At 32.4% G+C, this 57,671-nt stretch carries 56 protein-coding genes, 3 tRNA genes, 1 other RNA gene and 4 pseudogenes (2 of these 64 only partly in view); 31 read left to right on the forward strand and 33 right to left on the reverse strand.

All coding sequences use genetic code 11. The features are described 5' to 3' along the window. The 5 genes in view from miaB to nuoF are tightly spaced (at most 46 nt apart) and all read right to left on the reverse strand, a layout consistent with a single transcriptional unit that may run on beyond the window. A protein-coding gene (miaB, locus tag AAHM86_RS02320; protein WP_342268156.1) for a tRNA (N6-isopentenyl adenosine(37)-C2)-methylthiotransferase MiaB crosses the window boundary here: on the reverse strand, nucleotides 1-989 show its 5' portion. The gene continues 382 nt to the left of window position 1, outside the view; only the first 989 of its 1,371 coding nucleotides appear in the window; it begins with the start codon at nucleotides 987-989; the stop codon falls past the left edge of the window. A 46-nt stretch (nucleotides 990-1,035) separates the two neighbouring features. After that, on the reverse strand, nucleotides 1,036-1,341 hold the full coding sequence (locus AAHM86_RS02325) for a type II toxin-antitoxin system RelE/ParE family toxin (RefSeq protein WP_342268157.1): 306 nt from the start codon (nucleotides 1,339-1,341) through the stop codon (nucleotides 1,036-1,038). Further along, nucleotides 1,328-1,621, reverse strand: a complete 294-nt coding sequence (locus AAHM86_RS02330; protein ID WP_342268158.1) for a type II toxin-antitoxin system prevent-host-death family antitoxin — start codon at nucleotides 1,619-1,621, stop codon at nucleotides 1,328-1,330. Before AAHM86_RS02330 ends, AAHM86_RS02325 begins: the two co-directional genes overlap by 14 nt. Nucleotides 1,622-1,657: 36 nt before the next feature. Next, nucleotides 1,658-2,644 (reverse strand): hypothetical protein, encoded by a 987-nt coding sequence (locus AAHM86_RS02335; RefSeq protein ID WP_342268159.1) that lies wholly within the window; start codon nucleotides 2,642-2,644, stop codon nucleotides 1,658-1,660. 42 nt (nucleotides 2,645-2,686) lie between these two features. Then, nucleotides 2,687-3,952: an NADH-quinone oxidoreductase subunit NuoF gene (gene nuoF, locus AAHM86_RS02340; RefSeq protein WP_342268160.1), complete on the reverse strand. Its 1,266-nt coding sequence runs from the start codon at nucleotides 3,950-3,952 to the stop codon at nucleotides 2,687-2,689. A gap of 495 nt (nucleotides 3,953-4,447) precedes the next feature. On the opposite strand from nuoF, the gene AAHM86_RS02345 reads away from it, so the two are divergent. The 5 genes from AAHM86_RS02345 (at nucleotide 4,448) to AAHM86_RS02365 (ending at nucleotide 11,415) form a co-directional block, all read left to right on the forward strand. Further along, nucleotides 4,448-6,517: a hypothetical protein gene (locus tag AAHM86_RS02345; protein WP_342268161.1), complete on the forward strand. Its 2,070-nt coding sequence runs from the start codon at nucleotides 4,448-4,450 to the stop codon at nucleotides 6,515-6,517. 888 nt (nucleotides 6,518-7,405) lie between these two features. Further along, complete coding sequence (rho, locus tag AAHM86_RS02350; RefSeq protein ID WP_342268162.1) at nucleotides 7,406-8,758, forward strand: transcription termination factor Rho; 1,353 nt, start codon at nucleotides 7,406-7,408, stop codon at nucleotides 8,756-8,758. 20 nt (nucleotides 8,759-8,778) lie between these two features. Beyond that, nucleotides 8,779-9,726 carry a malate dehydrogenase gene (mdh, locus tag AAHM86_RS02355; protein WP_342268163.1) on the forward strand — a complete coding sequence of 316 codons (948 nt, stop codon included), beginning with the start codon at nucleotides 8,779-8,781 and terminating at the stop codon, nucleotides 9,724-9,726. Nucleotides 9,727-9,748: 22 nt separating this feature from the next. Further along, nucleotides 9,749-10,501, forward strand: a complete 753-nt coding sequence (locus AAHM86_RS02360) for a peroxide stress protein YaaA (protein ID WP_342268164.1) — start codon at nucleotides 9,749-9,751, stop codon at nucleotides 10,499-10,501. A gap of 125 nt (nucleotides 10,502-10,626) precedes the next feature. Next, nucleotides 10,627-11,415, forward strand: a complete 789-nt coding sequence (locus tag AAHM86_RS02365; protein ID WP_342268165.1) for a hypothetical protein — start codon at nucleotides 10,627-10,629, stop codon at nucleotides 11,413-11,415. 1,077 nt (nucleotides 11,416-12,492) lie between these two features. Here AAHM86_RS02365 and AAHM86_RS02370 read toward each other — a convergent pair. The 4 genes from AAHM86_RS02370 to AAHM86_RS02385 are packed head-to-tail and all read right to left on the reverse strand — an operon-like array spanning nucleotide 12,493 to nucleotide 15,613. Then, on the reverse strand, nucleotides 12,493-13,362 hold the full coding sequence (locus tag AAHM86_RS02370; protein ID WP_342268166.1) for an NAD(P)-dependent oxidoreductase: 870 nt from the start codon (nucleotides 13,360-13,362) through the stop codon (nucleotides 12,493-12,495). Between the two features lie 45 nt (nucleotides 13,363-13,407). Then, nucleotides 13,408-13,677, reverse strand: a complete 270-nt coding sequence (locus AAHM86_RS02375) for a hypothetical protein (protein WP_342268167.1) — start codon at nucleotides 13,675-13,677, stop codon at nucleotides 13,408-13,410. Between the two features lie 15 nt (nucleotides 13,678-13,692). Further along, nucleotides 13,693-14,952 carry a hypothetical protein gene (locus tag AAHM86_RS02380; RefSeq protein ID WP_342268168.1) on the reverse strand — a complete coding sequence of 420 codons (1,260 nt, stop codon included), beginning with the start codon at nucleotides 14,950-14,952 and terminating at the stop codon, nucleotides 13,693-13,695. Beyond that, the gene (locus tag AAHM86_RS02385; RefSeq protein WP_342268169.1) at nucleotides 14,912-15,613 is read right to left on the reverse strand and encodes a class I SAM-dependent methyltransferase; all 702 of its coding nucleotides are present in this window, start codon (nucleotides 15,611-15,613) and stop codon (nucleotides 14,912-14,914) included. Before AAHM86_RS02385 ends, AAHM86_RS02380 begins: the two co-directional genes overlap by 41 nt. 181 nt (nucleotides 15,614-15,794) lie before the next feature. Between AAHM86_RS02385 and AAHM86_RS02390 the strand changes: the two genes are divergently transcribed. From AAHM86_RS02390 to AAHM86_RS02415, 6 genes and pseudogenes are all read left to right on the forward strand, one after another. Further along, nucleotides 15,795-16,106 carry a bifunctional (p)ppGpp synthetase/guanosine-3',5'-bis(diphosphate) 3'-pyrophosphohydrolase gene (locus AAHM86_RS02390; RefSeq protein WP_342268170.1) on the forward strand — a complete coding sequence of 104 codons (312 nt, stop codon included), beginning with the start codon at nucleotides 15,795-15,797 and terminating at the stop codon, nucleotides 16,104-16,106. Nucleotides 16,107-16,126: 20 nt separating this feature from the next. Then, complete coding sequence (locus AAHM86_RS02395) at nucleotides 16,127-16,369, forward strand: hypothetical protein (RefSeq protein WP_342268359.1); 243 nt, start codon at nucleotides 16,127-16,129, stop codon at nucleotides 16,367-16,369. Between the two features lie 625 nt (nucleotides 16,370-16,994). Beyond that, nucleotides 16,995-18,062 carry an FtsH protease activity modulator HflK gene (gene hflK / locus AAHM86_RS02400; RefSeq protein ID WP_342268171.1) on the forward strand — a complete coding sequence of 356 codons (1,068 nt, stop codon included), beginning with the start codon at nucleotides 16,995-16,997 and terminating at the stop codon, nucleotides 18,060-18,062. 6 nt (nucleotides 18,063-18,068) lie between these two features. Continuing rightward, nucleotides 18,069-18,926, forward strand: coding sequence for a protease modulator HflC (hflC, locus tag AAHM86_RS02405; protein WP_341755183.1), 858 nt, complete (start codon nucleotides 18,069-18,071; stop codon nucleotides 18,924-18,926). 105 nt (nucleotides 18,927-19,031) lie between these two features. After that, the gene (locus AAHM86_RS02410; RefSeq protein ID WP_410521570.1) at nucleotides 19,032-20,528 is read left to right on the forward strand and encodes a Do family serine endopeptidase; all 1,497 of its coding nucleotides are present in this window, start codon (nucleotides 19,032-19,034) and stop codon (nucleotides 20,526-20,528) included. 16 nt (nucleotides 20,529-20,544) lie between these two features. Then, nucleotides 20,545-21,209, forward strand: a pseudogene (locus tag AAHM86_RS02415) (rhodanese-like domain-containing protein). A gap of 511 nt (nucleotides 21,210-21,720) precedes the next feature. On the opposite strand, the gene rpsD reads toward AAHM86_RS02415, so the two are convergent. The 3 genes and pseudogenes from rpsD to AAHM86_RS02430 all read right to left on the reverse strand — a co-directional run bounded on the left by rpsD (nucleotide 21,721) and on the right by AAHM86_RS02430 (nucleotide 24,681). Beyond that, nucleotides 21,721-22,338 (reverse strand): 30S ribosomal protein S4, encoded by a 618-nt coding sequence (gene rpsD, locus AAHM86_RS02420; protein ID WP_342268173.1) that lies wholly within the window; start codon nucleotides 22,336-22,338, stop codon nucleotides 21,721-21,723. 276 nt (nucleotides 22,339-22,614) lie between these two features. Next, nucleotides 22,615-23,899 (reverse strand): annotated as a pseudogene (locus AAHM86_RS02425) (DNA recombination protein RmuC). An 8-nt stretch (nucleotides 23,900-23,907) separates the two neighbouring features. After that, nucleotides 23,908-24,681, reverse strand: a complete 774-nt coding sequence (locus tag AAHM86_RS02430; RefSeq protein WP_342268174.1) for a LicD family protein — start codon at nucleotides 24,679-24,681, stop codon at nucleotides 23,908-23,910. Between the two features lie 88 nt (nucleotides 24,682-24,769). Here AAHM86_RS02430 and AAHM86_RS02435 point away from each other — a divergent pair, with 88 nt between their 5' ends. From AAHM86_RS02435 to AAHM86_RS02465, 8 genes are all read left to right on the forward strand, one after another. Further along, a complete protein-coding gene (locus tag AAHM86_RS02435; protein ID WP_342268175.1) occupies nucleotides 24,770-25,018 on the forward strand; it encodes a sugar phosphate nucleotidyltransferase in 249 nt (82 codons plus the stop codon). Beyond that, entirely contained in the window at nucleotides 25,011-25,592 is a 582-nt protein-coding gene (locus tag AAHM86_RS02440) for a sugar phosphate nucleotidyltransferase (RefSeq protein ID WP_342268176.1), read from the forward strand. The genes AAHM86_RS02435 and AAHM86_RS02440 overlap by 8 nt, the downstream gene beginning before the upstream one ends. Before the next feature lie 105 nt (nucleotides 25,593-25,697). Beyond that, a complete protein-coding gene (locus AAHM86_RS07160; RefSeq protein ID WP_410521571.1) occupies nucleotides 25,698-25,826 on the forward strand; it encodes a hypothetical protein in 129 nt (42 codons plus the stop codon). After that, nucleotides 25,823-26,359: an NUDIX hydrolase gene (locus AAHM86_RS02445; protein WP_342268177.1), complete on the forward strand. Its 537-nt coding sequence runs from the start codon at nucleotides 25,823-25,825 to the stop codon at nucleotides 26,357-26,359. Before AAHM86_RS07160 ends, AAHM86_RS02445 begins: the two co-directional genes overlap by 4 nt. Before the next feature lie 918 nt (nucleotides 26,360-27,277). Then, a complete protein-coding gene (locus tag AAHM86_RS02450; protein WP_342268178.1) occupies nucleotides 27,278-27,631 on the forward strand; it encodes a helix-turn-helix domain-containing protein in 354 nt (117 codons plus the stop codon). A gap of 140 nt (nucleotides 27,632-27,771) precedes the next feature. Next, a complete protein-coding gene (locus tag AAHM86_RS02455; protein ID WP_342268179.1) occupies nucleotides 27,772-28,224 on the forward strand; it encodes an ATP-binding protein in 453 nt (150 codons plus the stop codon). Nucleotides 28,225-28,670: 446 nt separating this feature from the next. After that, nucleotides 28,671-29,099 (forward strand): recombinase family protein, encoded by a 429-nt coding sequence (locus AAHM86_RS02460; RefSeq protein ID WP_342268360.1) that lies wholly within the window; start codon nucleotides 28,671-28,673, stop codon nucleotides 29,097-29,099. A 45-nt stretch (nucleotides 29,100-29,144) separates the two neighbouring features. Beyond that, nucleotides 29,145-30,191 carry a recombinase family protein gene (locus AAHM86_RS02465; RefSeq protein ID WP_342268180.1) on the forward strand — a complete coding sequence of 349 codons (1,047 nt, stop codon included), beginning with the start codon at nucleotides 29,145-29,147 and terminating at the stop codon, nucleotides 30,189-30,191. Here the strand turns inward: AAHM86_RS02465 and AAHM86_RS02470 are convergent. From AAHM86_RS02470 to AAHM86_RS02480, 3 genes are all read right to left on the reverse strand, one after another. Then, a tRNA-Arg gene (locus tag AAHM86_RS02470) sits at nucleotides 30,162-30,238 on the reverse strand. The two genes, AAHM86_RS02465 and AAHM86_RS02470, sit on opposite strands and share 30 nt — an antisense overlap. Nucleotides 30,239-30,733: 495 nt before the next feature. Next, nucleotides 30,734-31,903 (reverse strand): lipid-A-disaccharide synthase, encoded by a 1,170-nt coding sequence (gene lpxB / locus AAHM86_RS02475; RefSeq protein ID WP_342268181.1) that lies wholly within the window; start codon nucleotides 31,901-31,903, stop codon nucleotides 30,734-30,736. Beyond that, on the reverse strand, nucleotides 31,896-33,470 hold the full coding sequence (locus AAHM86_RS02480; RefSeq protein WP_342268182.1) for a phosphoethanolamine transferase: 1,575 nt from the start codon (nucleotides 33,468-33,470) through the stop codon (nucleotides 31,896-31,898). The genes lpxB and AAHM86_RS02480 overlap by 8 nt, the downstream gene beginning before the upstream one ends. Nucleotides 33,471-33,509: 39 nt before the next feature. Between AAHM86_RS02480 and ruvX the strand changes: the two genes are divergently transcribed. Continuing rightward, a complete protein-coding gene (ruvX, locus tag AAHM86_RS02485) occupies nucleotides 33,510-33,983 on the forward strand; it encodes a Holliday junction resolvase RuvX (protein WP_341748294.1) in 474 nt (157 codons plus the stop codon). A 244-nt stretch (nucleotides 33,984-34,227) separates the two neighbouring features. On the opposite strand, the gene AAHM86_RS02490 is transcribed toward ruvX, so the two are convergent. The 6 genes from AAHM86_RS02490 to AAHM86_RS02515 all read right to left on the reverse strand — a co-directional run bounded on the left by AAHM86_RS02490 (nucleotide 34,228) and on the right by AAHM86_RS02515 (nucleotide 37,138). Continuing rightward, a tRNA-Met gene (locus AAHM86_RS02490) sits at nucleotides 34,228-34,304 on the reverse strand. 259 nt (nucleotides 34,305-34,563) lie between these two features. After that, a complete protein-coding gene (rpmE, locus tag AAHM86_RS02495) occupies nucleotides 34,564-34,791 on the reverse strand; it encodes a 50S ribosomal protein L31 (protein WP_341748295.1) in 228 nt (75 codons plus the stop codon). After that, on the reverse strand, nucleotides 34,788-35,081 hold the full coding sequence (gene rpmB / locus AAHM86_RS02500) for a 50S ribosomal protein L28 (protein WP_341748296.1): 294 nt from the start codon (nucleotides 35,079-35,081) through the stop codon (nucleotides 34,788-34,790). The genes rpmE and rpmB overlap by 4 nt, the downstream gene beginning before the upstream one ends. 103 nt (nucleotides 35,082-35,184) lie before the next feature. Continuing rightward, nucleotides 35,185-35,937 carry a 4-hydroxy-tetrahydrodipicolinate reductase gene (gene dapB / locus AAHM86_RS02505; protein ID WP_342268183.1) on the reverse strand — a complete coding sequence of 251 codons (753 nt, stop codon included), beginning with the start codon at nucleotides 35,935-35,937 and terminating at the stop codon, nucleotides 35,185-35,187. After that, on the reverse strand, nucleotides 35,934-36,416 hold the full coding sequence (locus AAHM86_RS02510) for a flavin reductase family protein (protein WP_342268184.1): 483 nt from the start codon (nucleotides 36,414-36,416) through the stop codon (nucleotides 35,934-35,936). The genes dapB and AAHM86_RS02510 overlap by 4 nt, the downstream gene beginning before the upstream one ends. Next, nucleotides 36,401-37,138 carry an ABC transporter substrate-binding protein gene (locus tag AAHM86_RS02515; protein ID WP_342268185.1) on the reverse strand — a complete coding sequence of 246 codons (738 nt, stop codon included), beginning with the start codon at nucleotides 37,136-37,138 and terminating at the stop codon, nucleotides 36,401-36,403. Before AAHM86_RS02515 ends, AAHM86_RS02510 begins: the two co-directional genes overlap by 16 nt. Nucleotides 37,139-37,358: 220 nt before the next feature. On the opposite strand from AAHM86_RS02515, the gene ssrA reads away from it, so the two are divergent. Both ssrA and AAHM86_RS02525 read left to right on the forward strand, forming a co-directional pair. Beyond that, nucleotides 37,359-37,715: a transfer-messenger RNA gene (ssrA, locus tag AAHM86_RS02520) on the forward strand. A gap of 245 nt (nucleotides 37,716-37,960) precedes the next feature. After that, nucleotides 37,961-38,443: a ClpXP protease specificity-enhancing factor SspB gene (locus tag AAHM86_RS02525; protein ID WP_341762000.1), complete on the forward strand. Its 483-nt coding sequence runs from the start codon at nucleotides 37,961-37,963 to the stop codon at nucleotides 38,441-38,443. Between the two features lie 97 nt (nucleotides 38,444-38,540). Here AAHM86_RS02525 and htpG read toward each other — a convergent pair whose 3' ends face one another. The 3 genes and pseudogenes from htpG to metK all read right to left on the reverse strand — a co-directional run bounded on the left by htpG (nucleotide 38,541) and on the right by metK (nucleotide 41,915). Continuing rightward, nucleotides 38,541-40,400 carry a molecular chaperone HtpG gene (htpG, locus tag AAHM86_RS02530; protein ID WP_342268186.1) on the reverse strand — a complete coding sequence of 620 codons (1,860 nt, stop codon included), beginning with the start codon at nucleotides 40,398-40,400 and terminating at the stop codon, nucleotides 38,541-38,543. Between the two features lie 17 nt (nucleotides 40,401-40,417). After that, the gene (locus tag AAHM86_RS02535; RefSeq protein ID WP_341748436.1) at nucleotides 40,418-40,744 is read right to left on the reverse strand and encodes a DUF167 family protein; all 327 of its coding nucleotides are present in this window, start codon (nucleotides 40,742-40,744) and stop codon (nucleotides 40,418-40,420) included. Between the two features lie 21 nt (nucleotides 40,745-40,765). Beyond that, a pseudogene (gene metK / locus AAHM86_RS02540) lies at nucleotides 40,766-41,915 on the reverse strand (methionine adenosyltransferase). A 229-nt stretch (nucleotides 41,916-42,144) separates the two neighbouring features. On the opposite strand from metK, the gene AAHM86_RS02545 reads away from it, so the two are divergent. The 5 genes from AAHM86_RS02545 (at nucleotide 42,145) to AAHM86_RS02565 (ending at nucleotide 46,461) form a co-directional block, all read left to right on the forward strand. Then, complete coding sequence (locus AAHM86_RS02545; RefSeq protein WP_342268187.1) at nucleotides 42,145-43,314, forward strand: MFS transporter; 1,170 nt, start codon at nucleotides 42,145-42,147, stop codon at nucleotides 43,312-43,314. Beyond that, complete coding sequence (locus AAHM86_RS02550; protein WP_342268188.1) at nucleotides 43,315-44,562, forward strand: lipoprotein-releasing ABC transporter permease subunit; 1,248 nt, start codon at nucleotides 43,315-43,317, stop codon at nucleotides 44,560-44,562. After that, a complete protein-coding gene (locus tag AAHM86_RS02555) occupies nucleotides 44,555-45,220 on the forward strand; it encodes an ABC transporter ATP-binding protein (RefSeq protein ID WP_342268189.1) in 666 nt (221 codons plus the stop codon). Before AAHM86_RS02550 ends, AAHM86_RS02555 begins: the two co-directional genes overlap by 8 nt. A 15-nt stretch (nucleotides 45,221-45,235) precedes the next feature. Continuing rightward, nucleotides 45,236-45,991, forward strand: coding sequence for a tRNA pseudouridine(38-40) synthase TruA (gene truA / locus AAHM86_RS02560; RefSeq protein WP_342268190.1), 756 nt, complete (start codon nucleotides 45,236-45,238; stop codon nucleotides 45,989-45,991). Nucleotides 45,992-46,236: 245 nt separating this feature from the next. Further along, complete coding sequence (locus AAHM86_RS02565; RefSeq protein ID WP_342268191.1) at nucleotides 46,237-46,461, forward strand: hypothetical protein; 225 nt, start codon at nucleotides 46,237-46,239, stop codon at nucleotides 46,459-46,461. Here AAHM86_RS02565 and AAHM86_RS02570 read toward each other — a convergent pair. Further along, entirely contained in the window at nucleotides 46,430-47,626 is a 1,197-nt protein-coding gene (locus AAHM86_RS02570) for an IS3 family transposase (RefSeq protein ID WP_342268192.1), read from the reverse strand. The two genes, AAHM86_RS02565 and AAHM86_RS02570, sit on opposite strands and share 32 nt — an antisense overlap. Before the next feature lie 92 nt (nucleotides 47,627-47,718). Between AAHM86_RS02570 and AAHM86_RS02575 the strand changes: the two are divergent. Then, nucleotides 47,719-48,132, forward strand: a pseudogene (locus tag AAHM86_RS02575) (HlyD family efflux transporter periplasmic adaptor subunit); the annotation flags it as partial. A 38-nt stretch (nucleotides 48,133-48,170) separates the two neighbouring features. Here the strand turns inward: AAHM86_RS02575 and AAHM86_RS02580 are convergent. The 8 genes from AAHM86_RS02580 to AAHM86_RS02615 form a co-directional block, all read right to left on the reverse strand. After that, on the reverse strand, nucleotides 48,171-48,728 hold the full coding sequence (locus AAHM86_RS02580; protein ID WP_341748306.1) for a phospholipase D family protein: 558 nt from the start codon (nucleotides 48,726-48,728) through the stop codon (nucleotides 48,171-48,173). Between the two features lie 9 nt (nucleotides 48,729-48,737). After that, nucleotides 48,738-49,649, reverse strand: a complete 912-nt coding sequence (gene lipA / locus AAHM86_RS02585; protein ID WP_342268193.1) for a lipoyl synthase — start codon at nucleotides 49,647-49,649, stop codon at nucleotides 48,738-48,740. A 66-nt stretch (nucleotides 49,650-49,715) separates the two neighbouring features. Continuing rightward, nucleotides 49,716-50,711: an Mrp/NBP35 family ATP-binding protein gene (locus AAHM86_RS02590; RefSeq protein ID WP_341748308.1), complete on the reverse strand. Its 996-nt coding sequence runs from the start codon at nucleotides 50,709-50,711 to the stop codon at nucleotides 49,716-49,718. Between the two features lie 89 nt (nucleotides 50,712-50,800). After that, complete coding sequence (locus AAHM86_RS02595) at nucleotides 50,801-51,532, reverse strand: coenzyme F420-0:L-glutamate ligase (protein ID WP_342268194.1); 732 nt, start codon at nucleotides 51,530-51,532, stop codon at nucleotides 50,801-50,803. Next, nucleotides 51,513-52,175, reverse strand: a complete 663-nt coding sequence (locus tag AAHM86_RS02600) for a CADD family putative folate metabolism protein (RefSeq protein ID WP_342268195.1) — start codon at nucleotides 52,173-52,175, stop codon at nucleotides 51,513-51,515. The genes AAHM86_RS02595 and AAHM86_RS02600 overlap by 20 nt, the downstream gene beginning before the upstream one ends. Continuing rightward, the gene (locus tag AAHM86_RS02605; protein WP_342268196.1) at nucleotides 52,163-52,684 is read right to left on the reverse strand and encodes a dihydrofolate reductase; all 522 of its coding nucleotides are present in this window, start codon (nucleotides 52,682-52,684) and stop codon (nucleotides 52,163-52,165) included. The genes AAHM86_RS02600 and AAHM86_RS02605 overlap by 13 nt, the downstream gene beginning before the upstream one ends. Nucleotides 52,685-52,688: 4 nt before the next feature. After that, nucleotides 52,689-53,957, reverse strand: a complete 1,269-nt coding sequence (gene folP, locus AAHM86_RS02610; RefSeq protein ID WP_342268197.1) for a dihydropteroate synthase — start codon at nucleotides 53,955-53,957, stop codon at nucleotides 52,689-52,691. Next, nucleotides 53,957-54,508, reverse strand: coding sequence for a dihydroneopterin aldolase (locus tag AAHM86_RS02615; RefSeq protein WP_342268361.1), 552 nt, complete (start codon nucleotides 54,506-54,508; stop codon nucleotides 53,957-53,959). The genes folP and AAHM86_RS02615 overlap by 1 nt, the downstream gene beginning before the upstream one ends. A gap of 860 nt (nucleotides 54,509-55,368) precedes the next feature. Here AAHM86_RS02615 and AAHM86_RS02620 point away from each other — a divergent pair. The 3 genes from AAHM86_RS02620 to lpxD form a co-directional block, all read left to right on the forward strand. Beyond that, complete coding sequence (locus tag AAHM86_RS02620; protein WP_342268198.1) at nucleotides 55,369-56,874, forward strand: NTP/NDP exchange transporter; 1,506 nt, start codon at nucleotides 55,369-55,371, stop codon at nucleotides 56,872-56,874. Between the two features lie 97 nt (nucleotides 56,875-56,971). Then, nucleotides 56,972-57,047: transfer RNA gene (locus AAHM86_RS02625), tRNA-Phe, on the forward strand. A gap of 157 nt (nucleotides 57,048-57,204) precedes the next feature. Further along, on the forward strand, nucleotides 57,205-57,671 hold the start of the coding sequence (lpxD, locus tag AAHM86_RS02630) for a UDP-3-O-(3-hydroxymyristoyl)glucosamine N-acyltransferase (RefSeq protein WP_342268199.1). The gene runs 562 nt beyond the window's last position; only the first 467 of its 1,029 coding nucleotides appear in the window; the start codon lies at nucleotides 57,205-57,207; its stop codon lies beyond the right edge, outside the window.

The following is a 57,671-nucleotide window of genomic DNA, read 5'->3' on the forward strand; positions in this document are numbered from 1 at the left end:
GTTTCTCCGGGAAATCCTACAATAAAGTCAGATGAAAAGACTATATCTCTTCTCGCATTTCTTAAACGATTAATAATATCAAAATAATAATCTCTGTTATGTCTACGATTCATTGATTTTAAAATTTTGTTAGAACCTGACTGTACTGGCAAGTGTAAAAACGGCATTAATTTTGGCTCAGACCCATGTAACAGAATTAAATCTTCTGTCATATCAATAGGATGAGAAGTAACGTATCTAATACGCTCAAGACTTGGTATTTCTGCTATGTAGCTGATTAGATCTGCTAAACTATACTCTTTGCCTTCAATAGTTTTTCCATGATAAGCATTAACATTCTGACCTAGCAAGATTACTTCCTTTACTCCGTTTGAAACGGATTTTATAATTTCTCTGTATATTTGTTCTAGACTCCTTGAGAATTCTGCACCCCGAGTATAAGGTACAACACAGAAAGTACAAAATTTGTCACAACCTTCTTGAACTGAAATAAGGCTACTTACTCCTTGTATATTAGACTGTTCAGGTAGCTTATCAAATTTAGCTTCTTCAACAAAATCCAATTTAATTACATGTTTTTCATGTCTAGCAATTTTTGCTATCAACTCTGGTAAATCGTAGTAAGATTGTGGTCCTACTACTATATCTACATAACTAGCTCTTCTAAAAATTTCATCACCTTCAGCTTGTGCAACACATCCAGCAACAGTAACGATTACATTACCTTCTCCCTTTGACTTTCTATCATCTTTAATTTGTTTGATGCGACCAAGCTCGGAATACATTTTCTCTGCAGCTTTTTCCCTAATATTACAAGTATTTAAAATAATCATATCAGCTTGGTGCATAGAATCAGTTGGCTGATAATCAAATGGGTCTAGCAAGTCCTGCATCTTGATGGAGTCATATACATTCATTTGACATCCATAAGTTTTAATAAAAAGCTTTTTTTCACGTTTTTTACTTAACAAAAATAAATTAGGTTGCATTATATATAATACTGTAAAAAATATGACATATTTTTTTGGAATGATTTTATTTGAGGTTATTGAGGTTTGGAAAGTTATGAAGCTTATAGTACATATGTACTCTAACTATGATAATACCATACTCTTGTTTTAGATAATACAATATATGTTTTTTTGTAGGGAAGCTCAATAAGGTAGGATATATATCATTTCGTAAAGTACCTATATTAGGATTAAGACTTAAAGCAATAGCTTTGTTATGTATCTCATCTAAATATTTTATAGTTTGCTGCCTTCCCCAATGTTTTAGTGTGTAATCTGTAATATCTTCAAGATCACGTTTCGCACTATTTGTAAATTTACACTGAACCATTAAGCTTTATTTTTAAGTTATCAAAAACAACCTTATGAGAGTGTATTTTATTTTTTGCTAAGTCATCTAATCCTTCAGAAATTACAAGTTTTAATACTTGTTCTTTAAAAGATTCTAATTCATGAAACTCTTTATCAGAAACTATTACAGCTATATGCTTGCCATGTCTACTAATGCTGATAGGTTCTGTTTGCACTTTGATAAGTAATTCACCAAACTCACGTTTTGCTTCAGTTGCATTTAATTTTTCCATGATAATAATTATTTTAATTAATATCATTAATTAAAACATAAATTATTAATATAATCAAGTTAATTACAATGTCTTTTTCTTTTGGAACATTACATTATGCCAATCACTAAAAGTTTGATTCTCAGTTCTTGTTTGTACAAAATTATAGAATATTTTTAAGGTATTATAACGATCCCACTTCCATTGACAACGATAATTTTGATCACTAGGCTTACAACTTGGGACTAACTTATAACCATTACTCACAGATTCTACATATGTTAGCAAATCATCGAATGGTTGTAACTCGCCAGCTTCTTGTTGTTTTAACATCATAAGCTCAGCTGTAACTGCCGTGGTACGACCACCTCCACCTAAGCAATGTAAATAAACCCATCGACTTGGATTTAATTTTAATTTTTGATCAAAAAGTGCTACCATTCTATCTAAATTATCACGATTTGGCTCTCGATGATCTAATGTGGTAATTCTACAATAATCAATATTCAAACCTGCCATTATATCAGCTTCAGTCTTAGTAGAAATAGGTATACAGATTGTTAGGTCCTTCTTTGTTGGCGTAGTCTTCAAATTATTTACATATATACTAAGTTGCTTGTAAGTTGGTAATATTGAATCAAAAAGATATTGCTCCTGTAGTATAATTTCCTCTTGAGATTTATTAGCGTTAACGTCATTATATGGTAAACTGATAAAGGACACTGGGTTTAGATCATTGAATCCATGATACTCACTCCTTAAATCAACATCAATAATATCTGTTTTACACCCAATAGCATTTTTAAATTGGTTAACACTAAATTGTCCACTGGCAATTATATTATATTGTTCAATATATCTAATATTTTTAGGAAGTAATTCTTGTAGTTTATTATGATTATTAAATTGGAAATATGCTAAATTTCCATTATTTAAATATTCTGATGGTAACATGTAAGTAATACAAGATGAACGACTACAGCATGGTATAAGCAATAATAACCCCATCATAGCAAATGCAATAATAAATTGAGATTTTCTACTTATGTTCAGAGCTATTATTTTCTTCATTTATATGATACTAATTTGCTAACAGTAACAGAGCAATCTAAACTAAACCCCTTGCTTGGCTAGCCTTTCTTCAATCTCATGACGGAAATGACGAATTAACCCTTGAATAGGCCAAGCAGCAGCATCTCCAAGGGCACAAATAGTACGACCTTCGATCATTTTTGTAACGTCCAATAATTGATCTATTTCATCTATTTTTGCCTGACCGCGTACCAGTCGCATCATAACTCGCCACATCCAACCTGTACCTTCTCGACAGGGGCTACACTGACCGCAAGACTCATGCATGTAGAATTTACTAAGCCTAGCAATAGCGTAAATAATATCCGTAGAATTATCCATAACAATGACTCCACCAGTCCCGAGTGCTGAACCAGCTGACCTTAAACTATCAAAATCCATTGCAACATCCTGACATAATGACTTTGGTAGCAACGGTACTGATGAACCACCTGGGATAATAGCTTTCAGATTACTCCATCCACCCCGTACACCCCCGGCATATATCTCAATCAACTCCTTTAAAGGTACGCCCATGGCTTCTTCAACATTACATGGCTTATTTACATGGCCAGAAATACAGAAAATCTTTGTTCCGGTATTATTAGGCTTACCGATTCCAGCAAACCAATCAGCTCCACGCCGGAGTATAGTAGGCACAACAGCAATTGATTCAACATTATTAATAGTTGTTGGACAACCATATAAGCCGAAATTAGCCGGGAATGGTGGCTTTAATCTAGGGAAGCCCTTGTTGCCCTCTAAGCTTTCGAGCAGAGCTGTTTCCTCACCGCAAATATACGCCCCAGCCCCTCTATGCAAATGAATGTCAAGATGATACCCTGTACCACAAGCATTACTGCCTATAAAACCGGCATCATAAGCCTCATCTATAGCACGCTGCACATTGGATGATTCATTATAAAATTCACCACGAATATATATATAGCAAGTATGTGCGTTAATAGCAAAACTGGCAAGCAAACAGCCTTCAATTAATTTGTGTGGCTCATATCTCAAAATGTCACGATCCTTGCACGTACCAGGTTCTGATTCATCAGCATTAACCACTAGGTAACTAGGCTTTGGATGGTCTTTAGGCATGAACGACCATTTGGTGCCAGTCGAAAATCCAGCACCACCCCGCCCTCGCAGACCTGATTTTTTTACTTCATCAATTATCCATTCTCTACCTTTAATAATAAAATCTTTTGTATTATCCCAATCTCCACGTTGCTTACTGCTTATTATATCATATTTTTCCTGCCCACTAAGATTAGAAAAAATTTTATCGCTAATTTGTAACATAATTAACTCTTAGAATATCTACATATGATATTATAGCTGAAGGCAAACAATTGTGAAGAATAAATATTAGCAGGGTTTTGCACAAAAATACAACAACACCAACTCTGAAATGCGTTAAGTACATTTGTTCTATATTAAAATGCTTGCCAGAATCATCAATTCAATAGAGATTCTTTATGTAATAGGGATTATATGTCTTCTAATTTTATGATTAATATAATACCCCAATTCAGGATAAGAATTAGTTAATTCTTATCCCGAATTGGTTTAATATAAGGAAAAATGCATTCTTAAAGCGGTTTTGCGAATGCATTTTAAACCTTTCTAAAGCTAAAAACATGATTTTAATCTTTTAAAATCATGTTTTTAGCAAAATATTAATTTAACAATCAGATGCAGAGCCGTCTCAAATCTGATTGTTTCGATAATTTCACCGAATTCGGGATAAGAATTGACAAATTCTTATCCCGAATTCGCGTATAATGAAAGGTTTTTATGTCAGACGATAGAGCAACTATAGAATCCAGTAATTTAAATATATCTAATTTTAAGAGTGATAAGGATTCTATTCATTCTGAATATAGTACTAATCAAGATGATACTATATCGGTAAGATCTGTTGATTCCGGGTACGAAAGTGATAGCAATTTAGCAGACAAAAAAGATGATATTATTAGAGTTAACACTAAAAACGAGATTGAAAATATAAATAAATTAATAGGAAGGGCATACACATATAAACTTAAATTTCTAAAACAACCAATTCTACAATTATCAAAAGAATCCATAGATAACGGATTACTCATTGGTACTAACGAATCATTTATGAGTGCAATGACTGGATTAGCAGTAGAAAGTTTTTACTGTAATTTATCTGATAAAAAGACAGAAGAACTGCTTGATAATTTTAGTTTAAATATAGAACGTTCTAAAAGACTTATGAACGATAATGACAAGGCAAAAGCAGACAGACAGTTTGCAAATTTAGAAGCTAGTTTAAAGGGGTTTGTATTAAATGATATTAAAAGTAACAATGATCAGGATAAGATCGCTCTTGAAACTGTTAAAAAAGTAATATTAGAGCTAAAAGGTCAAGCAATTCCTAAATCAGATTATGCCAGTACAGTAATTAACAAAACTATGGAAAGTTTACAAGCAGATACAAGACATTTTAGTACCGAGCAACTTAATATTTTTAATAAAACTATTAGCCAAGGAAATAAAACTGTTAAATTTGCTAAAGAATTCACAAAACTTAATAAGACAGAACGTACAGTTCTTTCTAATGCAGTTAATGAATCTACTAATTCTTTTATAAAAGAATTAGTAGATAGTAGGAATAATGGGTTAAGTCTAGAGTTTGTTAATTATAGAGAAAATGAAACTAAAAAACTTTTATTGACTCTTAGTATAAATATACAAGATACTGGTTCTATGGAAGAAAAAAAGATCAGACAAGAGGCTTTTTGTAAACAGCTTCTACCTTATGTCCATATACCCAGTGAATTAGCAACTGAGTTATTTGAAGAGTGGAAACTAACAGAGCTACATAGCTTAATTGGCAAGGAAGCTCAGAAATTTTTTAGTGTAGATAATGCTCCAAAAAATTCTTTGTTTCTAACCTTAGATGCAACAAAAATTACAGAAGAAAATATCAAACGATTTGCTGATTCTATTAATCCAATTATTAAAGATAAAGATGCAGAATTAGTCTCAAAACCAATCCTTAAAGAATCTATTAACAGAATTCAAAATAAAACAGATATAAAGATTACAGAACAACAAAATAATAAAATCTCGGAACAATTATCTCCGACTTTAATAGAACTTGGTTCTAAGCAACTAAGAAATCACAAAGACGAGATAATATCTGACATAACAAATAAAATTGCATCAGATAAATCTTGGTATTCTTCTGTGATTAAAAAATTACCTATTTCTACAAATAATTTACAGGATATTGCTACACATCTTACAGACAAATATAGCAATCAAACTGCACCAACCATGTCAACTTCAGTGTCCACACCACCACCTCCTCTTACTCAACATTCTAGCATAGAAACAAAACAAATACCCGAACCTAGTAGTTCTGATTTTGTGGTATCAACACCAACAGAAGCTAAGTTAGAAAATATAGAAGTACACAGGTTAAATGAGTTAACTACGGACCAACTAGATAACAGAGTCTTGGTGGATAAGTTACAGAGCAATTCGATAGCACAGATGGACAAACCTAAATATCAAGAGCTAGCTGAAGATGCTACTGACCTGCCCAACCCAAAGGTAGAAGAAGTTCATGCTAGGCAAGATACCATAAATACTTCAATGATAGTAATAAAATCAGAGCAAGAAATACCTACAAAAGCCCCAATAGTTCAGGAAACTCAAACGCCGCAAAATAATCCAAGCATGTCTAGGATTATTATTAATAATGTTAAAATAGAAATTCAACAAGTAAAAAAAACGTTAAGGCATGTCGAAACAATTAAAAGAGAACTAGCAACACCTACTAAACCTACTAAACCTGCTCTTAAAGCAGTAAATAAAGGAAGGTTATGGTAAATTGACTGACTTTGTTGCGTGGGTCACTCATAGTACCCTACATTTTTTATATAACCACTATTAAAATAGTTGTTGATCGTCTATTAGCGAGGAGTCACTGAAAGCGGCGACGCGGCAATCTAAGATACGCGAAGCATTACTCTAAAAAAACAGCTTCGCTGTTTACCTAGATCGCCACGGCATCTAAAGAGTCTTGCTATGACGATTATAGAAAAATGTAGGGTACTATGGTGCTTTAGACACGACGACCTTAATTCTTGAAGTTGACCGAGTATATACACATGTGCATCAACTATTGGTTATACTTTTAAATTATCCTACCATGTGTAATTTGTTTGACAACCGCAAAATAATTTGATAAATATAAATAATTAAGTTAGTATTAATACCAATTCCCAAATTAAGTTAGTTACTCGGAAATACGAATGCTCTCTAGGTCCACATAGTCTAGCTGAGCTGTCAAAATTTTGTGATGCTAATTTCAATAAATTTCTTGCAGAGTTCACTTATGTGCAAGGATTTAAGGAAGCCACGAAATCTCGACTTGCAGCACACTCAAATTCCGTTACGGATTCGAGCCTAGGCACTATGAATAAATTACCAACAAAAGTAGAATTATGCAAGAAGTCTAATCATTCGAGTAGTAGTCTAACCTTAATCTTTAAGTAACTTGACTTTCGTAGGTTTCGTGATTCTCCCAGTTTTTAAAGCAATAGACCTATTTCAAAACTAGCTATGAAAGGAATTTTTACTAAAAAATTAATCAAAAAATCGTAAGTAGTACTGGTGTACATGAGAATTCCTTCGATTAATTCTAACAACAAAATGACTTAGAAAGAATAAAGTTTCTAGAAAAGTTTGATCTTAACTAATCTAAAAAAAATAGGTATGACCCAAAATACAGTTACTAACAATAAGGAATCACCTGATATTTATTATAATAATAATACTAAGTATGATAATCCTAATAAAGATGGTATTGTTATCATCAATCTTAAACAATTAAAACGTAAGTCACCTGAAGAATTGCAAATACAAGCAGAAAATCTTAATATTGAAAATTCTAGTGCTTTGCTAAAACAAGAGCTAGTCTTTGCTATACTCAAGAAATCTGTTGAGCAGGGTGATTTGATTTCAGGAGAAGGCGTACTTGAAATTTTACCTGATGGGTTTGGCTTCCTTAGATCTCTAGAAGTAAATTACTTAGCCGGTCCTGATGATATTTATATTTCCCCAAGTCAGATTCGTCGTTTTGGACTACGTACAGGGGACACGGTAGAAGGGCAAATTAGAGCTCCAAAACCAGGAGAACGTTATTTTGCCTTGTTAAAAGTAAACAAAGTTAATTTTGAAGACCCTTCTAAGGCATATCATAGAGTACATTTCGATAATTTAACACCACTTTATCCTGAAGAAAAATTATCCCTAGAGCTAGAAGATAATAGTAAGGATTTTAGTACAAGAATAATTGAATTGGTTGCTCCTATGGGTAAAGGACAACGTGCGTTGATTGTTGCTCCACCAAGAACGGGAAAAACTGTTCTATTGCAAAATATAGCTCATGCTATTACCACCAATAACCCCGAAGTATTTTTAATTGTTTTGTTAATTGATGAACGCCCAGAAGAAGTTACTGATATGCAACGTTCAGTGCGTGGTGAAGTAGTTAGCTCAACTTTTGATGAACCCGCTATTAGACACGTTCAGCTTGCTGAAATGGTTATTGAGAAAGCTAAAAGGTTGGTCGAGCATAAAAGAGATGTAGTAATATTGGTTGATGCAATAACAAGACTTGCAAGAGCTTATAACACTGTTGTACCCTCGTCTGGTAAGGTTCTTACTGGGGGAGTTGATGCAAATGCTCTGCAACGTCCAAAAAGATTCTTTGGAGCGGCAAGAAATATTGAGAGTGGTGGTTCATTGACTATAATAGGAACTGCTTTAATTGAAACCGGTTCTCGTATGGACGAGGTAATCTTTGAAGAATTTAAAGGTACTGGTAATTCTGAAATAGTCCTCGATCGCAAAATAGCTGATAAGCGCGTTTACCCTGCGATTGATATTACTAAATCTGGTACACGTAAAGAGGAGCTATTGGTTGATAAAGCCATTTTAACCAAAATGTGGATTCTCCGTAGAATCATTAACCCAATGGGAACTATCGATGCAGCAGAATTTTTAATTGATAAACTTAAAAACACTAAAACTAATACAGAATTTTTTGATTCAATGAATTCATAAAATGCTTTTCAGGAGGAAGTATGGCTAAAAGAACAAAAATTGCTTTAATTGGTGGGGGAAAGATTGGCGGAACACTTGCACATTTGATCAGTCTTAGAGAACTTGCTGATATAGTTATGTTTGATTTATCTGAAGGTCCTTCGCAGGGTAAGACTTTAGATATATCACAAGCTGGAGCAATTACTGGATCAGATATAATTGCTAAAGGTACTAACAATTATAAAGACATAGAAGGTTCAGATGCTATAATTGTTACAGCTGGAGTACCACGTTCACCTGGAATGAGTCGGGATGATTTAATTAATGTTAATACTACTGTTATAAAAACTGTGGCTAGCAACATTAAGCAATATGCACCGAACGCTTTTGTCATTGTTATAACCAATCCACTTGACGCTATGGTTTACGTAATGTTAAAGGAAAGTAGACTAGCTAGCAATATGGTGGTTGGTATGGCTGGGGTGCTTGACTCATCAAGATTTAACTTTTTCTTAGCCAATGAATTTAATGTTTCTGTAGAAAATGTTAGTAGTTTTGTACTTGGAGGTCATGGTGACTCAATGGTTCCTTTGGTTAGATATTCAACAATTAACGGCATACCAGTTTTAGATTTAGTAGAAATGGGGTGGTCGACGAAAGAACGTATTAATGCGATAATAGATCGCACAAAAAATGGTGGTGGAGAAATTGTTTCACTACTTAAAAATGGTTCTGCCTATTACGCTCCAGCAACTTCTGCTATTGAAATGTTAGAGAGTTATCTAAAAGATAAACGTAAAATATTAAGTTGTGCTGCTTATCTTCAAGGGGAATATGGAGTAAAAAATATGTATGTCGGAGTGCCAGTTATTATTGGTAAAAATGGTGTAGAAAAAATAGTGGAAATAAAATTAAATGATGAAGAACAAGCTCTATTTAATAAATCAGTAGATGGAGTTAGAAAATTAATTGAATCAGTTAAATTGTAAATTTCTTGTCTAGACTACAGATATGCTAAGTATAATTTCACCAGCTAAGACTCAGGATTTTATCTCGGAAATACCGGATTTACCATGTACGCAGCCGCATTTCCTTACTAAAATGCAGTATCTCTTACAGATATGTAAAAGCCTATCACAAAATCAGATCAAGCAGGTAATGAATGTAAGTAGCAAACTGGCTGAGCTTAATTATCATAGATTTCAAGATTTCGATAACCATCCCCAAAAGCAAGCAATATTTGCCTATGATGGGGATGTTTATGATAATATTGATAGACGCAGTTTCTCTAAAGAGCAATGGGATTTCTTGCAAGGACATACGTTAATTATATCAGGTTTATATGGACCACTAAGAGTTTTAGATAAAATAAAACCCTATAGGCTAGAAATGTCAACAAAATTGCCAAATTTAGAAAAATTATCCAGTTTTTGGCAAATTGATATTACCAATTATCTAAATCAAATATTAGCAACTCACCAAAATAAATATCTAATCAACCTAGCCTCTAATGAATATTCCTCCGCCATAAATCAAAATGATCTTAAATATCCAATAATTAATATATATTTTAAAGAAAAAAGAAATAACAAATTACAAATAATAGCTATAAACGCTAAGAAAGCTAGGGGCAGCATGCTTAACTTTATTGGAGAAAATCTTATAGACGTACCTGAAAAATTAAAACAGTTCTCTAAACAAAACTATTATTATAGTGAAACTGAGTCTTCCAACAAAGATTGGGTATTTGTTAAAAATGAATAAGTTGTAATATTACAACTACATTTAAATTTAAAGATAATAACTTGGAATTATATATTAGTTATATTTAAATTCTTTACTATTCTGATTATTATTTATTAGTAGTTTATAAAATATTAGGGTTGACTATGAAATTTAATCGTAACAAAGCAATTATTGGTTTCCTTAAAGCCAATGAAGGTCAGAAATTTACTTCTAGAGACATAGCTGCATGGCTAGTAAAAACTTATCCTGAGGAAGTCAAGAGAAAAGCGGAGAACAGTAAATGCAAATCAATGCTCAATGTAACTGATCCAGCAAAAATAGCTCAAATTATAAAAGGATTTTTTAGTGCAGAAATGAAAAGAGAGTGGTATGATGACTACATACAGAAACAGGAACCTAATATTAAAAGAATAGAAGAGCATCCGCGTAGGTATTATTATACTAAAGAAACTGATCAGGCAGAGATAGAAGATGCTGGGAAAGAACCAAACATAAAAGAAAAAGAGATATATCTAAAACTTTCAGAATTTCTTTGGAATAAGCTTGGTATTTATAACATGATTATTAATGAAAAATGTTCTTCAAATCGTAGTGGTACTAATGCTAATAAATGGTTATATCCCGACCTAGTGGGAATGGAGGCTATGACGAAAGGTTGGGCAGAGCCGATCAAAGATTGCGTCAAACAATATGCGAATATAAAAGCTAAACTTTGGTCTTTTGAGGTGAAAGTAACAATTAATCACTCCAATGTACGAGAATCTTTTTTTCAAGCACTATCAAATTCCTCATGGGCTCACTATGGATATTTAGTAGCTTTCTCTCTAGTAGAAAGCAAGGATAGTAACACTTTTCATGAACTGGAAATTCTTTCTGCTAGACACGGTATAGAATTTATTTTATTAAACATAAACGAATCAGAAAAAGGTTGAATACTAATTCCTGCTAAAGAAAGATTAGAGATTGATTGGGATATGGCTAATAGGCTCGTTAAAGAAAATCCGGATTTTGAACATTTTATAAAAGAAGTAACTTCTTTTTATAAAACCGGAGAAACTAAACGCTCCGACTGGAAAAATGTGAATTATTAAGGCTCTGGGCTCTGTCCAACTGATTGTGTGTGCGTCAAGATAAGGCACATTAATCTTAGGGGTGAAAGTCCTATTATGGAAGGAGTAGCTACTCCACCATATAGCGAGTCTTGTGCAGCTGAAGGTAACGACAGTAGTAAAGCGTAGACAGCGAAACATCCGAGCCGAAACCAAATCTAACAGTTAGCCTTAAGTTTTAATTGCAAGGATTAAAAAGAAATAAGATAATATTAAATTTTATTTTTTAAGATTTGAGGTAAGCAATTGGATAGTTTGGGACTAGGAGAAGGAAGTAATAAGTTATTTTTTGAATCAGAATTTGAAAGTTTAGTTTAAAAGATCAACGTCTTAAATCAAGAGCTTTAAAGATTTTTATAGCCCTAATGGCAAAATTTACAATCTGTATTAAGAATCTTTTTGATAATCCACAAGATCAAAGATAATCTTATGATTTTTTTGTTAATAGCAAAGTTAACAATGATCATTTAATAGAGTCGCATTTTAGGCAAACTACTGATAGAATTAACAACAATAATGATAATTTATTGCTAGTGATACAAGACAGTACTTATCTTAACTTTACTAAACACAAAGCCAAGATTGACATTGGTATAGTCAATTCAGGAGAATTTGGTGACGTCGTCACTCGTCGCTCGCCTATTATCTATAGGCTTCGCTCCTCATCTTCGAGATAAATATGAGCAAAAATTATGCTATAGAAGTGGATTATCATGCGGCGTGTGGAAAAACTAAACCTCATTTCCATCAACTTTTTATCTACTCTTAATCGGAAATTTAGGTTTACAGAAAATATCGTGAGATAATATCATTACTTACATATTCTCCGCTAGAATTATTTTTAATCCACTCTTCATCTAAAAAATTCATAACTACTAAATCATTAGAAAATTTGTACTTTTAATTATATACTAATTCTTTCACTATTGATTTTTGTATTTTAGGATGTAACATATATTGTTGTGGCTTGTGATTAACCTCTTGAACTAAATGAAATACTGCTTGCACGATTCCACCAAGTAATAATCCTCGAGTAAGTTGTATATCATTGTCTGGCACAGATTCTCCAGAATTATCCAAATTTACAGGGTATCCTCCTCTAAAAATATTGAACGTTGCACTATCTGTAGAATATTCGATATTATCCAATACGTTAGAGGTATTAATAGAAGAATTATCTTGAATAATATGCAGTAATAACTGAAATTCTATATCTTGTGATGAGCAACTAATTAGATTCTTTGTTCCTCGTATTTTATTGACGTCAAGAGATAAAGTAATATCTTCTCCTGTACAACCAAAAATATATTCAGATTTCTGAAATAAAGATAGAATATTATTTGCAGTTTTAATCTTCTTCATAAGATTATACTTACTATCATATCTATCATATATTATTACTTTATGATTTAAAGATAATAATTTTTGTGCAATAGATCTCCCTATAGCTCCAAAACCTACTACTCCACATACAAGGGTACGAGATTGTAAAGGCAAAATTTTATCAAGTTTTCGTATGACGGTCTGAGCAATCATTGGAGACTCTAATATTTGCTTTGCAGCAGAATAAGCAACGTTAATAAAAGGTAACGTGGTATAATTGTTTTTAATAATATGAACAACCCCTGATGATGTCTGCTCTACAGCAAAGACCTTGTAATTATCACTTAGTAACTTTGGAATAGTTGTTGTACATTTACTACCATCATCTAGTATGATAATAGTGTCAGATTTTACATTTATTATGGTAGTAGCAACATTAGCCCACATATTAGCTATATCTGTATTAAAATAATAGTTAAAATAGCCAAATTGTTACGGTTGGGAACTAGGATAGTAATTTACTCCCATTTCTATAAGTTGGGCAATTACTATAGGGCAATTTGAGTATATTTTACCCATTATATGAATATTATTCGGCTTAGCACCTAATCTGATAAGAGATTTTATTAAATCTATTGTTGTAAATAACAAATGTTGTACACAAACAAAGGTAACATTTTTTAAATTAAGATACTTACATCCTTTTAATTTATCTATTATACTTTGTAGAGTTTCTAATATGGGTGTATTTAAATTACTCATAATAAACTCAAAAAATTACTCATTATTACAGATAGCAATACAACCATTAAAAAAACTAGATGAGGAGCAAAATACTCTTGCTTCCTTACCATTACTATTATACTCTAAAAACCTAGCATCATCTTCAGATATAATTTTACTAGATAATATCTGACCAAATGGATCGTTTCCAGAATGAAATAACTCAAATTTTATGTTTTTAAGGGAGTTGGCACTATGATTCTCAATTTGGTGAATAGTATTTATTAAAATATCTAATAATCTTTTAATCTCTCTTTGATCTTCAATTATACTCGGAGGATTTCTACAATAAGGAGAGCTATTAAATAGAGTAGGAAAGCTAAGAGAATAATAGACTTTACTATTTTTAGTAAATTTTGCTGGTTGCATAATATTTGGTATATAATCTTTTAGATTATAATCATTTACATATATTTGCTGTATTAAACTCATTGGCAAACCTGTATCATCCGTAGATGGCTTAAATGCTACAACAGAACCTTTAGAAATCAAAATTAAATGTCTAACAGTGTCTATTAGATATGATCGTGGTTTTAAATTACGTAGATTAATTGCATGAGTAAAAAATGACCATAATAAACTAAAATCTGTAAAATCTTCTAACAATTGAAATTGTTTCCAACATTGAGTAACTAGATAATTATAAAAACCACTATATCCAGGATCATTTGGTTGAAGAAACCAATCATTAGAAAATACTAGAATGCTATTATTCCAATTTGAATTATGAAAATACTTATTAATATCTACAAATGTCCGCCAATGATCTGACAAACCATAGGGAGCATAGATATCAGCCCCTAATTTCTTTTTAATCCTATTATGACCCACTGTATCAGAAATACTTGGAATCATAACAGTAGAGCGAGCTCCAGCTGACACATTCCAAATAGGCATATCTAATGAAGATGTTTGGTTTAACATATGCATTAATTCAAATAGACCAAAAAGTTCACCAGTCAAAAGAACATTAAGGGAAACAATTCTATTTTGTATCTGAACAAATACTTCGCTCAAACTATTAAGAATTAAGGATAAGGGAATATGGCTATATCTCAACTTCTTTTTTAGAAATTCTGGAATTCTTGAGTCATTTATAGAAATTAGTTTGCCGTCTTTAGTTGGTAGATGAAACTCCCCCCTATTAACAATATATGCTCCATAAGGATATTTTATTTTGAATAAAGAATATCCTCCACATTGATTAACATTATCACATTTTTCTGTCAATTTCTGTAAAGCTCTGTAAAGCATTTTTTTTTAAAAACAAGTTATGTTTCATTACATTCTTGAAGCCCAATTTTTCCATTAATCTCTTTATAGTATCAAAATCCATATGATAGCACGTTACAACACAATCATTTGTAATACTAATTTCTATGGGGCAACCATCCGTGTACTCATCTTTCAAAAACTTCGTGGGAAATTTTAATATATCAAAAACCTCTGGATAAGAATATGCACTTATAATATCTAAAGTGCATATTACAACTTTTCCTCCTTGTTTTAAGCATTCATAACAATTTTTGATAAATATTTCTAATTTACTTAAAGCATCTATATATAAAATCACAAAGATACTATATACAATATCGTATTCCTGTTGTCCCAAAATTGCAGAACTTTCAACATCAGAAAAATCTAATACATGTAACTCAATATTACTATTTTTGATATTTTCTTTACATAGCTCTACTTGATAAGGAGAAGTGTCACACCCTACTAATTTCAGTAGATTCTCAGCATAGAAAATTTCTAAATATCTACCAAATCCACAACCTATCTCCAATAGAGTCTTGTCTCTTACATTTCCTATAATATTTTTTACGTGTGGGTTAATAATATAATTATTAAATCTAAATTCCTTAGTTTCTCTATAAGAATCAGTAATAGTTTTTAATTTCCAGTTATTCATAATTTTACCATTGAACAATTAGAGGAACTGCTTTTTATTATTCTAACATAAGCATTAAAATTAAAAAGCACTAAATTACAATAGCATAATTTTAGCATGCTATTCTTGCCCCCTATTTTTAGTCTTACCAAGTGTGTTTATATATGGTTTCTTTATATTTATTATAAAAATACAAGACTTTATGAGAGATCAGAATTATTGGCAAATAAAATTCAAAATGTGTCAATACTCAAAAAGATTGTTAAACCAGCTTTTAATATTAAATAAACATATTAAAGACAAGGTGGATATTATTGAAATTAAGAAAGCAATATATTATGCTAGGAAATATCATGCTGACCAGAAAAGACAATCAGGAGAGCCATATTACTCACATCCAATAGAGATAGCTTACATGGTTGCTACTTACACGGCTCAAACACGTCCACGATTTTTTAGAACAGACATGATAGTTACTCATTATTTCATGACTGCCTTGAAGATACAAATATAACTGAAGAAACGATTAATATTATCTTTGGTAGTAAAGTTGCTAATCAAGTTCAAGACTTAACTAGAATAAAACTAGAAAAAAAGATTAGTGTCGTGGAAATGATTAATTCTTTATTTATTCAAGGAAAGTCAGATATATTGATTATTAAAATTTTTGATCGTTTGCATAATATGAGAACTCTTTACGCAAAATCCTCTGAAAAAATTGATAAAACAGTTAATGAAACTTTATGTTATTTTGTACCACTTGGCTATGCATCTTAATATGAATGATATAGCAAACGAATTAATTAATATATCTTTAAAATACCTATTGGGTCGTAACTATAAATTGTAAACAGTGTTTGACCCTCTAATAAAAATTAACCATCTAATACCATTTCCGAAAACTAATCATCACATCATCGTATTTCATGATCTCCGCTCCTCACGTACTAGTTGTCATATCTTTACTCACATCTTTTAAAAGCGGCATACTTATTAGGCTTTAAAAATACATCTTTGATATTAAAACCTGATATGTATAACCTATTTAAAAAGATGTGGGTAAAGATATGACTAGTTGTACGCTCCGGTGCACAACTGTTGAAAGTTTACAAATACCTATACTAACCTGAATTCGATGTAACTTGTTACATCGAATTCAGATTCAGGAGTAATTTTAGCATTAATCTTAGTAGTAGGTCCATGTAGTTCTAGTACTTCTATATTTTCATAACCCTCAGATGCTAGAAATGTTATAATACAGGTGTTGATTTTTTAGTAACGAGCCTTGACGCGGTTAGATATACAAGATATAATTATATTCTAAATTTTTTTATCAAATAGTATTAGTGCTAACTATATTTAGTGATATAATATACAAATTAACAAAAAGCAATAGTAGAAAATGTTTAATCGAATATATACTCAGGTTCTAAAAAAATCCCCTTGGGGAAATTCTGAAGAGGAAGAAAAAAGTGAATATAATATATTTACTAGGCCAAGGAAAAAAAATAAGTTTAACCTTAATGATTTCTATAATAAGTTTGGCTTCAACAATAACATAATGGTGTTAGTTTTGTTGTCGTTAGTTGCTGTTTGGTTTGCCTCCGGAGTTTATGAAGTTAAGGAAGGAGAAGAAGCTGCAGTAATGAGGTTTGGTAAGTTTGTTCGTAAAGGATTCCCTGGTTTGAATTATCACCTTCCATTACCGTTTGAACAGGTAGTAGTTGAGAAGGTAAACCAGTCTCGTAGAATTGAGATCGGATATAGATCAACAAGTAGCCTTAGGTCTAATGTGGACAACACCAAAGCTGTGGCTGCTGAAAGTACTATGCTTACTGGCGATGAGAATATTATTGCACTAAATTGTGATATAATGTGGCATATTACTGATTTAGAAAAATATATTTTTAATATTGTTAATCCAGAAGATTCTGTAAAAACAGCTGCTGAAAGTGCTATAAGAGAAGTTATAGGCAATACTCCTATCTCTTCGATATTATCAGACCAAAAACAAGAAATCACTAATAAGATTGAAGCTTTAACACAGAAAATCCTTGATCATTATAATGCTGGTGTTGGTATTGAGAAAGTGCAGTTACTAAAAGCTGAGCCGCCAGCTGAAGTAATTGATGCTTATAGGGATGTACAAACTTCTAAAGCCGATAAAGAACGTGAGATAAATCAAGCACAATCCTATAATAATGATATTTTACCTAAAGCTAGAGGGCAGGCAGCTAAAATTGTCCAAGAAGCAGAAGGTTACAGACAAGAGGTTATCTCAAGAGCTGAAGGAGACAGCAAAAGGTTTGCTGCTGTATATACACAATATGTTGCTAATAAGTCAATAACTAAGGATCGCCTTTACTTAGAAGCTATAGAAAATATTCTAATGGATACTAACAAAGTTATTATGGGTACTAATGGCGTTTTGCCGCATATGGCAATTCAGCAAAATAAAATTAAGGAGTAGTGCTGGATGAAGACAATTTATTATATAAGTTTCGTAGTTTTCGGATTATTATTATCAGTTACCAGTGCTTTATTTACTGTTGATCAACGCCATTCCGCTGTGGTATTTCAATTTGGTGAAGCAATGAGAACCATTGAAAGTCCAGGATTAAATATAAAGATTCCATTTATTCAAAATGTTGAATTTTTTGATAAACGTATCTTAAATGTAGAGGCGGAAGCAAAAGAGCTAACTGCTTCTGATGGGAAAAGGGTAATCGTAGATGCTTTTGCCAAATTTCGTATTGTTGATCCTGTGATGTTTTACAAAACTGTACATAACTACCAAGGTGTTAAAATTAGACTTAATAAAAACCTAGAATCTTCAATGAGAAAGGTTATAGGTAGATTACCTTTGACTAGTCTTCTTACAAGTGCAAGGTCTGACATAATGTCAAATATCTTAAATCAGGTTAATGAGGAAGCAAAGAATTTTGGACTTGATGTAATTGACGTTAGAATCTTAAGAGCTGATTTACCGAAAGAGAATAGTGCAGCAATTTATCGCCGCATGCAAACTGCTCGTGAAAAAGAAGCTACCCAAATAAGAGCTGAAGGACAAGAAGAAGGGGCTCGTATAAGATCAAGAGCTGACAAAGAAAGTAAAATATTACTTGCTGAAGCTTATATGCAATCTCAAATCATAAAAGGGGATGGTGATATGGAGGCAGCTAAGATATATAATCTTGCTTATTCTGTTGATCCAGAATTCTATAAATTTTATAGATCCTTGGAAGTATATAAAAATACTTTAAAGAAAGATGATACTTCTTTTGTGTTGTCTCCGGAAGCAGAGCTATTTAAATATCTAAATTTGGGTAAATAGAATGACATTGAGAGAGTAAAAATGATTAGTAATTGGGTAGATGATATAGTCCAAAATATTTGTAAGTTTAACAATTTACTAAGGTATTTAATTATCACTTTTCTGATGACTATGTGGTTGGCATCTTCTATTTTTGCTGAAAATATCCAGCCAAGCAAAATTACTCCTGAGGAATCTAATAATTTACAGTCAGTGCCAATAAAGATACCTGAATCCCATAATTATAGTTTTGCAGACATTGTTGAGCCACTTATTCCAGCTGTGGTAAATGTGTATACAGTACAATATAACCAAAAATTAGAGGATTCTCATAAAAAATCTTTTGAGCGTTTTCCATTCGATCATTTTAATGAACTTTTGGAGCGTTTTAATCTACCTTTTGATTTTGATGAGATGTATTCAAATCCTAAATCTGTTCCCCTTGGCTCTGGTTTTATTATAGATACTACAGGTTTTATTGTTACCAACCATCATGTAGTTGCAAATGCAGATGAGGTTCACATAAAATTAAAGGATAATAGGGAGCTATCAGCTAAATTGGTAGGTAGTGACAAAAAAACTGATCTTGCTCTTTTAAAAATTGAGATCGAAACTCCTTTGCCTTTTGTAAAATTCGGTGATTCCAGTAAAGCTAGGGTAGGAGATCAGGTTATTGCTATTGGTAATCCTTTTGGTAGACTTGGAGGAACAGTAACTGCTGGTATTATATCTTCAAAGGGACGTGATATTGATAACACTAACGGTATAGTAGATGATTTTATACAGACTGATGCGGCTATTAATAATGGTAATTCCGGTGGTCCAATGTTCAATATTAATGGTGAAGTTATAGGAGTCAATACAGCAATATTTTCACCTTCTGGGACTAGTATTGGTATTGGATTTGCTATTCCATCTAATACTGCTAAATCAATTATTGACCAGCTAAGGCAAAATGGAAAAATTAATCGCGGCAGGCTTGGGGTAGTAATTCAAGAAGTAACTAATGAAATAGCTGAAGGGTTTGAGTTAAAAGAAGCTTCGGGAGCGTTAGTAGTGGAAGTACAAAAAGATGGTCCAGCTGATAAATTTGGTATAAAACCTGGGGATGTAATAATAGAATTTGCTGGACAACCGGTAAAAAATTCTAGGAGGCTGCAAATAATGGTTGCTGAAACTACCGTTGATCAAGAGGTAAAAATTATCGTTGTACGAAATGGCAAAAATCAAGAATTAAGTGGCAAGATTAGTAGTGAAGAGGATATAGAGCCTAAAAAAGTAAACGACAAGGTAAGCGATAAAACTTCTGATAATAAATTTTCTGTTGTAAAAAATAATGTTACTTTTAGTAATTTAACAGATAATCTTAAACGAAAATTTGCTATTAAAAGTAAAGTTGAGGGCATTATTGTAACTGATATCGCAAAAGATGGAAAAAATTATGGTTTTAAAATTGGTGATTTAGTAATAGCGAGCAATCAACAACCTATAGCTTCTATAGATCAATTAAATGTATTGTATGACAATGCCCAATCTATTAAAAAGCAAAATATAATCTTGTTGGTACAGAGACGGGGTGTTTCTATGTTTATAGCCTTGCCAGTTACCAAATCTGAAAATTAGTAGTAATGAAGTCAGTATGGATAATGATAAAATAGCAGTATTAAGTTTTTATAGTTTTACTAACCTAGAAAACCTTGAGATTTTGCTGCCAAAGATTTTACTTATTGGTAAAAAAAGAAGAATGAGGGGTACTATTCTTTTAGCTCTAGAAGGATTTAATGGTTCAATTTCTGGGACAAAAGAAGAGGTAAGTTTTTTAGTAGATGAAATTATAAAACTTACATCTGCGGAAGATGTAAATATTAAAATAAATTATTGCTATGACAGTTGGGGATATTGATATTGCAAATCTTAAAGGAGAGTATATTGAACCAAAGGACTGGGACAAGTTTATTAGCCAAAATAATGTGGTATTAGTAGACACTAGAAATGACTATGAAGTTTGTTAAGCAATTTCCCAAATGGGTAGAGCAGAATAAAGAATTACTTGCTGGAAAAAAAGTAGCAATGTTTTGTACTAGTGGGATTAGATGCGAGAAATCAACAGCCTAGCCTATTTGAAGAAACTGGGTTTTAATGATGTGTACCATCTTAAAGGCGGTATTTTACAATATTTAGAAGTGACCCATAATCGTAATAGGTTATGGCAAGGAGAATGTTTTGTATTTGATGACAGAAGAAGCTGTGGCAAGTGACTTGTCACCAGCTGAAGGACATTGGTTGGAACGTGGTGATCGATAAACTATTATAGGCAGAATCAGGTTTTAATATCAAAGATGTATTTTTTAAAGCCTAATAAGTATGCCACTTTTAAAAGATGTAGGAAAGATATGGGGTTTACTACGCTCCATTCGCTATAGTACCCTACATTTTTTTATAATCGTCATCGCGAGGCATCTTTAGATGCCGTGGTGATCTAGGTAAACAGCGAAGCTGTTTTTTCTAGTACGCTTCGCGTATCCTAGATTGCCGCGTTGCTGCTTTCAGCTACTCCTCGCTAATAGACGCTCGGAAGGTCTCTTAACAGCAGCGGTATAAAAAATGTAGGTACTATGTCCGTTCGCTCACCCCTTGTTTTTCGCTCCAATTCTTCAAAACATTTGAGTATATGAATTGTTATCCCAACATAGGCTGATATCTAAAAAAATAGCCTAGAAGAATGTGTTAAATATCATAGCCCCCTGTTTACACAGGGGTGAGATAACATGGCGAGTAAGCTGCACCGAAGCAGGGATGATATTTAGTCTCTTAATTATCTTGAATAGAGTTCAACTACTAAATGTACTTCTGGTTCAAATGGGTACGGAACATCAGAAATTACTGGGATTCTGACAAACTGACCAGACAATGAATTGGAATCAAAAGTTAAATAGCTTGGTACAATGTTTCCTTGTTTGCTAGCTGTCTCGAGTATTACAGGGATTTGTTTTGCTGATTCCTTTAGCTCGATGACATCTCCTTCTTTTAGTCTTATACTTGGGATATTAACCTTTTTACCATTCACTTTAATGTGACCATGGGTAACAAATTGTCTTGCAGCAAAAATCGTTGGTGCAATATTCATTCTGTATATAATAGCGTCAAGCCTTCTTTCCAATAGGGCTATAAAATTTTCACCCGTATTGCCTTTCATTTTTTGTGCGAGAGTAAAAGTATTTCTAAATTGCTTCTCGTTAATTCTACCATAATGGCATTTAAGTTTTTGTTTAGCCTTCAAATGTAGACCATAATCAGAAGTTTTAACCATACTATTCTGACCATGTTGACCAGGACGATAATTTCTTGTATTGAAGGCATCTTTACTATCGCCCCACAGGCTTACACCAAGTCTTCTGCTAGCCTTATATTTAGAATTAATAATTTTTGTCACGCTCTATGTCTCATAATTTTGATATCATACTGACGTCATTATGACGTTAATTTAAGTATACTCTTCTGCTTTGAAAATATCATGGATTCGCATGCTCACGTACTATATGTACGTTCCGCTTGCTCACCATTCATTTTCAAATCCAATTCTTCAAATCATTTGAGTATATATATTTTAAGTATATATATTTTAACAATTAAAGTCAATTCCTCATTTTTTGAAATTATGAGTGTATGCGAATTCCTCAACATAAGCAAATTATGCAAAAGGTCTATTCTAATTCCTTGATTTTATCGGATGATTCGAGCAACTGGGCATCATAATTTCAGATTTTGATGAAACAAGCTGATAACGCTCTATAGGATGCTGGATTGTTTTGTTACCAATATCTATGCCTAATTTTTGAATATTCCTAGCCTTAGATAAAAAATGTCGATTAAAAGAAGCGGCAAATTTATCATAATTATTGACTATATGCTGAATATTATTGCCAAGTTTCTGCGAATGCTCCGCTAACGAAGCAATAGAGGTCAATAATTTTCTTACCTCTTCTATAATTAATTTGTGATTTTCTGACCGTCTATAATCTGAAATTTGGAATTTAGCAAATGATAGCATATTCATAAGTCCTGCTGGACCAACTGGGAAAATATTGCTTTCCCAGGCCTTGTATAAAAAATTATTATCTGCAATCAGAATTTTTTCAATTGCCTGTTCAGTAGGGACAAACATCAAAGTAACTATATTACCAAAATGTTCCTTTTTATCTTGGAAACTAGCTAAAACATTTTCCGCGTAATCTTTACTATTTAAGGACTTTAAATGATTATTCATGGTTTTACTAAGATTAGAACTATCTTGCCCTAAATCTACTAAAAACTTTGAAGCTTTTGCATCTATAACCATTAAGTTACCAGAAGGTAAGAAAACTAGGGCATCTGGTCTAAGTTTTAAATTATCGGTAGTTGTCACAGAATATTGTATGATAAAGTCTAAATTAGAACGTAGACCTGATGATTTTAGAATGTTCTCAAGAGTAATTTCAGCAAGTAATCCAGCTCCCAGATGGAGAAAGAAGGGATTGTTTAATAATGTCTACTGTTCCTTTAGATTGTTCTATATCCCTACTTAATGACCCAACCATGTTTATTAAACGTTCAAACTCGTTATTAAATTTGCTTGTTGCCCCCGAAATATTTTTTTCTGATAATTCTCTTGCTTCTTGATTTTCCCGTCTATGAATTTCAATTAATTGTTTAGACAATTCATTACCAAGATCAAATAAAGCATTTTTTGCCGATACATATGACTCCTGCCTTGATTTATCTGCTTCAGCTATCAATTGATTCTGATAGTCTACTTTACTAGATAATTGCTCAATTTTTTGGATATAAGAAATTTTTTCTTGCTGCAAAATTTGATTCTGCTTACTTGTTTCTAAATAGTTATTTGATAAAAAGCCTAATTCTGCATTTAATTTGGTTGTCTTATGATAAAACCAAGCAAATAAACCAAATAAAACAACAAGTCCGGTAGTAAGCAATAATAGAATATAACTCATTGATAAGTTTACTCTTTAGTTAGTAATTTTGGAATTACCCGGTCTTCTAAAGGACCAGTTGGCATAGCTGGCTTTAATAATTTCGGAGTTAAAATGAATTTAGTCTTTTGTTCAATAGGTGAAAGAGTAACAAAATAACTATGCGGTTGCTGAATTATCCCGTATTTATCCCATTCTGGGTGTTGCCTATCTAGGTTACCTTTAAATTCATGAGGACCATAAACTTCAATCTCACCAAATTTATATTTCTCCAGTGGAAATACTTCGTCAATATAAAAGAAATCATTAGGAAATCTACGTAACGTTCTGAAATTAGCATATATAAACATGTTGTCTTTTGGACGGAAAATAAAAATATCTATACATACCTTGTTGCATATAGTGTAAAAATCTTGATGGTAAGTTTTATAACCTAACTTGACAAAATCTGTTAGTATATCTTGTAACCTTATTTCATCAGCGTGCATTACACCAATATCTAGGTCATCATCAAAAGGTATGATGCCTTTATGCCTTGCTGCCCCAAGAAGTGTACCACTTGTAATCCAATATTGTATGTTATGTTTAGTCAATATTTCATGAGTATCTTTCATTAATTGGTATAAGCTTAGGGCTTTATTTTCACTAATTGTATATTTCTGTACTTGTTGGTCGGTAGGAGTTACATATCTCCATTTGTGATCATAAAACTCTACATAGCCTAGATACAAACCATAAACAATTATAATTATTCCAGCTATTTTAAAGAAAAAGTTATTAGTTTTTTTATGATTTTTGTGCATATATATTTCCCATGTTTATTTTAGTAGACTTTTTTAAAGTTATAAACTATAAGTTGCTTTAGTTAGATAATTATATAATTAATGATATATGAAAGTAAAACCAGTAATTATGGCTGGTGGTCTAGGAACTAGATTATGGCCATTATCACGACAGATGCAACCAAAACAATTTATAAAAATATTTAAGAATTTGAGTTTAATACAAAAAACCTTGATTACAAACAGAACTTTAGGCAAACCAACTTTAATAATTGCTAAGGAATATGAATTAATAGCAAAAGAGCAACTTAGAGAGCTAAATATAGAAGCAGACTTAATAATAAGAACCTATGCCTAAAAATACAGCTTCATGTGCAATTATATCAGCTATTCAAGCAAAGAATAACGGTTATGATACTGTTATTCTACTGCCTTCTGATCATTATATACATGATATTGATAAGTACCTAATTACTATTAATGAATCTTTGAATTATGTCGCAAAATTTGGTATTTGTACTATTGGGATTAAGCCTAGTTTTGCAAATACCGAATATGGTTATATTAAAATAAACAAGTTATTAGCAGATAGAACTTACAACACTCAACAATTTGTAGAAAAACCTACTCTTCAACAAGCACAAAATTATCTAGCAAATGGCAAATATTTTTGGAATTCAGGAATTTTTATTTTTAATATAGATTTTATTTTAGAGCAGGCTAAATTATGGCAAAAAGAACTCTTTAAACATGCGTATGATGCATATTATTTTGCAACCAAAGATCATAATAATATAACACTTGCTTTAGAACCATACCTATATATTACCCCAATTTCTTTAGACTATGCTATAATCGAAAATATTAGTCAAATGATTATGATAGAAGCCAATTTTAGTTGGAGTGATATTGGAAATTGGCATTCTTTATGACAAATACAAAAAGAAGATATAACGAATAATTACTGCGAATGCGATGTTATAAACATTGATAGTACAAATTCATATATTAGTTCTAATAATAAGCTTGCTGCTGTAATAGGAGTTGATAATATAATAATTATTAATACTGAAGATGCTTTATTGATCGTAAACAAATCAAGAGTTGAGAAAATAAAGCAGCTTGTAATGGAAATGACAGAGATGGGACGAAAAGAAGTATTATGAACTTACGTGAGAGTATAAAAAACTATGTCAGCAATTTTCAAGAAGAATATAAATATAAAGAAAGGATGTTGGACTTTCTAGATAATTGTAAAAATCCATTTAGTAGGGAGACAAAAGAAGGACATTTTACCGCTTCAGGATTCTTACTTAATTCTGATAAAACAAAGTTCTTACTGATGCATCATCGTAAGTTGGATAAATGGTTGCAACCAGGAGGACATTGTGATGGTAATAATAACATTTTGGCTGTAGCAATTAAAGAGGCACAGGAAGAATCGGGTATTTTAGAGATTGAGCTGATTTCTAGACAGATTTATGATATAGATGTTCATCTAATTCCTAGTAATTCTATAGACCAAGAACATTATCATTATGATGTGAGATTTTTATTAAAAACCGTTTGCAACGACTATTTTGTAAAAAATTCTGAATCAAACGAATTACGATGGATAGAATTTGCTTCTAATTATCAAGAACTTGTGCTAGATAATTCAGTAGAAAGGATGATAAAAAAGTACACTCTTATGCTTTGAAGAATTGGCTTCGTAAATATATACTGCTATGATTTCAAGAGTTGGTAGACGATAGTATCCCAGCTTTCGCTGGGATGACATAATGGCGGTAGGGGCAACATCACCCAACAAATGTTGAAAGTTAAAAAATCGTCTATTAGCGAAGTGCTGTTGTAAGACTTAAACCGTCATTGCGAGTGAACTTACGTGAGCGTGGCAATCCATGAAGCTTGAGTGTGCCAAGAAACAATAACGTTATCGTAGTAAATGATTGAATGCTAAGTAATAGATGGTGGTAGGTCCACCGAGATTGGCTAGCACGAGTATATCTCAAACGACCCCACGGGGGGGATGGTGCTGTGTCTTTCAAGGAGATGGTGTTGAGCAGATGGGGAAAAGACGATTAAATCGTCACGTAGGATTCAAGGAGACGAGCGTAAGCGAACCAATCGATGAGGTTGTCGAAATAAATTTTAATACTGTCAAAACTAGAGATTCTGACTTATCTTTGGGATATAGACTAATCGGTAATGTGTGTTTTGGATTAGTGACAGTCGATATAGAGATGGCGTGAACTTGAATTAGGCTATTACTTAGAACTTGGGAATCATTCTCTTTTCTTCCAAGAGAGTGGGGCGGATAAAGTTATAGTAGTGATGAAGGTTTGGAAACAAACTGGAGCGAAGGACTTTACTTTTGAAGGTTATAAGATGATCAAACAACCAATTAGGTAGGAAATGATAATTATATGACTAAACATTATGATGTAAGCAAGGATGAAGTAATGAGCGTTTGGAAAGCAGTATAAATTGTAATCAGGTTTTGCCCCCTTTAGAGCAAAGATTGTAACGAAAAATGCCCCCTCTAAAAAAGTAACAATATCTCCAAAAAATTAATATTTTAAATATTTTTTTAAGGAGTTTTTAGGGAGTGTTTATCGTGGAATCAATTGCAAAAATACGCAAAATGTATCATGTTGATGGCAAAGCAATTAAAGCAATTGCCAAAGAGCTTAATATATCAAAAAATACCGTTAAGAAAGTTATACGCAGTGATGCAACCAAATTTGAATTAGCCAAATATACTAAAGCTAAGCCAGTTTTGGGTGAATATCTTGCGATGTTAAATCAACTATTAGCAGAGAATATCAAAGAACCAGTCAGACGTAGGATGACTGGTAAGAAGCTATACGAACAGTTGAAGATATCAGGTTATCAGGGTAGTTATGAATCTTTAAATCTAATCGTTAGGAGTTTTCGGAGAACCCATGAAGCAAAAGGTAAGCAAGTGTAAATTGTAATCAGGTTTTGCCCCCCTATTGTAATGAACTATTGCCCCCCTAACCACATTAAGAATTAGTTAATTTAGGCACTTTTTAATTTAAATTCTAATCGAATCTAAATTAAAATTTAGAGAATATTGATATACAAAAAGTGATTAATAATCATCAGAATATCATACTCATAGGTGGTTCTGGTTCTGCAAAAACTCATCTAGCAATTGGCTTAGCGTTCACTGCAATTGAAAGAAATTACAGGGTAAGATTTTATACTTTAAATGTATTAGCTAGCCAATTGCTTAATGCTAAAACGCATAATTATGAAAGCAAATTCATCGATTCAGTTAAGAGATTCCATCTGATTGTAGTAGATGAATTAGGTTATGTACCAATAAAAGTGGATGCTAGATTCCTGTTATTTGAGGTATTTGCTAAATTATATGAGCAGTCTTCGCTTATTATCACTAACCATTTGAGATTTGAAGAATGGGGTGATATATTTGGTAATGCTAAAGCAACAAAAGTAATGTTCGATAGATTGACACATCATTGTCACATCATAGAAACTGGTAATAAAAGTTTTAGAGGAGGAAAAGATGTAAATTAGCAAAAAGTATAATTGAAAATCACTAATTGAGTGTAACTAAATATTATCTAAATTTTAATTTAGATTCGATTAGAATTTAAATTAAAAAGTGCCTAAATTAACTAATTTTTAATGTGGTTAGGGGGGCAATAGTTCATTACAATAGGGGGACAAAACCTGATTACAATTTACAGAAATATAATTAAGGAAAGAATAATGGATAAAAAACCAACGACAGCATACAAATAACACTTACATATCAACTAAGATAAAAGGAGTAAAGATGAATTATATGAATCGATAGTTAACAACATCAGAGTAAAATATAACGGCAAATTATCCAACGTTGAAGCACATACGGCAACTAGGAATTTGATAGAATTTGTCAAAATCTTGCTTCATTTTAATTAGAGATAGAATAAGATAAAAATATTCAATTTTTTTAAAAGATAATTGCTGTTAAAGCTATTTTACTTGCTCGTGTCTCATCAAAAGAACAAGAAGAAGGCTACTCTATTGAAGCACAAAAATACCGATTACAAGAATATTGTATGCGTAAAGGTTTAGAAATTCTAAAAATCTTTGAATTCTCTGAATCATCAACAGTAGGTAATCGTAAAAAGTTTCAGGAAGCTATAGACTTTGCTAAAAAACAAAAAGAAGTTATAGCAGTAGTAGCAGATAAGGTAGATCGATTACAACGTAGTTATAAAGAAACTCCTCTACTAAATGACTTGATTGAAAGAGCAAAAATCGAACTACATTTTTACACAGAAAATTATATAATACATAAATACTCTACGTCACAAGAAAAGATGATGTGGAATATTTTTGTATTAATGGCTCAAGCATTTGTTGATAGTCTTAGAGATAATGTCAACCGTAGTATAGACTAAAAATTACGTTTAGGGGAATGGATCAGTACTGCACCTATTGGTTACTTGCATATCAAAGGACACGGTACAGGACATAACAAAGGAAAAATAATCATTGATCCTAATCGTGGTCCTTTAATTAAAAAAATATTTGAAACATATGCTACAGGCAGTCATACTCTACCTGAGATACTAAAGAAAACCAAAGAATGGGGGTTACGTAATTCTAGAGGTAATCAAGATTATTTATGCCACTCTTATCTTTATTCTATTATTACAAATCCATTTTATTACGGAGTAATGCGAGTCCTAAAAACTAAAAAAGAATACCAACATATATATCCTCCTCTAATTAGTAAAGAACTATTTGATACTTGCCAAAGGGTACGTGTTAACTGGAATAAAAAACCGTTTAAATATGGAGAAAAAGAATATATATTTAGAGGATTGATAAAATGTGCTGTCACTGGTCGAGTTGTTACTGCTGAAACCAAAAAGAAGACCTATATTAATGGTCAAACTGAAGAATGGATATATTTAAGAACTTGGGATTCAAATAAACCTAATAGGAGGATATACGTGAAAGAAGAAATAATACTACAAGAAGTAGAAAAAGTATTAGCAACACTCCATCTAGACCCTAATTTGCTAGCTGAAGTAATTACTTATATTAAAAGCTCGGCAAAAATAGAGCAAGGTTTTCATAAAATGCGTATAGGAGAGCTACATACTGAGCATACTAAGATTAAAACTCGTATGGATAGGTTAACTGATTTATTTTTAGATGGTGATATTAGCAAGGAAGATCATGAAGGAAAACGTCAGCAATTAATACAAAAACGTGAAGATATCGTGAGAGAAATAGAAAACCATGATTATGCTGATGATAAATTTTCAGAATGCTTGGTTAACCTAGTAGAACTGGCTTCCGGAGCGTTAGAAACCTTTAAAGGTTCGACTACGGAAGGAAAACGTAAATTGATGAATTTAGTATTTGCGAACCTAGAATTAAAAGACGGAAAGCTAGACTTTATGCTACGTCCACCGTTTGATGCATTCGTAAAATGCACTAAAATCGAAGAATGGCGCACCCTAGAGGATTCGAACCTATGACCTACGGATTAGAAATCCGTTGCTCTATCCAGCTGAGCTAAGGGTGCGTATACTCAAATGATTTGGAAAATTGCGACAATAAATAAACAAGGGATGAGCGAACGCAAGCAGTACATAAAGTACGTGAGTACGCGAAATCCCTGCAAGTATTTGCAAAAGCCAATTCTTCAAAGCAGAAGAGTATATATACAAAGATGTTTGTTTTATATCAGCTAAGGTGATCTTTTTCAAGTGCAAAAAATAATAACTTTTCTTCTAATATAACTGGTTCTTGTATCTAATAGTCAACTTCATCGTTATTTTTGTTCTCGAGTTCTTACAAGAGGGGTGTTATCATAGTACCCTACATTTTTCTATAATCGTCATAGCAAGGCTCTTTAGATGCCGTGGCGATCCAAGTAAACAGCGAAGCTGTTTTTTTAGAGTAACGCTTCGCGTATCTTGGATTGCCGCGTCGACGCTTTTTCGCGACTCCTCGCTAATAGACGATCAGCAGCCATTTTAATAGTGGTTATATAAAAAATGTAGGGTACTATGATATATCAGTTTAAACATTCTGACTTTATAATATGTGCTGCTACGCTTGAAGGAGAGCTAGGACTTTTAAAACCTAATTCTATTAAAATCTTTCTGCTTTCTTTCACTTGCTGTGCTGCTTTTTTCCTGTCAACTAATAGTGATGTAAGCTTATCTGCTATATTTGATTTAGTACAGTTAAACTGGATAAATTCTGGTAATATCTCTTTATTAGCAATAATATTAATCAAAGAAATATAAGGTATTTTTATTAGTAACTTTATTAATAAAAAGCTTAAGATATTTAATTTATAAGCAACAATCATTGGAGTATTACAAGCGGCAATTTCTAAGGTATTAGTGCCAGATTTTGCTAGAGCAAGGGTAGCTACAGCAAAAATCTTAAGTCTATCACTTGAGAAATGGTAGTTAAATGCTGCATCTGATAAAAATGGTTCAATTAAAGATTTATGACTAGACTCAGCCGTGACAAATATCACTTCAAGATTAGGGAATTTTTTTGCTAGTAGATTGATCGCCGCCGTGAATACCGGGGCATGTTTTGTTATTTCACCTTTGCGGCTACCACAAGTGACACATAACACTTCTGAATGAACAGGTATTTGTAATTCTCGCTTTAATAGCTCTTTATCTTTATCATCATAAAAATACTGCTCCAATATTGGATGACCAATATACCGACAATCTAGACCTACCTTCTGAAAGTACGGTGGCTCGAATGGCAGTAAAGCCAACAAATAATCATAAATTTTAGCGTATTTCATAGCCCTAGAAGGTTTGTATGCCCAAACAGAGGGTGCAACAATGTGAATAATCTTTAAATTGGGCCGGACGACGACTGCTCGAATCTTCTTTGCTACTCTATAAGTAAAGCCTGGCGAGTCTATGGTAATTAACAAATCTGGGGCATGCTGAATTATATCAGCAATAGTACGCTTGATTAGCTTAGTGATCTTAAAAATATGTGGTATAATTTCGACGAAACCCATAAGATTTATTTGACTAATCGGGAAAAGGCTATGCTCTAACCCCGCTTCTTCCATCTTGCTTCCCCCTACACCAACGAACTCTAATTGTATCTCCTCCAGCTTATAAATATCTTTTAGGCTTTGTATCAAATGACTCCCTATAAAATCTCCTGAAATTTCACCAGCAATTAGATAAATTTTAGCCATTTGACTGCTTCTTACTACATAGGCTTAAATTTTTGTCAATCATAGCAGAATGAATGCCAACACAATTAAGGATCGAATGAAATACATAGTCATGACTAATTTCAGTGCCTAAATGATTAGCTATAGAACTTACCAAATCAGGATGTCTTTTTTTAAATTCATCCGATATCCAAACTAGAAAAGGCACCGTGGTTTGTTCTGGGATCATAGGTCCACCGTGACCGTAATAACCATGTTCTCCCAAAGATTCTGCATGATCAGAAACATATATTAGGATAGCGTTACTATTTTTTAATAGATCTATTACATTATACAAAAAAAAATCTGTATATAAAATGGTGTTATCGTAATCATTAATCAACTCTTCAATATCACAACTGCTCTGATCTACCTTAGTAATGGAATTACACTTAGGAGTAAATTTTTGAAATTCTTTAGGATATCTAGCAGAATATTTCCAATGACTACCAGCTGTGTGGATAACTAAAACATTTTTAGTAGTAGAATTTACAATATTATTTTCAATATGAGGTAACATTTTTCCATCGTGATCAAGCCTCCTTAATAAAATAGAACCACCAGGTATCATAGTAAACCTAACTTCATCATAAATTGTAATTGGGTTTTTACTTCTTAAGTATCCTACTATATTCTGAGTGCCAATCCAATTAGTGTTAAAACCAAGCATGGTAAAAATTGACAAAAAACTCGTTTCTTCTGTACTTTTGTCTAAGCTACTCGCAGGATGGCGAGATAGAAGAGATGGAACAGAAAGATGTGTGTGATTGGAAGCAGACTGTGCTTTAAATGAAAAAAGATTTTCAACAGAACTTAAATATGGCGTAGTGTCCCTGTGATAACCATTAATACCAAAATGATCAAATCGTGCTGATTCTCCTATTACAAGTACCACTGTAATATTTTGATCCGATTGATCAATGAAAGAAAACTTCTTACTTATATCATCACGCATTGCACTTCTTTTGTTATTTAAAGATAAATATGTGTTATGTAAATATTGGATAGGAAAATAACCCCTTAGCAAATTAAACTGCGGCATAATAATATTATTAATGGTAATTAAAAGACAAATTGCCGCTAGTAATTTTGTAACAAATAGTTTACTATCTAAAATAGAGAAATGCTTCATCGTATAAATACAAGTAGCTATGCTAAAAATTAGCCAAACAATTAGCCTAATACTAACTATCTCATATACTTCATTGAAGTCAGTAGAGAAAAAGCTACCCATCATCTCTTTTGTAGGAGAAATTTTGAAAAGATATAGATAATAGCTGGCAATTGCTCCCGTTACAAATAAAAAGATTGCTCCTATTATAAAAACAAGTCGATGGATAGTTAAACCAAAAAAAATGATAAAGCAAGTAAAGCAAATATAAATAGAGTCCTTACTCAACTCCAATATTGCTTTAAAAAAAGTGAATTTGTAGTAGCTGAATTTATAAACAATAACTGCTGAATTAAAAAGTAGACAATAAATAAAAGAGAACACCAAAGATAGTTTGATTAGTTTACTATCTAAATGTTTTTGGATTAGTTTTAACATATAAATAACGTACTTTTGTATGATTGTAACTTAGGTATCATGATAACATCAACACTGCAAGAGTTTTTTCAACTTTTACAAGTTAATAGACCAATTATATCTGTTGATTATGGGACACGAAAAACAGGCATCGCTGTCTCAAATCAAGAACATACCATCGCTATGCCTATAAAAACTATATATGAGATAACAGAAGAAAATAAGATCAAATCAATATTAGACTTGATCACAACCTATTCTAGCTGTGGTGTTGTCGTAGGGCTGCCGATTAGTATGAATGGTCAGGCTAGTAATCAAACTGCGATTGTATTAAAATTTAGCAAAAAGCTTAGTTTAGCCATAAATCTTCCTATATATCTACAAGATGAAAGACTTACTTCCCTTGCTGCCAATAGTTTATTAAAATCGCTAGGAATCAAAAGACGAGAACGTAACCAAAAAGATGATTCAATCGCAGCAAGTATGATTTTAGAAACTACTTTAGATTCTATTAAGAAACTCCACAGAACCTAAGTGTATCCTAGTGTAATAAAAATACATAGACGTCATATACTGTTCGTAAATGAAGAGTTGATAGGACGATAGAATCAAAATCATGATAGTAGCAGGAATTACTAAATCGAGGTGCTAGGCATACATATTAGTACGTGAGTATCACTAGAATCTTGGATAATGACAACGCAATTCTTGATTTTCATCGAGTATATATGGGACACTGCAAGAACAAACTCAGATAGACTAAAACTCGTACCATAATTGGTTGCGGGGGTTGGATTTGAACCAACGACCTTCAGGTTATGAGCCTGACGAGCTACCAAACTGCTCCACCCCACGATAATGGAAGTACCTGTGAATTGATTCTTCTTGGTAATTTTATTGTCAAAACTTGCTTCCGTTCCTTACGTATATTTGCGTACTGCTTGCGGTATACTCTTCTACATTTTTCCTAAAAATTATTCAATTCGTAGACACTCCTATAATATACGCACTTACCATGACGTCACCCTAAATTTATTTCAGAACCTAAACTACTTAGTTTTAACAAATCCTCTACCCCGCTTAGGATGACATCCACCTTGAGTAAAAAGCCTAGCTATACTTTTTTACCAAAACTAAGCCCAGCAAACTTCTTATTAAAGTCACTGATATTTTTATTAGATTGGTTAACAACATTTCCAGATTCTTTAGTCCATGCTGGATGTTTCCTATAATCAACATCCATCAAAATCTCTTCTGCATGACCACCAGAGTTTGTTTCAAAAACATCCTTACTAATAATAATTTTGAATTTTTTATATTTTGGGTGTATTCCAGTTTTCATAATGAAGCACCAACTTTTTTCTCAGCTATCTTTCTTTTAATTACTTTTGCTTTATCTGAGAGTACATCACATGATATTTTAAGCATATATGCATCAAAACCACCTACTTTCTCAACAGAACGCATACATTTGGCATTTACCGAAAGCTTATATTCTTGCTTCGTCAGATCACTTGCAAACCTCACCACCCTTAGGTTAGGTTCAAATCGTCTTCTAGTTTTTCTTTGTGAGTGTGATACTTTATTACCATATAAAACACCTACTCCACTAAGCTCACATCTACGAGACATCGTGATCTCCCTTCCCATAATTTATAACACAGGATTATACTATATAATAAGGTCTTATGTCAATATGTATATTAATATTATGTAAACTTTAATGTAAAAATCGTTAACACTTTTGAAGTAGCGAGAACATATCACGCATTGAATAAAGCCCGGCTGGTTTGTCAAATAACCAAATTGCAGCCTGAATTGCCCCATCAGCAAAGGATTCTTTACTTAATGCTTGATGTTTTATACTAAGAACTTGGTTATTACCTAAAAATAACACTTCATGTTCCCCATGTATCTGCCCTCCCCTAATAGAACTAATACCAATTTCATCAGGCTGTCTTTGACCTTTCTGACTACGATCAAATACTGCATATTCATCAAAATCTAAATTTCTAGCCTTAGCTACAGCCTTACCCAACATTATAGCTGTACCAGAAGGTGCGTCTTTCTTCATACGATGGTGACAATCTAGAATCTCTATATCGTAAGTATTATCTAGAATTTTTGCTGCCTTTTCTGCCAGTACTGTAAGTAAGTTCGCACCTAAACTCATATTAGCTGAATATAATATAGCCAAGCTTTTGGAAGCTGCGTTTAAGTGATCAAGCTGATATTGAGTTAGACCAGTAGTGCCAATCACTAATTTATTGTTGTAGCTAATAGCATAATCAAGTAATTTTTCTAATATTTCACTGCTAGAAAAGTCGATAATTACATCAGAATTCTGACAAAACTCAGCAAGATCATCTATGCTATTTTTTCTAGTAAATGTTGTAGAAAGTGTACAAGCATTAAATCCATTCATTCTTTGAATTATCATCTGCCCCATTTTACCAGTTGCACCACAAACACCTATACAAACAGTCATTTTAATCCTCTATATTGTCTTAAACAATGTACTAGTGGGTTTAAGTTACTGTTCACTATAGTATTTATCACCTCACCAACCAATATAACATGATCTCCTACTTCATATTGACTAAATTTGTTGCATTCAATATGGCAAACTGCTCCCTCAATCAAAGGACAATTAGTAGTACACCCTAAATTATACGAAATACCCGCAAATTTATCAGTGTTAAACTTAGAAAAATGCCTAGAAATATCTTCTTGATCCTCAGCTAGAATACTAACAGCAAAATATTTACTACTAGTAAAAACACTCATACTAAAAGCCTGTTTATCAAGACAAAACGATACCAAAGGTGGTAACAAGGAAACTGAGGTAAAGGAATCTGCAGTAAAACCAAATAGCTTATTATTGTATAAAGTAGTGATAATAGTAACACCTGTAGGCAAAGTGCTAAGAGCTTGTTTAAATCGTTCGGAATTCACTGTTGAAGCCATTTTTTAGTAATACGGCTAATTGTTCCATCTTCTGTCAATTCAGCAATAGCTTTATTAACACTATCAATAAGTTTAGAATTTTTTGGCATAGCAATAGCTAGTTCAGATGAAAACTCTGTTAAACCGAAGCTAGCAAGATCAGGATTATTCTCAATAAATTTCTTAGATTGGGATGCCTCTAGTACCACCGCATCTATAACTTTTGACTTTAACTCTTCGACTAGCATTAAATTATTTGATAAATAATTTATTCTAATATTAAACTGCTTAGCTAAATCCTGAACTATTACCGCCCATGTTGTACCAAGTTGTACACCCACAGCTTTATTATCCAAATCTCCAGTATTCTTTAAATTATCTGCTGATCTATACAATATTGACACATTTGTTAATATATAAGGAACTGAAAAGCTAATATGTTTTTTACGCTCTTCGGTTACCGATAACCCAGCTATCACTATATCAACATTTTCAGTAGTCAAAGATGCAAGTAAACCATTAAAATCAAAATTTTTAATTATAACTTTTTTCTCTATTTGTTCTCCTATAGCATTAATAATATCAATATCAAATCCTACTATTTGGCCATTTTGGATAAATTCGTAAGGGGGGTTATCTGCAGAAGTTGCAACTATTAAATTTTGTTCTTTAGATTGATTATCACAACCAATCATTAAAAAGGAACAACATATAACAAGGAAGAATAGCTTTATTAGTTTCATAAAAATCAAATAACTGTTTTAATTAATCTGAGTTACCCGAATTTGGGATAAGAATTGACTAATTCTTATCCCAAATTCGCGTGAGTTCGATGTAATAATTATCCTTCTATACTGGGTATAATGCCTACGCGGGAATGACATCGAGGGAATTAGAATCGAACTCATGTTAATTGATTATCGCACTTCTTATAAGTATATACAATAGACTTTTTTAAAATTTGCCCTTTACATCCTATTATAATTGTTGTAGTATAAAATTGCTGCTTTTGTAGCTATAGTAATAAACGTGATTTAGAATAGAGGTTGCGGACTCGGGGGCGGTACCCGACGCTTCCACCAAATTAAGTTGTGATAGAAGGATACTACAGGTTTTATCCATAAGCTTTCATGGGGGCGAAATAGGATCGACGTGCTTAATAAAAAAATTATCTTTACTCGGTATAATTCCGCCGGACCTTGTGTCGTTGGGTTAAAAAAAGAAACGCAAATGATAATGAACGTTTCGTAGGAACTGCAGCACTAGCTGCCTAGTCCTACGCGGTTGGGGGCTTAACCGGGCAACAGAAAAAGCCCCGCTAGAATTTTATCTTGCATAACTAGAGATATACAAAACCTCATATGAATAAGGCTTGAATAAGACTATTTAAATTTTGTTCAGCCTATAGCTAACCTGAAAAGGTTTTAGTTATAATGTGACCTAGCTATAAGCTATGTCATTCCCGTTTTTAGCTAGGAATGACATCAAGGTTGTTACTATGGATCAAACATTTTCGGATTAGCTATATCTAGTTTTGTGTTATTTTCTTTGTTTAGTTTATAACTATGAAGACCCCATATCAACAATTTCTTAACGAATGTATGTTGGAATTTGTAAAAAAGATTCTTTCAAAAATTCGTACTGATAAGTTGCAGCTGAATCAACTCTTGTATATTTCTTACAAAACTGATAATCCTGCCGTAGTTTTATCTTCTAGGATAAAAGAACGTTATCCCAAAGAAATAACTATAGTAATACAATATCAATTTGAAGATTTAACTGTAGGACTCAATGGCTTTTCTGTAACAATTAGTTTTGATGGTATCAAAGAAACTATCTATGTACCATTTGATTCGCTTATCAGCTTTGTTGATCCTAATAATGGTTACAGCCTAAAGTTTAAGCTAGAAACAATCAAATCTAATGAATTGCCTAACGAGAAGAAAAGAGAAACAATTAAGGTGTCTAGCGATTCTAAAAGTAAATCTAATTCAGCAGATAATATAATAGTTTTGGACAAATTTCGGAAACCCAGTAAACCCGTATAACGCGAATTTGAGATAAGAATTTGTCAATTCTTATCCCAAATCGGTGAAATTATAGAAACAATCAGATTTAAGACGACTCTGCATCTGATTGTTAAGTTTATAAGATAGCTTTTTGCATAATATCATTAAGTCTTTTTGCAAATCCACCAGTATCATTGACTGGCTCACCTTCTAAAATACAGGCTTGGTCATACATTAATCTAACCAATTCTTCATTAGCATAGTCCTTATTATTTGAGATTACATCAGCGTTAATTTTCTCAATAATTTTATGCTTAGGGTTTAGCTCAAATATTTTAGCAGATGCTGCTATTAATTGTTTTTGCTCAATTAAGAATCTTTCCATACGAATATCCATAGCTCCGTCTCCAACGGCGAGGCAAGCTGGGCTTGAAGTAAGTTTTTTAGAAATCCTTACATCTTTTACTAAATCACCTAATATTTCTTTAAAATATTCCGTTAATTTTATATATTCATCATTTTCGTTTTTTACATCTTCTATTTTCTGCTCAGATTTCTCTAAATCAATATCACTTCTAGTAACTGATTTTATGGCATAACCTTTGTAGCTACTATTGACATTAACCCAAAAATCATCAACTGTATCAGTAAACAGCAGTACATCGATATTTTTGCTTAAAAATCCTTCTATTTGGGGGCTAGAGAGTAATTTTGCTGGATCATCACCGCTAAGATAATATATAGTATCCTGTCCTTCTTTAAAGTTACTAATATAGTCATCAAGGCTAATCATCTTACTTAAAAGGCTACTTTTAAATATACATGTCTCAAGTAATTTATCATGATCACTAGTTGCCTCACATAATCCTTCTTTTAAAGCAGCCCCAAAATTGGACCAGAAATTGCTATATTCCTCTATAGACTCGTCTTTTTTCTTTTTGAGTTCACCCAAGACTTTTTTGGTTATTGCAGCTTTAATCTTCTCTAAAGTACTATTATGCTGCAAAGATTCGCGGCTAATATTAAGAGGTAAATCCTCTGAGTCTACTACCCCTCTTAGAAACCTTAGGTAAGAAGGTATTAAATCTACATTCTCATCAGAAATGAAAACTCTCTTGATGTATAATTTTACTCTTCTCTTACGATCGGGGTGGAATAAATCAAAAGTCTTAGTTGACGGAATAAATAACAAATTAGTAAATTCAACAGTACCTTCATTTTTATTATGAATAGTTAACCAAGGATCGTCCATCGAATAAGATAAAGCTTTATAAAATTCTTTATATTGCTCAAAAGTCAAATCAGATTTCGGTCTTGTCCATAATGCAGAAGCTGAATTGAGCTGTATTTCATTATTAGTTGACTCATCAATAAAATATATAGGTATGGCAATATGATCAGAATAACTTTTAACTATATGCTTCAATCTAAAATGATCAATATAACTATCTTCTTCTGGCTTAACGTGAATAACCACCTCAGTCCCCCTAGTAAAATCATGATCAAAATCATCGACCATATATTCCCCAAGACCATCTGATTGCCAGACATAGGCTTTCTCTTCTCCTGCTTTTCGCGAGGTAACAGTAATGCTATCAGCAACCATAAAAGCTGAATAAAATCCAACACCAAACTGTCCTATTAACATACTATCTTTTTTAGCATCTCCAGACAGGTTGTTTAAGAAATTTCCTGTACCAGACTTTGCAATAGTTCCTAGATTATCGATCAAATCTTCTCGGTTCATACCAATACCATTATCTCTAATAATAATCTGCCTTTTATCTTTATCAATTCTCACAGTAACTTTAAAGATAGGATCATCTGCAATAAGTTTTGCATCGCTTTGGGCTAAGTATCTTAATTTATCACAAGCATCCGAAGCGTTAGATATTAACTCACGCATAAAAATCTCTTTATTAGTATAAAGAGAATGGATCATTAAATTTAAAATCTTACCAACTTCAGCGTCAAACTTCTTTTTTTCTTGGGTCATAGTTAAGTCCTATAATACTATTTAATGTTATGTATATAGTGTTTTAAATGTAAATTTAAATAGTCTGATTCAATATTTTTTATTGCTAATAATTTTAAACTACTAGTGTAACCTAATATTATCTCAAAATTATTTTTATTAATTTTCCATTTTTTAGATAGAAAATTGATAATAGAATTATTAGCCTTGCCATCCTCTGGCACTGATTTTATAAATAATTTTAGATAATATTTATCATTAATTATAATAAACTCGCCTATCTTATTTGTCTTTGCGTTAGCTTTAACCTTAAGAGCAATAATGGCTAATTTCTTATTGGGGTTATAGTTAAAAATCTTACTCATATATTGCATTATCAACTTATTTTATAGTCCCATTATATTATCTATTCTTTCCCAAGGAAAATCTTGATCTTCCCGTCCAAAATGCCCATATGATGCTGTTTTAAGATAAATTGGATTATATAAAGATAGTTTTTTTATAATACCGCCTGGGCTTAAATCAAAATTATTCTTTATTAATTCAATTATTGCTGATTCACTCATTTTGCTAGTCCCAAACGTTTCAATACTTATAGAAACTGGCTGGGCAACTCCAATAGCATAAGAAATTTGAATCTCACAACGCTGTGCAACACCTGCTGCTACAATATTTTTTGCTAGATATCTTGCTGCATAAGATGCAGATCTATCGATTTTTGTTGGATCCTTACCAGAAAAACATCCGCCACCGTGGCGTGCTATTCCACCTTAAGTGTCAACTATTATTTTTCTTCCTGTAAGTAAGTCCACAGTCTCCCAAAGGCCCTCCAATTACGAACCTTCCTGTTGGGTTCACAAGATATTTAGTATTTTTATCAATCCATTCATCTGGTAACACAGGCTTAATGATTTCTTCAATTACTGCTTCTACTAAATCAGCATGAGAGATATTAGGGTGATGCTGCGTAGAAAGCACAACGGTGTCTATACCAACTGGTTTATTCTCAACATATTTAAAAGTGACTTGGCTTTTAGCATCTGGTCTTAACCAAGGCAAGATGCCCTTTTTTCTGAGTTCAGCTTGTCTCATAACTAATTTATGAGCATAGATAATTGGTGCAGGCATAAATGTAGGAGTCTCATTCGTTGCGTACCCAAACACCAAACCTTGATCACCAGCACCTATTTCATGATCTTCACGATTATCTACACCTAATGCAATATCCGGAGATTGATTGCTTATTGAAGTAATCACACTACAAGAGTCTGCGTCAAAACCTATATCAGAGCTAGTATAGCCTATCTCTCTTATAATATTGCGTACTATTTGATCAATGTTAACCCAAGCATCTGTTGTGATTTCTCCAGCTATAAATACTAGTCCAGTCTTTATAAGTGTTTCGCATGCTACCCGACTCTTTTTTGGATACTCCTTAAGAATTGCATCCAGTATAGAATCTGAAATTTGGTCAGCCATTTTATCTGGATGTCCCTCAGAGACAGACTCAGAAGTAAATAAATGATAATTTGTCATAATATTATTTCCTAAAGTTAGTATTGAACATTAAGATTGAATATTAAGGAGTTATAGAGTAAGTATTACAAATTGTGAAGTTTAAGTATATAATGGACTGGAAAATTTAGACAAAAAAGCAGGTGGTTAGCAGGTAGTTTTGCTTATGTTTATATTAACTGTTGATTATGACGTTTAGATTGCTTTGTTGTTTATCAACTCTTCATTTGCAAGGAGTATATATTTTTTTATGAATTTGTTTATTACTATTTTAATTATGGAAGTTTTAGCTGGGGCTGAAGTGGATTTATTTGTCCCTAGTTTTCCAGATTTACAAGATACTTTTAATCTTTCTACTTTTAAGGTGGAATTTTTATTAGGAATAAATCTCATAGCCCACTGTGTTACTTCCTTGATAGTAGGAAATTTAGGAGATAGGTTTGGCAGAAGAGTAATTATTATTATAGGTCTTATAATATTTATTGTTGGTAGTATCTTTTGTGTGTTTGGTCTTAATTATTACATGTTACTACTTGGTAGATTTCTGCAAGGAATTGGTATATCTGGGGTAGCAGTATTAGGCTATGTAGTACTGGCTGATTTATATTCGGTTAAGCAACAACAAAAAATGATGGGGACTTTAAATGGGGCAATTACTTTAGCCATGGCTTTTGCACCGGTAGTAGGAAGTTATGTAAATTTTTTGCTTAGTTGGCGAGGTAATTTTGTTATACTGTTAATATTTGGGATATTTTGTTTGATAATCGGTCTATTATTTATTCCCAAAGGGCAGATAAATTATAATGTTAGCATATCTTTAAAAGGCTATAGCGTAGTATTTAAATCTAGAAAAGCTGTCTATCATATAGTAACCATGCTTTTTATTATGCAGGGTTATTGGGTTTTTATTGCTATCGCTCCCATCTTGTACATGAGAGATTTAGGAGTGTCTATTCAGCAGTTTGGTTTTTATCAGGGAGCAATGGCTGCAGTATTCTCGGCTGTAAGTTTTAGCAGTGGTTATTTATTGAAGAATTTTGGACAAAAAAAATGTTTTTTCTTTAGTATTTTAGCACTTGTAGCTTTTATAATTGCCGCTATAGTTTTGGTGATATGCAAGACTAATGACCCATTAACCATAACAATAGTAACACAATTAGTGGCTATTGGCATGATATTCCCTTGTAATATTTTATGGCCTTTGGCGTTAGAGAGTATACCAAATGCTAAAGGCAGAATTACTGCTATATTGGTATCAGGAAGGTTGATTGTTACCGCATTATGTTTGCAGTTGGTTAGTTATTTTTATCAGGGCACTTTTAAGCCATTAGCAATTGTTATGTGCATCACTATAGTTATAGCATTGATTGGTTGTTATAAATTATTGCAAGTAGATAGAATATTTGATGAACCTAAATAAATGATAAAAGATAATTTTATTCTAAAAGTAGCAGTTCGATATTTTAGAGCTAAGAAGAACGAGCGATTTGTTTCTATTATTGCTGGTGTTTCTTTGATGGGTGTAACTATCGGTGTTGCTGCATTGATAGTGGTTATGTCCGTTATGAACGGTTTTCATTATGAACTGACTAAAAACATTATTGGTCTTAATGGTGACATTAGCATAACACCAGTATCACGTTCTATCGCAAATTATGATGAAATTAACAAAAAATTAATTAGTCAGAATTATATAAAACATATTTCTCCAAGCATTGTCGGTCAAGCTCTTGCACTAGGTAAAAGAATGAATAGTGGTGCTATAATTAAAGGTATAGATTTAACTGAACTCAAATATAAAAATCAAATTTTACAGAATGTTAATACTGGAGATTTTACCGATTTTTTTGGTACAGATGTGGTAGCAGTTGGTAATGAACTTGCTAGTAACCTAGGAGTTCAAGCGGGTACAAAAATAAAATTAATTTCTCCCAATTCAATTTCTACTGCTTTTGGTAGTATGCCTATATCTAAAGAATTCAGGGTTGTGGCTACTTTCACTAGCGGTATGTATGATTATGATTCAGCAACTATTTTAATGCCACTTATTGCTGCCCAAAATTTTCTATCTTTCAAGGAAGTTATTAATCTAATCGAAGTAATAACGATAGAACCGAGTAACGCGGGAATTTATGCTTGGGAGATACAAAATCTTTTAGGATCAAAATTACGAGTGACAAGTTGGCAGAAATCACATTTACAGTTTCTAAATGCTTTAGCTGTTGAAAGGATAGCAATGTTTACTATTCTCTCTTTGATTATTATGGTAGCAGCCTTTAACATCGTGTCTAGCTTATTTATGTTAGTTAAAGACAAGACTTCGGATATTGCAGTGCTTCGTACTATTGGTGCAAGTACTAGGCAGATTATGCTTATTTTTATTTGTAATGGCATGTTTATAGGTTTGCTCGGTACGATTTTAGGTATCATATTGGGTACAAGCTTTGCTTATAATATCCAGTCTATTAGAAATATCTTGGAGAAAGTAACCGGTACTAAAATTTTTGAAGCAGCGATTTATTTTTTATATACTCTACCGTCAGAGGTAAGATTAGAAGATGTTATATTAGTATCAACTATCTCTATAGTTTTATGTTTTTGTGCAACAATTTATCCTTCATATAAAGCTGCTAAGTTAAATCCTGTGGATGCCTTGCGTTATGAATAAAGCTGTATTAATGTTAAAAAATATTTCTAAAAAATATAAGCAGGGAAAATCTATTATTGAAGTATTAAGTAATGTTAACTTAACTGTAATGCAAGGAGAACTAGTTGCCATAATAGGCTCTTCTGGTAGTGGTAAATCAACTTTACTGCATATAGCTGGTCTACTTGATACCCCAAATAATGGAGAGGTGCAGATAGAGTCAACAAACTATTGCCAAAATCATGCTCATATAATAAGACTGCGTAATATAGGTTTTGTCTATCAACAACATCATTTACTCAAAGATTTTACTGCCTTAGAGAATGTAGCAATGCCAAAATTAATTGCTGGCGATAGTTATAAATTAACTCTTAAGAAGGCAGAAGAGCTATTAGCAGAGTTAGGACTAGCCAATAAAATACATAATATGCCGGGTGAGCTATCTGGTGGAGAGCAACAAAGAGTAGCTATCGCTCGTAGCTTAATTAATAATCCTAAAATTATTTTAGCTGATGAACCTACTGGTAATCTAGATACTAATACTGCTAATGAGGTTTTTAACTTATTACTTAAAACCGCCAAACAACAACATACCTCTATTATTGTGGTAACTCATAATCATGAAATGGCACATAAGATGCATAGAGTGTATGAATTGCAGTATGGAGAGCTGAAATAGGCGGTAAATAAATTCATGAATCAACTAGTAGATTTTTATAGGTATAAAATTACCATTGAATATTTAGGAACTGCTTTTGTTGGTTGGCAAAGGCAGTGTAATGCTATATCTATTCAACAAATACTGGAAGATGGTATATACAAATTTACTGGTGAAAAAGTAGTGGTTCATGGAGCTGGCAGGACTGATGCAGGGGTTCATGCTTTAGGGCAAGTAGCACATTTCGATTTAGTGAAATATATGCAGCCCTATAAAGTTATACAGGCTATTAACTATTTTGTAAGATCTTATCATATAGGGGTAGTTGATTGTATTCTAGTCGGCGGAGATTTTCATGCAAGATTTTCTGCTGTAGAACGTCATTATGTATATAGAATTATTAATAGACCTAGTCAAGTGATAATAGATTTAAATCGTGCTTGGTGGATAAAACAACCTCTTGATGTTGAAGCAATGAAATATGGAGCTTTCTATCTCATAGGAAATCATGATTTTAGCTCATTTAGAGGTAAATATTGCCAAGCAAAGTCACCTATAAAAACCTTATCTAAGTTAGTTATTACACAAGAAAACAACGATATAAAAATATATGTTTCTGCTCGATCTTTTTTACATCATATGGTTCGAAATATTGTTGGTAGTTTAGTATTAGTTGGACGCAATATATGGCAGGAAGGTGATATACAAAAAGCTTTGGATGCTAAAAAAAGAGAGGCAGCAGGTATAAAAGCTCCAGCATGTGGGTTGTATTTTCTTAGAGTTGACTATTAACTCATGTATGGAGCTTCTGCGTACTAAACTTGCAATCAGGCTCTTTCGGCACTATTGCCTCGACGGTCTCTAGGTTGCTAACACTTTTTATACCATTTGTCATTTTTTTTGTACCTAAAAATTTATTTTTGGTGGGTAACTTGTAATGACGGTTTTTTAACTTTCAACAGTTGTGGACATCACCCCTAATGGCGATGATTACTTGAGGTTACTATTAATTTATTATATCAAACTGAGGTTAATTTATGTTAAAAATCTTTGAACAATATAAGTCTCATCCATTTGCTAAATATTTTCTGATTTTGTTTGGCGTAATAGTCGTCTACCTAGCTTATCATATTTATATTTGGAATCATACAGAATCGACTGATAATGCGGATACTGGACTGAAAAATCAAGACAAAAAAATAATAATGTTGTTTCCCATTTTTGCATTTTTCAAGCTGCAATTTGTTCATAATTTTGTATAGAATTTAGATAGGCATTCATAGGCTTTTTGTAACCAATACTTGAATGGAATCTTCTATAATTATAGTGATTGATGTAATCATCAATACCACTCTTTAGCTCTTTAACATCTTTAAAATCATTAATAAATATACAATTATATTTTAAAGTTCGGAAAAATCTCTCCATAATTATATTATCAATACTTCTTCCTTTACTATTCATCGAAACTTTAATGTTATGCTCTTGTAAAATTTCAATGTGTTCATGACTAGTATATTGACTGCCCTGATCACTATTAAGTATCTGCGGTGCAGGATATTTGTTAAGTGCATCATGCAATACTTCAGTTACCAAACTTACATCCATACTATTTGACAATTTATAACTCAACACAGCTCTACTATGCCAATCTATAATTGCCGCCATGTACATAAATCCCGAATTAGTTCTAACATAAGTGATATCTCCGCTCCAAACCTCGTTAGCGTTAGGTACATCTACAGTTTTACTTGTACCTAGATTAGACCAATATTTATCAAGCAAATAACTATAAATTTTATGCTGTTTATCTTTTCCAGATGTTAACTTTTTCCTCTTTGGATAAATAGCCTCTATGCCAATCATGTTCATATATTTTAGAACCCGATCCTTACCAATAACCAAGCCATCTTCTAATAATTGTCTATGGATATAACGATAACCAAATTCAGGATTATCAGTATATATTTCATCTATTTTATTTAAAATATTTAAGTTATACCCACTAAATGGTTTTGCTTTATAGTACATTGAAGAACGATTAATCTTTAATAATTCATATTGCCTTGTCTTTGGTAACATTGCTAGCTTGGAATCGACAAATTCTTTTCTATTTGATAAGTCCAAGCTTTGTAGCTTTCCCACAGCCCAATCTCTCTCTACTATTGTTTTTCCAAGAGTTTTCGCTAATTCATCATTTTGTTCTTTCAGCATATTAATTTGTTCCTGATATTTACTTACCAGTTTTGCTGGTTCAAAAGCCAATGCTGCATTTGATATAAATTGTTTTTTCCAATTACTAATTGTCTTGGAGTTTATCTCATATTTTGATGCTATCACTGATAATGGACTCTCTTCTTTCAGCACTTCTAATACTATCCTAGTTTTTTCTTCAGCACTAAAAACTCTTACTTTTTCTTTTGTCATTTTTTCTCCTAATTTTTTCTTATTATTTTATCTTAATTAGGAAACTTTTAACTCTATTTTTTTGTCCATTTTCTTCAGTCCATTATATAGCTAGAAGTTTAGTAAATACCCAAATTATAGCCCCAGTTAACGGAATAATAGCAAATAGTAGCTTGCAGGTAGGTAATTTTATTAATCCAGGGAGAGTATTATTTTTTGTTGTGCAGGATGAACAAATGTATGTAAAAGCTAATTTTAAAGAGACGCAAATTGCAAAATTGCAACCAAAGCAAAAAGTTAAATTACAGTTTGATTCTTTACCAAAAAAGATCATATACGGCAGAATACGTAATATATCACCAGCTACCGGCTCAAAATTTAGTCTAATTCCGACTGATAATGCAACTGGTAATTTTACTAAGATTGTTCAACGGATTCCTGTGCTAATAGATTTTGAGACTCCTAAAGATATTACTAGTAATTTGATACCAGGAATGTCTGCTATAGTTTCGGTCAGAACTAATTAACCCAAATTCGCAGAATCATTCGAGTATACCTCAATTAATTAATTTTTTGCTCGACGACTAAACCAGCTTTGCAAATAAGTTGCTGCAATATCGCTATTCTCTATTAATAATACGTTTTCGGCATTTCTATTATCAGCTGCATTGGTAAAATTAAAGCTACCGGTAATCACCTTACTTTTATCAATGATCATAACTTTGTTGTGAGCAATACCTGGTACTTTATCTATTGAAACATCAATACCAGCCCGTTTTAATTCATGCATTTTAGAATATCTATCGTGTAAATTACTACGATCCAATAATACCCTTATTTGAACACCGTTTTGCTTAGCTTTAATTAGTTGATCCACTATATTTTGCGAAGTTAAACCAAATGCTTGAACATAAATACTATCCTTAGCCTTGGATATTTCTTTTGCTATTAATGATCCGCAGCCGGATGGCGGGGTAAAACAAACATTTAAATTATCAGTTTCGGTATGAAAACTGTGCCAAGAAGCTGTTTCTCGTACCTCATTATATCCTATCCCGATAGTAATGCCGAGTAAGAACGATATTATTATGTGTAGATTAAGCTTTTTAGGTAGTTTTTTCATTTTCTTATACTATGCCGAAACCAAGGCCTTAGCCCCCTTTAATTTTTGGAAATCATCACCAGCATGATAAGAAGAACGGGTTAATGGACTGGCGGAAACCATCAAAAACCCTTTAACCCTTGCTACTCTTTCAAAATATTTAAATTCTTCTAGGGGAACATATCTAGCAACTGCTGCATGGTTTTTGGTTGGCTGTAAATATTGTCCTATAGTTAGAAAATCAACTTTAGCTTCCCTTAAATCGTCCATTACTTGCATAATTTCATCGTTTGTTTCTCCAAGACCAACCATCATACCTGATTTAGTAAAAATCTCAGAGTCTAATTTTTTTACATTATGCAAAAGACTTAATGAATTATAGTATCTCGCTCCTGGTCTGATAGTTTTGTATAGAGAAGGCACTGTCTCTACATTATGATTATAAACGTCAGGTTTTGCTAATACCACTATTTCAGCTGCCCCATCTTTCTTAAGAAAATCTGGGGTTAGAACTTCAATTGTGGTATTAGGAGCAACTAGTCTTATTTCCTTTATACAATTGGCAAAATGCTCAGCCCCACCATCATCTAAGTCATCTCGATCAACTGAAGTAATTACCACATGTTCAAGCCCTAATTTCATTACGGCTTGTGCTAGTCTCTGTGGCTCATGAGGATCGAGTAAATCGGGACGACCAGTTTTAACATTACAAAATCTACAAGCACGAGTACAGACAGATCCCAAAATCATAACTGTAGCATGTTTTTTTGCCCAACATTCCCCTATATTAGGGCAAGCAGCTTCTTGACAAACTGTATTTAATTTTAAACTCTCAATTAGTTTTCTTGTATCATGATATTGATATGAATTTGGTGCTTTAACCTTTATCCAATCAGGTCTTTTAAGGGGTTGAGCTTCTTCTATCTTGATTATGTTTGACATATAATCCTGCTTTATTTATGACCTGCTTTTTTATGAATTTTATATTCAAATCATTTTAGTATATCATTAAACAAATTGTTTTATTGGTAGTTTAACTATATCTGTAAGGCTAGTGCTGTTATCACAGTTGTAAGATAATTTGGGTTCAATAGGAATCTTACAGATTAAAGGTATATTATATTCTTTGGCAAAATTTTCTCCACTATTACCGTTAAATATCTGAATTTTCTTTCCCGAACTTGGTTCAACTAGATAGCTCATATTTTCTATAATACCTAAAATTGGTAGGTTAAATTTTCTGTATAAATCAATCGATCTAACGACATCTATTGCAGCCATTTTTTGTGGAGTAGTTACTATTATTACTCCATCTAGTTGGTAATTTTCTAAAATACTTAAGTGAATATCACCAGTACCAGGAGGCATGTCAATAATTAAATAATCTAACTCCTGCCAATGGGTGAGAGATAATAGTTGATAAATGGTCTTGCTGGCCATTGGACCACGCCAAACAATAGCTGAATTATCCTTAATAAGAAATCCTATAGAAATAATTTCAATACCCCGCGATTTTAAAGGGGTCACTTTATTATATACTATTTCAGGTACACCACTAATACCAAATATTTGCGGAATTGACGGACCATAAATATCAGCATCCACTATTCCTACCTTGTATCCTTCAAGATTTAATTGCTCCGCTATCAATGCTGTTATAGTAGATTTACCAACTCCCCCTTTACCGGATGCCACCAATATTATCTTCTTTACTCCGTCAATGAAATGCTTAACTTTTGGATTAGTTGATTTTTTAGCTACACCTTTGCTACTAGTTAAAACTATAGTTATTTTCCCAATATTAGGTATTTCATTTAATTTATTAATAGCTTTAATTTTTATTTCATCGATTTCCTTGGAATCTTTACCAAGAATATCAATGGCAAACCCAATATTTTTATCCTTAATTATAATATTAGATATAATACTGACTAATTTTGTATTGTCACTAAAAGTGATATCTGAAATTTTATTTAGTATTTGTTGTTGGTTTATATCAATCATCGTTTTTAAGTAAAATGAAGCTCTTACCGTTAATAATCTTATTTTTCAACGCACATTAATCCATTTACCGGATCATTATTGCACGCTTTTTAACCTACCCATTTCGCCGATTTTAATAATGGACCATATAAATCTTCTTCCATACTAATGACAATGCTAAGTTTTTCTTCTTCCGATGGAGGTCTGTCAAGAAAGGTCAAACGGGGAGCATGCTTAATAATAGTGATAGGGGTTTGCTCATTGCCTTCTCCCATAACAAAAACAGCTGCTCCTGCTAATGAATCTAATATATTAATTTGTGTGACATTTAAAGATTGATTATAAATATCATGCTTACCAATATAGGAATATACGGGACTAAAACCACACCAACCAAGAGCAATTCCAGTTACACCTCGTCTCATAATAGTTGTATGACTATCGGTTATAACAATTCCCAGATCGCGAATATTATGTTTATTGCGTAAATATTGCCAAATCCAATAGGCTGTTTTCTGAACATCTTGAGGATATAATACATAAACACCATCGACATTAGATTCATCAATACCAGCAGAGGGAATTAGTAAGCCATTTTTTATAGTTAAGTAAATATTATACCTATTTTCTTCTGTCTCTAATATTTGATCTGCCTCTTGTAGAATTAATGTATATTTATCAATATCACCTTTTTTAACAAACCTTCCCTCTAATACACTAATTACTTTTGAAGTTATAGCTACAACATCACCTTCTTTTAAATCTGCAATATATTGAGTCAATATAGTTTGTAATGACTCACCATATTGGATTTTATAAGTCTTAATGGCATGAATTTGCATATAACCCTTCCATCCCATCAAGAAATTGCCAGAGTAATTTAGCCCCCTTCACAGCTCCATAATGTACTTGTTTTTGTTCTATGCTATTAAGTTCGTTAATCAGCTTAATAAGTTCATTGGTATGCCATATATCAGTTTTTGCATGGACAACGAAAAATTCTAAGGTTCTTTGATTATGAATATTATAATGTTTTTTCAGACCATCAATCTTGACTTTTGATACTGTTGGAGTTTGTCTTTCATAAGCATATAAGGCTCCAAGTCCAGTAGGATAATCTGTTTGAGTTAACTCAAAAAAACCATTAACCAATCTTTTTGTTGACTCAAATTTTGGATTCTTATCATCATCTCGAGAACCCCCTAATCCTTCAATAAAACGTAACCATAGCTCCGGATGATTATTGTCCCCTTGTTCTTCATCAACCAAATTATCTAATAAGACTTGTCTAGCCTGGATATCAACACATAAAGCGTGAATCTGACTGATATATCTAGGAAAAGCAGCAACATGATTATAATATTCTTGAGCATAAACGTTCAGTGTATTCTTGTCCAAGATACCATTATTCCAAGCTTGATAAAATGGATGTTTAAGTAAAGACCATTTTTCCAATGTATTGTCCAAATTATTTATAAATTCCATGAAACCTCCTCAGGGTTTTTTAATAGATAAATTGTATAATCACTTGATTTCTTTAGAGTATATCTTGTCCATCTTCTGAAATACCGAAGATCCAAATATACATCACCAGAATAGAATTTATGTATTTCTGTAAGGATAAAAGAAGAAATTAAATTATGTTCTAGAAATAAATGAGCTATTTGCCCCCCTCCGATCATAAAAATCTTATAGTTAGTTTTCGATTCTTTAAGATGTTCTAAACATTTTTGTAGAGAGGTAAAAACTTTAGTATCATTTAATTGTAAGTTGTTATCATTAGATAAAACAAAGGCCTGCCTGTCTATAAATAGTGTTTTCGGCATAGATTGATAAGTATTACGCCCCATAATAACTATACTATTGTGGGTAGTAGCTCTAAAATGCTTGATCTCACCTGGATAATACCATGGTAAGGCATTATTACAACCTATGACCCCATCTTTTGTTGCTGCCATGATTCCTATAATAGATATAGATTGTTTGCTTATCATGCCATTACTCGTTATTAGATGAGTGATAGGCAACCAAAGCCTTCATATGATCTTTCACATTATGTACTCGTAAAAAGTCTACTTTATCTTTAATAGCCAAGGAAACTCCAATTGTTTCTATATCTCTAGCATAAACATGGGGTTCTTCAGAAAAAGCATGAATATATGATTTTCTAGAATGACCTATCATTATCAAAGAACCTAAGGTTTTAAGCTGATCTATACTTCTTAATATTTCAATATTCTGATAAGCCGTTTTGCCAAACCCTATACCAGGATCTAGAACTATATTCTCTAAAGTAAATCCAAGCTTAGTAAGTCTTTGTATAGCACACTTGCCCCATTGAATCATATAATCAATTGGCTTAATGTTTAAAGGTATAATCTGATTTTTGCTTGGTGGAATAGTAATAGAGTGCATAAGACAAAATTTGCAACCAGCTTTTACTATAGCCCTTAATGTGTTATCATCAAATCCTCCACCAACATCATTAATCCATCTTATATGATATTTTTCTATAAGATTTACAGCAATAAAAGGATGTAGTGTATCAACACTTATATCGATCTTTTTATCAGCAATAATAGGCGCAAGCTCCCCTAACACTTCATCTAACTTAGCGTATTCAGATTCAATAGGTTGAATAGTTGCATTAGGCCTTGTTGATTGAGCACCAATTTCAATAACGCTAGCTCCATCTTCTACAAGCTTTATCACTTGTTCTATAGCTCTATTTGTTTCATAAAAATTTCTGCCATCTGAAAAAGAATCCTTAGTTATATTAACGATTCCTACCAACCGAGGATTTAAAACAGAGCTTTTTATAAAAGAGTTCTCTATACTTGGTTGGAATTTCCACGGCTCTTTACCCATTAATGCTAATAGATGTTTGAGGAAATCACGATTTTCCAGTTTAGGATGGGGAATAATAAGATCTTCTGTATTTATAATTAGATCGTTATAAAACAAAATATCTAAATCAATAATACGTGGAGCCCATAGTTCATACTTTCTAGGACGTCCTATAGTTACTTCTATATTTTGCAATGATTGCAATAATTCTGTTGGTGATAAGTTTGTTTCTCCAGCAACTATCATATTTAAAAATGGCTTATCCCAGTCAGCAGAAGCACTGCATGGTAAAATTGCCTTAGTTTCAAGGATTATAGAACATCTAATATTTGATAAACAATATTTCCTAATTAAGTTAACAGATTCCCATAAATTATCAAGGCGATTACCTAAATTTGATCCCAAGCTTATATAAATCATCACGCATCCTCATTAGACCTCTTGCGTAATTCTACTTCTGCTGGTAATTTGTGCGTCGATCCGGTACTCGAATCCTCACGTACATCTAAGTACGCTGCGGGTCGAGATTCCGTGTCTCCTACAAATTCCCTAGCAGAAGCGAATTTCGCAAGAGGTCTATTAATAAAATTAATGTAATGCGTCCAACTAATACCCCCATGAATGTTGGGTACAGGAGGAGAAACTTTACGAGTCTCAATTTTAATTGATTGGATTAGATGCTGGAATGAATTTAAGTAATCAAAAATTGCCTTATAAATAGATTCTGTCAAATGCTCAACAACATTAAAGCACTTTCCTTGACAAAAAACGGTAATTAACTCAACTATCTTAAGATAACAAACAACATCCTTTAGATTATCTGTATAAGCACCTTGAGGACACACCTTAAAACACAAGTCAATATTGAAACTAACCATTTGGGGATGAACCTTCTCTTCCTCAGTACATCCAAGATGAACCCAAATACGAAAATCTATAATAGAAAGCTTAAAAATATTTTTATTGAATATAACCTCATTTTACTGATTAAATGTATTATGATTAAATGTATTATGAAAAAATTGTTCTGTCAACAGTTTTCCGGACAGTTTAATACGAGACAATATTAACAGAAAGATTAACAGAAAGGAAGTACAAAAATGACTAATAGCAAACCAAAGGTTTATTCGACCTAATTTAAAGAATCAGCAGTCAAATTGGCAATTGGAGACTATTCAAAAGCATGGACAAAGCTAAATTTGAATTAGAAATCTACGCCCAAATCATTGGACTTATATCTTTAAAATGTACTTTAAATTGGTAAATCTTAGTATTGTCAGACATATAAAAGCAATTTATCAGTTACTATAAAAAGCTAGGCATATTTTTTAGCAAAATTTAGCGTCCATGCTTTTGAATGGTCTCTACTCCGTATCAACTACAGGTAACTGAAGTGGATTACTCGACTTTATTTTGGTTGTACATAATAATGATAAGGAGTTAATAGAGTATATTTTGTATGCTGCGGTTGTGTACTCCGTGTCTCCTTCAAATTCCTCAGAATAAATTAATTTTGGGAATTGGTATTACATCTAGACCTATTATTTTATTCTATAGTATAATTTCCTTCATCTTATTGTACAAGGCTACTGCATTGCAACATCTTCCACAATTTGTTCAAAGCAAACTTAACGATAAGAGGGTACTTATTCTATGCACGACTATTTCAGTCTAGCTCTTATCAAGTCACCCTCTTATAACTACTTCATAATATGTTTTTAAGATATAAGAACCTATAATTAGATATATCTAGCAAAAAATAATCATTTCGTTTGACTTTTCTTGTATATATCTGTATAAGTCCACTGACTTATAATGATAATAAAACAGTATGGATAAAGTGAAAGATAATAGTTATTTCTCAGAAATAAGAAGAGTGGTTTGGCCAATTGAAGGGCATGAAAATAAGAAATTCTTGCCTATGGCTGCCATGATGTTTTGCATTTTGCTTAACTATTCCACTCTTAGATCGATAAAAGATGGTTTTGTGGTAACAGCCATTGGCCCTGAAGCAATAAGTTTTGTAAAAACCTATGTAGTTTTACCAATGGCAATACTATTTATGGTTGCTTATGTAAAACTTTGTGATCTTTTAAAAGCAGAAAATATTTTTTACACTGTGACCGGTTTTTTCCTAGCATATTTTGTATTGTTTACTTTTGTATTATACCCATACCCAGAGTTGGTGCATCCTAATCCTGAAACAATTGATACATTAAGTAATGCATATCCGAATTTCAAGTGGTTTATTAGGGTAGTTGGTAAATGGAGTTTTGCCATATTTTATGCTATATCCGAACTTTGGGGAAGTATGATGCTTAGCTTATTATTTTGGCAGTTTGCTAACCAAATTACTAAGACTGAAGAGGCAAAACGCTTTTATTCTATGTTTGGTATGTTAGCGAATTTATCTTTACCAGTTACTGCATTAATACTTGGCTATTTTTTAAGCAAAGAAACTCAAATAGTTTCAGAACATTTAAAATTTATTCCGCTGCTTCTTATTATGATGGGTAGTGCTGTAGTCATCATGTTATTGTATAGATGGATGAATCGACATGTTTTAACCGATCCCACTTTATATGATCCAACAAGTAAAGCTAGTAATAAGAAAAGCAAGGTTAAGCTATCTCTTATAGAAAGCTTTAACATGATTTTTAGCTCAAAATATTTAGGGCTTATTGCTTTACTAATTCTATGCTATGGGGTATCAGTGAATCTTGTAGAAGGTGTATGGAAGTCAAAAATTCAGCAGCTATATCCAACTAAAGAAGAGTATACCATGTATATGGGGCAATTTCAGGCTTGGCAAGGTGTGACAGCTATATTCTTCATGATTGTTGGTTCTAACATTTTAAGAAGGGTTTCTTGGTTTACTGCCGCTATGATTACTCCTTTGATGATGTTAATTACCGGGATTGCTTTTTTTGCTTTTATTTTCTTTGATAGCACTATCGCAATGTATGTTACTGGTCTATTCGCTTCTGGACCTTTGACAGTGGCAGTAATGATTGGAATGGTTCAAAATATTTTAAGCAAGGCAACAAAATACTCACTATTTGATGCTACCAAGAATATGGCATATATCCCTCTTGATAAGTATCTTAGAACAAAAGGTCAAGCAGCAGTAGAGGTTATAGGTGGCAGGTTCGGTAAGTCTGGTGGGGGTATCATCCAGTCAACGTTCTTTATTTTGCTTCCTACTTTTACTTTTGTTGAGGCTACGCCTTATTTTGCTAGTATATTTTTTGTTATCGTAATATTGTGGCTATATGCAATTAAAGGACTTAATAAGGAATATCAAGCTCAGATATCTGATGTCAAATCCGAAAGTTAGTTGTAACGAAATTAGATTTATGGGACTACAACGCGAATTTGGGATAAGAATTTGTCAATTCTTATCCCAAATGGGGGTACAATAGGTCTGTTCATGCGGCTAGATAGCTCAGTTGGTAGAGCAAAGGACTGAAAATCCTTGTGTCGCCGGTTCGATCCCGGCTCTAGCCACCATCTCTATGATAAATCTCTTATACTATACTTCTAGATTGTATAATAACTATTATACAATCTAGAACAATATTCTGAAATACAAATTATTGTAAGAAAACTTGAGTATTTTCTAACTGGCGTTTATACTGTTGCCATTATTTTATAAAATTAAATAACCATGATAAACTCACGTTTTTATAAAAAATCTGCTCCTTATAAATTATCAGAAATTGTAAAATTAATAGGTGCTGAGATAGTATACTCAAATGATTTGTTAATCCATAATGTTAAGTCATTAGAAGAGGCTGATGTTGGTGATATAAGTTTTTTAATTCATAACAAATATATTATTCAATTCCAAAACACTAAAGCTTCATGCTGCATAGTCCCAGAGGATTTTTCGCACGAATCTAATAATGGAATAATTTTATTAAAAACAAAAAATCCATATTTTGCTTATGCAAAATTAGTAGATTTATTTTATAGTAAAGCAAAAACTTATCCTAACAAAATTATGCCTTCTAGCTATATTGCAGATTCTGCTATTATAGGAAAGAATTGTTATATAGGACATAATGTAGTTATTGAAGAACATGTGATAATAGGTGATGATTGTGTTATAGAATCTGGGACGAGTATAGATTT

It is taken from the genome of Candidatus Tisiphia endosymbiont of Empis tessellata, from assembly GCF_964031035.1.
GTDB lineage: Bacteria > Pseudomonadota > Alphaproteobacteria > Rickettsiales > Rickettsiaceae > Tisiphia.

What these genes read in the sequence shown, in the direction of transcription:
- AAHM86_RS02620 (WP_342268198.1), top strand. Translation starts at nt 55,369, where the DNA reads ATGGATAAAGTGAAAGATAATAGTTATTTCTCAGAAATAAGAAGAGTG.
- rho (WP_342268162.1), top strand. Translation starts at nt 7,406, where the DNA reads ATGACCCAAAATACAGTTACTAACAATAAGGAATCACCTGATATTTAT.
- ruvX (WP_341748294.1), top strand. Translation starts at nt 33,510, where the DNA reads ATGATAACATCAACACTGCAAGAGTTTTTTCAACTTTTACAAGTTAAT.
- nuoF (WP_342268160.1), bottom strand. Translation starts at nt 3,952, where the DNA reads ATGTTACAAATTAGCGATAAAATTTTTTCTAATCTTAGTGGGCAGGAA.
- mdh (WP_342268163.1), top strand. Translation starts at nt 8,779, where the DNA reads ATGGCTAAAAGAACAAAAATTGCTTTAATTGGTGGGGGAAAGATTGGC.
- AAHM86_RS02545 (WP_342268187.1), top strand. Translation starts at nt 42,145, where the DNA reads ATGAATTTGTTTATTACTATTTTAATTATGGAAGTTTTAGCTGGGGCT.
- AAHM86_RS02430 (WP_342268174.1), bottom strand. Translation starts at nt 24,681, where the DNA reads ATGCACAAAAATCATAAAAAAACTAATAACTTTTTCTTTAAAATAGCT.
- AAHM86_RS02375 (WP_342268167.1), bottom strand. Translation starts at nt 13,677, where the DNA reads ATGAGTAATTTAAATACACCCATATTAGAAACTCTACAAAGTATAATA.
- AAHM86_RS02525 (WP_341762000.1), top strand. Translation starts at nt 37,961, where the DNA reads ATGAAGACCCCATATCAACAATTTCTTAACGAATGTATGTTGGAATTT.
- rpmB (WP_341748296.1), bottom strand. Translation starts at nt 35,081, where the DNA reads ATGTCTCGTAGATGTGAGCTTAGTGGAGTAGGTGTTTTATATGGTAAT.
- lpxB (WP_342268181.1), bottom strand. Translation starts at nt 31,903, where the DNA reads ATGGCTAAAATTTATCTAATTGCTGGTGAAATTTCAGGAGATTTTATA.
- htpG (WP_342268186.1), bottom strand. Translation starts at nt 40,400, where the DNA reads ATGACCCAAGAAAAAAAGAAGTTTGACGCTGAAGTTGGTAAGATTTTA.
- AAHM86_RS02330 (WP_342268158.1), bottom strand. Translation starts at nt 1,621, where the DNA reads ATGATATTAATTAAAATAATTATTATCATGGAAAAATTAAATGCAACT.
- AAHM86_RS02595 (WP_342268194.1), bottom strand. Translation starts at nt 51,532, where the DNA reads ATGCAAATTCATGCCATTAAGACTTATAAAATCCAATATGGTGAGTCA.
- AAHM86_RS02385 (WP_342268169.1), bottom strand. Translation starts at nt 15,613, where the DNA reads ATGAATAACTGGAAATTAAAAACTATTACTGATTCTTATAGAGAAACT.
- AAHM86_RS02605 (WP_342268196.1), bottom strand. Translation starts at nt 52,684, where the DNA reads ATGATAAGCAAACAATCTATATCTATTATAGGAATCATGGCAGCAACA.
- hflC (WP_341755183.1), top strand. Translation starts at nt 18,069, where the DNA reads ATGAAGACAATTTATTATATAAGTTTCGTAGTTTTCGGATTATTATTA.
- AAHM86_RS02590 (WP_341748308.1), bottom strand. Translation starts at nt 50,711, where the DNA reads ATGATTGATATAAACCAACAACAAATACTAAATAAAATTTCAGATATC.
- AAHM86_RS02555 (WP_342268189.1), top strand. Translation starts at nt 44,555, where the DNA reads ATGAATAAAGCTGTATTAATGTTAAAAAATATTTCTAAAAAATATAAG.
- AAHM86_RS02390 (WP_342268170.1), top strand. Translation starts at nt 15,795, where the DNA reads ATGAGAGATCAGAATTATTGGCAAATAAAATTCAAAATGTGTCAATAC.
- AAHM86_RS02365 (WP_342268165.1), top strand. Translation starts at nt 10,627, where the DNA reads ATGAAATTTAATCGTAACAAAGCAATTATTGGTTTCCTTAAAGCCAAT.
- AAHM86_RS02570 (WP_342268192.1), bottom strand. Translation starts at nt 47,626, where the DNA reads ATGACAAAAGAAAAAGTAAGAGTTTTTAGTGCTGAAGAAAAAACTAGG.
- AAHM86_RS02510 (WP_342268184.1), bottom strand. Translation starts at nt 36,416, where the DNA reads ATGGCTTCAACAGTGAATTCCGAACGATTTAAACAAGCTCTTAGCACT.
- AAHM86_RS02335 (WP_342268159.1), bottom strand. Translation starts at nt 2,644, where the DNA reads ATGAAGAAAATAATAGCTCTGAACATAAGTAGAAAATCTCAATTTATT.
- AAHM86_RS02535 (WP_341748436.1), bottom strand. Translation starts at nt 40,744, where the DNA reads ATGAGTAAGATTTTTAACTATAACCCCAATAAGAAATTAGCCATTATT.
- AAHM86_RS02445 (WP_342268177.1), top strand. Translation starts at nt 25,823, where the DNA reads ATGAACTTACGTGAGAGTATAAAAAACTATGTCAGCAATTTTCAAGAA.
- dapB (WP_342268183.1), bottom strand. Translation starts at nt 35,937, where the DNA reads ATGACTGTTTGTATAGGTGTTTGTGGTGCAACTGGTAAAATGGGGCAG.
- AAHM86_RS02565 (WP_342268191.1), top strand. Translation starts at nt 46,237, where the DNA reads ATGTTAAAAATCTTTGAACAATATAAGTCTCATCCATTTGCTAAATAT.
- AAHM86_RS02600 (WP_342268195.1), bottom strand. Translation starts at nt 52,175, where the DNA reads ATGGAATTTATAAATAATTTGGACAATACATTGGAAAAATGGTCTTTA.
- AAHM86_RS02480 (WP_342268182.1), bottom strand. Translation starts at nt 33,470, where the DNA reads ATGTTAAAACTAATCCAAAAACATTTAGATAGTAAACTAATCAAACTA.
- AAHM86_RS02325 (WP_342268157.1), bottom strand. Translation starts at nt 1,341, where the DNA reads ATGGTTCAGTGTAAATTTACAAATAGTGCGAAACGTGATCTTGAAGAT.
- folP (WP_342268197.1), bottom strand. Translation starts at nt 53,957, where the DNA reads ATGATTTATATAAGCTTGGGATCAAATTTAGGTAATCGCCTTGATAAT.
- hflK (WP_342268171.1), top strand. Translation starts at nt 16,995, where the DNA reads ATGTTTAATCGAATATATACTCAGGTTCTAAAAAAATCCCCTTGGGGA.
- AAHM86_RS02435 (WP_342268175.1), top strand. Translation starts at nt 24,770, where the DNA reads ATGAAAGTAAAACCAGTAATTATGGCTGGTGGTCTAGGAACTAGATTA.
- AAHM86_RS02345 (WP_342268161.1), top strand. Translation starts at nt 4,448, where the DNA reads ATGTCAGACGATAGAGCAACTATAGAATCCAGTAATTTAAATATATCT.
- AAHM86_RS02380 (WP_342268168.1), bottom strand. Translation starts at nt 14,952, where the DNA reads ATGCTTTACAGAGCTTTACAGAAATTGACAGAAAAATGTGATAATGTT.
- AAHM86_RS02550 (WP_342268188.1), top strand. Translation starts at nt 43,315, where the DNA reads ATGATAAAAGATAATTTTATTCTAAAAGTAGCAGTTCGATATTTTAGA.
- AAHM86_RS02515 (WP_342268185.1), bottom strand. Translation starts at nt 37,138, where the DNA reads ATGAAACTAATAAAGCTATTCTTCCTTGTTATATGTTGTTCCTTTTTA.
- lipA (WP_342268193.1), bottom strand. Translation starts at nt 49,649, where the DNA reads ATGTCAAACATAATCAAGATAGAAGAAGCTCAACCCCTTAAAAGACCT.
- AAHM86_RS02410 (WP_410521570.1), top strand. Translation starts at nt 19,032, where the DNA reads ATGACTATGTGGTTGGCATCTTCTATTTTTGCTGAAAATATCCAGCCA.
- AAHM86_RS02440 (WP_342268176.1), top strand. Translation starts at nt 25,011, where the DNA reads ATGCCTAAAAATACAGCTTCATGTGCAATTATATCAGCTATTCAAGCA.
- AAHM86_RS02370 (WP_342268166.1), bottom strand. Translation starts at nt 13,362, where the DNA reads ATGTGGGCTAATGTTGCTACTACCATAATAAATGTAAAATCTGACACT.
- rpmE (WP_341748295.1), bottom strand. Translation starts at nt 34,791, where the DNA reads ATGAAAACTGGAATACACCCAAAATATAAAAAATTCAAAATTATTATT.
- truA (WP_342268190.1), top strand. Translation starts at nt 45,236, where the DNA reads ATGAATCAACTAGTAGATTTTTATAGGTATAAAATTACCATTGAATAT.
- AAHM86_RS02360 (WP_342268164.1), top strand. Translation starts at nt 9,749, where the DNA reads ATGCTAAGTATAATTTCACCAGCTAAGACTCAGGATTTTATCTCGGAA.
- AAHM86_RS02580 (WP_341748306.1), bottom strand. Translation starts at nt 48,728, where the DNA reads ATGAAAAAACTACCTAAAAAGCTTAATCTACACATAATAATATCGTTC.